Origin of the sequence: Legionella antarctica (assembly GCF_011764505.1) — a bacterium.
Taxonomy (GTDB): Bacteria; Pseudomonadota; Gammaproteobacteria; order Legionellales; family Legionellaceae; genus Legionella; species Legionella antarctica.
The window spans coordinates 2,256,765-2,314,435 of sequence record NZ_AP022839.1; the positions used below are offsets into that span (position 1 = coordinate 2,256,765).

A 57,671-nucleotide genomic window follows, 5' to 3' on the forward strand; every position below is an offset into this window, starting at 1 on the left:
GGACTTGCTATGCAATGAATAATGATACGAACGCAAAATAAACACGTCAAGGTTTGAACCAAGCGAGGAGTAAACCCTCTAACAAACAAGAGGATATACGTATAAAGAATATAAGACAAGATTAAACTACTGGAAGCTATCACGGTTATAGAGAAGTTATTGCCCAACACTCCATTTGAAAATCGCCACTGAATGATTAATATCAAAGCAAATATAATAGAACTCAACCCCAATAAAAACCGTGAATAAGGCGTATTTTCAGGGCTCTCTCTCAATAAACAAACGCGCCAATAGTAAACAATTATTTGCTTTATCATCTTAAATATTCATTTCTTGATAATTTTCTTTACTATAGTCAGTTGTTGAACAATGGGTTCTTTCCAGGGGCCAGAAATTTTATAGCTATAAGCACTGATTTTTTGCATACTCTGATTAATAATTTTATTGGCAACCCAAGCAGCGAGTCCTGCAACTGGTCCTCCAGCAATAGTAGCTACTATTGGTAGGCTAGCAGTAATATGCGGGGAAATACTTAAATTCAAATCGTACATTCTCCTGACTAAATCAAGATCTCCTTTCATGCTAGCATAAGCAACAGGGCCATCCAGATAACTATCCTGTGTACTCATGATGCCTTTCTTAATACTAAAATTCCCTTTAAAAATATCAAAGCTATATCCTTGATGAGAAAGATCACTAAAATCTAATTTTAGTCTTCTGGGTATCGTTTGCAAACTTAGAATACTCAATAATTTACCCAAACCCAGTTTTTCTTCTGTTTCAGGACTCAAATGAGTAATCCTGCCATTACGTAGCTGAAGAGACATCTCTCCAGTTAAGGTAGCAAGCGAGAAATCGTATAGTGTACCTTTCCAGCCACCACGAAACTCCAAATCGCCTTTTCCAGCATCTACTGCTGGAGTGATATGCCATCTCTCCAGGCTTTTTGCCAAATCTTTTAAGTGGAGTTTCAGTCGCATCTTTGTCTGGTTACTTTCACCCCTTTTGATCCAATCTCCCTCTATATTCAGTTGATAGACTGGTGAGTCTATCCTAAAGTAATTGATTAACCATCTCTCGGGAGTAGAGTGGCTTTTAAGGGTTACATTACCCACCTGGATCTCTCCGATAGATAAATTATCAATCCTTAAATTTAGATTGGGAATTTGTCCTGGATTGACGGGTGATGATGATTCACTCGACTCATCAGAATTGTCAATTTTATCTATATGTAGATATTTAGCAAAACCACTAAGAGTATTTGTTGGCTGGTTATAAATGAGATCCGCAGCAATCTTCTTTTGCTTAAGGTTCAAAGACCATTGTTTATTGGGAAGCAGTTTAGCTTTCATCGCAATGTTATCAAATTGTTGCTTCAAAAAAGTCAAATGACGCAGTTTTACATTTATTATTCTTAGTTTTTGGAAGAGTGAACTATTTGTTTGTTCTGTTGAGAATTGTTCATAAACCTTTTTCCATTCCTGTAAATTGAAACCGTCCAGAGATCCAACCAAAGCAAGGCCGGGCCTGTTTTGATTTAATGCCTGAGCACTACCCAACCGCAACTCCCCCGAGTGCAACTCTAAAGCTCCTGCCTTGTCTTGTAATAAAATATCGGCACTAAGACGACTGTTATAATTCGCTCTTAAACTGAGTGCCTTTGTGGCATTAAAATCTAAATTAACTTCCAATGGAACTGAATCATCACGAGTTTTTCCCAAAGGAGAAGGTAAGTTAATCGCTAATCCTTTCAAGGAGCTTTTTAGATTAATCTTATCCAAATCATCAGGATTTTCCGATATTTTTAAAACCGCATTTATAAAAAAAACTCCTTTAAACAAAGATAGGACGGGTAGATTAAACCTACTTTTTAGAGATTCAACACTGCACTCACCATCAACTGATATCAGGGTTGCAGGCTTTGGTGATATAACCGATTGTATTTTGAGATTTAATGGATAACCAAATGCTGTTGCCAGCAGAGCGCTATCAGTAACTCCATGCTCAGTAAAGGATAACTTTCCTGAGAAATCCTCAAGCGAAAGTTTGCTTAGTTGATGCTTAATCACAATAGAGTTATTTTTAAAAATCAGTTCGCCTTTAGCAAGATTGTCATCATTTTCAGGATATAAAGGAATTTCCAGGCGCAAATTTAATGAAAGCAAGCCCTTTATCGATAACATTTTTAAAGCACTTAATTTTTCACGTAAGGGAGAAGCTAAAATATAGTTCATCATTTTTTGTGCTGATCCATTTACAAGTCCATGTAGTAATAAATTTTCTTTATCCTTGCCTACATCATCAATACGCAAATTCATCTGTTTTACAAGCACGCCCTGGAAGTCAGCATTAATTATATCAATTTCAAGATTACGATTTTTAACTCTTATATATGCTTCTATGTCTTTAATTAATTGCCATTTTGAGTTAATCAAAAGAGAGCCCCCACTAGCATGACTGGTGATAGAGAACTCGCCATTTCTATTATCAAAAGGAAAATCTTTAGCGAAACCATTAATGACAACTCTACCGCTTGCTTGAGCAATACGCTTAACATCATTCTTTAACCAAAAATAGAGTTTTTCCTTAATTTGTTCTTTAGGAAGAAACTGCATCCATTGCTGTACATTTTTTGCAGAAAACTCGCTCACAAGACGAATATGGCCAAATGAATTGCGTGTCACCTGATCTACAGCACCCTGAATGCTTAAAGTTAACTCAGGCTGACTGAATACAAATCGATCAATACTAACTCGTAAGCCATCACTTAATTCTTTCCAGTCAACAGAGCCATTAAGAAGGGTCAAGTCCTGTCTGGGATATCCCTTTATCGCTATGGAAGTATTCTCAGAATCTAACTCTAAACGACCTTCCTCTGGTTGCCAATTTAAAACACCCGATAAATTATCTACATAAGGAATTTTATCTTGTGAATTCCATCCCAATTGATCAAAACGGGTTAAAATATAAATCGGTTGATTTTCTCTAATAAGCAATTGAATATCTGTCAAAGTACCATGCGCTTTTAGAGGTAATAAGTTTTGGATTACCGAAGGCCAGTTAATCGTCTGAGATAGTAAAGACTCAATGATGATGGACTTTACGAAAAGGCGGTAAGTTTGTTGTGTTTTGTCAAATTTAATTAATAATTGATTTTCAGGCCAAGTAACCCCTCCAATTCTCAACTTAATATGATCTGCATTAAACTGCCAACCTTTAACATCTGGTTTCCAGGATAAATTGGCGTAAAAATTTTGGATAATCTGATTATTCTTATTATTAAGTATATGCCATGCCAGTCGTTTAAATTTAACCTGAGCTTGAACCAACGACACAGCCCCTTTATTCAAATCCACCCATAAAGCAATATCTCCTTTTCCTCCTTCCATCCGTTCGGTTGCTTTAGGGAATACACTTTGCCACTGAGCAGGAACTATATGGTGAGCTAAGAAATATACCTGGCCTTTAGTCTTTTCCAGATGATAAGGGTCAAAACTCAAGTCACCCAATAATTTAAAAGAAGTACTATTAGTTTGTTCAAGCCTTGCATTCCCCTTTATTTTATAATTTCCACCTTTATTAATTACCGATATGTTAAGACCACTAACGGGAATTAACCCACCATCACTGAAATGAAAAAAAACAGATACATGCTTAATTATTACCCGTTCCTGTTGAGACAGCCAAAACAGGATTTTCTTACTCGTTTCGGGTGTCATCTCACTATCTTGCATAGAACTTGTCGAAATTCCATCGATATTCCAACGACCATTCTTCTCCCTTACTACTAAACGAAGATCATCGACATATAGAATTCCCGGCTGAATGTGCCAATTCCAAAGAGATTTGAATAAATTAATTCCTACTAACAATTTATCTAAATGCAGTGATTTTTTATCTCCATCACTTAGTGATACTTGCTTTAATTTCAGCACAGGATGAAACCAGTACCAACCGGTTTCCATAGTTTGAATAGTAACAGGCTGCCCCATAAGCTGAGTCAGATGAAGTTCTACCTCACCTTTATATTGCTTAGCCCAGGGTGTCAATGAGCGGAATAAGCTGGAAAAAACAGCCGCCAGAATAATCAGGATGGCTGCAGTTATCCATATTTTTTTTAATAATTTATTCACCGAAACTATTCGATTCATCATTCATGTTTTTACTATACCATTGCTTTTGCGCATACTCATCACTTTCTTTCTGATCCAAGCGCTGTAATTTGATTTGTTCTGCTTTTTTAACACGATCAATTAACTTAGTAACTCCCTCTTGAGAAGCCTTGAGCTGATTATAATTAAACTCTGCTTTGGATCTTATTTTAGCAAGCTGGGCCAAATGAGTATTCAAATCGATTAAGGCCGTGTCCATATGATTAATAAAATCGATGCGATTGCGCAAGCGCCCGACCAGACTGCCTTGATTCCCTAACACTTCCAATTGTTGCAAATAATCTTGTCGGTACGTAACTAATTGCTCGTGTCTTATTTTATTTTGGTTAAACTGTTCTTTTGCTTTCATCAAATCGATGTGAGCACGTTTTGTTTCTTCCTGTTTTATTTGGAGTAACTGAATTAAGCGTTCCAATCTTTGATTCATCCATTATTACCTAAAAAAGATGATGTTAGCTGGGACAGTAGCATGACGCTTTCCTCATGACTTACTCGCTCATTCATTCCTTGTACAAGGTAATCTCTAATTTGATCCCTGGCTATTATTGCCTTATCCAGGATGGGGTCACTTCCTTTAGCATAAGCGCCCAACAAGATTAAATCTTTATTTTTTTCATAAAGAGATAAATATTTTTTAAACAGCATCATTGCTTTCATCTGTGGCTCAGACACGATTGTTTGCATGACGCGACTGATTGAGGCCTCAATATCAATTGCTGGAAATTGCCCTTCCTCAGCAAGCGATCTGCTTAATACTATATGACCGTCTAAAATAGCGCGAGCAGCATCTGCTATAGGATCTTGCAAATCATCTCCTTCTGTCAAAACAGTATAAAAAGCAGTAATTGATCCGGTACCTGGTTTACCGTTACCGGCTCTCTCCACCAACTTCGGTAGTTTTGCAAATACGGAAGGGGGATAACCTTTGGTAGCTGGAGCTTCGCCAATAGACAATGCAATTTCTCTTTGTGCCTGAGCAAAACGAGTCAGGGAGTCCATTAACAACAGAACATGTTTCCCCTGATCTCGAAAATACTCTGCAATGCTTGTAGCTACTTTCGCCCCATGCAAACGCATTAATGGGCTTTCATCAGCGGGAGCAGCAACAATAACAGCCCGTTTCAACCCCTCTTCCCCTAAACTACATTCTATAAATTCTTTTACTTCTCGTCCTCGTTCACCAATTAAACCAACTACAACAATATCCGCTTCTGTAAAACGAGTCATCATTCCAAGCAATACAGATTTACCCACACCACTCCCAGCAAACAGGCCTATACGCTGACCGCGGCCAATAGTTAATAAACCATTTATAGCACGCACTCCCACATCCAATTGAGTATCTATCGCTGCTCTTTTTAAAGGATTAATTGTAGGAACTATGAGTGGATAAGTATCAATTAATTCAATTGAAGGCCCATCATCTATTATAGTTCCCGACCCATTTAGTACTCGACCTAATAATTGAGGACCAACGCCAATTTGAGCTACTCTCCCGGTAGGTACTACAATCATTCCAGGAGCAATACCTTGGATATTGCCTAACGACATTAAGTAAACGCTGTCATTGCTAAATCCTACTACTTCGGCTTCAATAGAATGTGATTCATTTACATTGACTAAACAACGAGCTCCCACAGGTTGATTAAAACCCTTAGCTTCAATGGTTAATCCTATAGCCCTGCTAATTTTACCGCAATGTAATAATCCATAATGCTGATGGTTACAAACCTCATTTAAAACTTTAAAGAGTTTTGATTTATAAATGCTCATCTCTTTTAATCCAGAGACTTGGGCTGAGCTAAAGGATTAATTTTAGCTATGTATTTTGCAAACAGAGTAGTGAAGCGAGTCTGTATTCGACCATCTAATTCTGTATGATCACCTTTTAAATAAAAATCTCCTCTGCTCAACGATGGATCTGCTACTAAAGACTCATGTAATCCTGGTATTTCTTTCTCATCCATTTCTGTTTTAATCCAATCCACATCCAATGGATGCATGGCTAATAATTTATTACCTCGCAATGAAGGCAGTTCTCCCTTAATTTCCTGAAACAAATCACATAATTTCTCTGGATTAACTGATAACTCAATACCGATACAGTGCTGGCTTAGCCAAATCATTGTCTGAACTACCTCTTGGATTAGTTGATCATCCATAAGTTGTATCGGTTTTTGTAACAGTTCTATCCACTTCACTAATTCAGTTTTTAATGCATCTATATCTGCTTGCGCTTGCTGGATTCCCTCTGCATACCCTTTCTCCATAGCCTCTTGTCTCAAGCGACTGCATTCATTAATGAATTCTTCCTCAGGATTAATTGTCGGCAATTCTTCTCCTTTAGCACTTCGACATTCCCAAACACTAAATTCGCTATTTTTACCGTCATTTTTATAAGGTTCAAATTCATTTGACATGTTTACTTACCCTTTATGGCTAGTCACCGTTCACAATTAATCAAGCTGTCTTGTAGACTCAATTACGAGGAAAAAGTATATTTTCCGGGAACTCTCATCTGTTCGAGAGGACATTTTCAAAACGTTAAATCATCTCATCACCACCCTTCGATCCTAAAGCTATCTTGCCATCTTCAGCGAGACTTCTTGCTATAGATAAAATATCTTTTTGCGCCCGCTCCACATCACTTACCTTAACTGGACCCTGTACCTCTATATCATCACGTAGGATATCTGCGGCTCTTTTAGACATGTTGGAAAATATTTTTTCTTTGGTCGTTTCAGTTGTACCTTTTAAAGCTATTTTTAGCTGTTCTGAGGTTACGTCACGTAGCAAAGTCTGGACACTTCTATCGTCCATATCGGTTAGATTTTCAAATACAAACATTTTGTCCCGAATTTTATCACTTAACTCTTCGTCCCAATCTTTAATTTTTTCAAGAACCTCCTCTTCCATTGCCCCATCAAGAAAGTTAATCACATCTGCAACACTCTTAATTCCTCCAACGGAGGCTGTCTTAGCTACTTTTTGACCACTTAATTGTTTTTCAATTACTTGTCCCAGCTGTGTGATAGCTTCTGGTTTTACCGTATCAATATTACACATACGTAATAATACTTCGGCACGTTTTTCCGCACTAAAGTAACTGACTACCTCGGCTGACTGCTCACTATCAAGGTGAATCAATATAGTGGCTATAATTTGGGGGTGTTCATTACGAATGACATCGGCGATTAAGCGACCATCTAGCCATTTTAGTCTGTTTAGACCACTGTCTTTATCCGAAACCAGAATTCTATCGATAAAAGGAATAGCTTTTTCTTCACCTAGCGCCTCAATCAAAATCGTACGCAAATAATCCTCAGCGTCTACTGTTAAGCTGGTCTGATCATCAATTGCACTGATAAAATCAACCAAAACATTTTGCATTTTTGCCTTACTCACCGAACTCATAGTCGACATGGCCATGCCTACTTTTTGAACTTGTCTGGGCTCCAAGTGTTTTAATACCTCTGAGGCATTTTTTTCACCCATACTTAGTAATAAAATAGCTGCCCGTTCTATTCCGTCCATCTTTATCCCCGATCAACCCACGTTTTAACTACTTGAGCTACACGCTTTGGTTCTTTATCTACTACTTGACGTAATAAAGTTAGTTGAGATTCATAATCATGAACATCTTTTAGCGATAACTTACCATCAAAACTTAACTCATTCGGCGAACGTTCAGCATCATTAGAGTCTTCCTTCTTATTGCTGGCCAGTGTTTTAAGCATCGGCCGCAACACCCCGAATATCAATGCGAGGATAAATAGAGCTCCACCGGTCTGTTTTACTATTGACCAGAAGCTGTCCTTTTGCCAAAACCGTTCTGCAGGTAATGGCTCAATAGGATCAGGCTTAATAAAACTGCTATTTATTACATTTAAACTGTCACCACGCTTGCCATCTAATCCAATAGCATCTGAAACCAGGGCTTTTAATTGATCTATTTCTTTGGAAGTTAAGGGTTTTTTCTCAAGTTTTTTGGTTTTAGGATTCATTATCGCCCGATTATCAACCAAAACAGCCACAGAAAGTCGCTTAATGGTACCTGGCTGATTTTTTGTATGACTGACAGTTTTATCCAATTCGAAATTTTTAGTACTTTGTGTGCGGACGTCCTGAGCCTCACTTTGATCTGCTGTAGTTTGTGGTGGTGTATTCTGTTCGCCTTTGGGTGCTATATTTTTCTCTCCAAGACTAGGATTGGGTTGAGGTGTATTAGTTAAAGTACCCGGAACTCCACTTGCATTATTACTTGCATTGCGCTTTTCTTCCATCATTTGCTCACTACGCAAAGAAGGCAATTCAGGATTAAACATTTCCTGAGTCTGTTCATAACTTGTAAAATCAATATCAGCCGAGACTTTTGCTCTTACTCGACCATAGCCTATCATAGGAGTTAATATATCTTGAATTTTCTGAGCATACTGATGCTCCAGAGTTTGACGATAGTCAAGAAACCGTTCGGTATCTGAAAATAAAGTTTGTCCGCCACCTTCATTCAATAATTGACCATCCTGATCTACCACAGTGACTCGGCTTGCACTTAAATTCGGGATACTGGATGCAACTAAATTGATAATAGCCGCAATGGTATGTTTTTTAAGCTCCACACCTGAGTAAACATCAATAAACACCGATGCGCTGGGTTCATGAGCATCTCTGACAAAGGCCGACTCCCTGGGAATTGCCAGATGAACTCTGGCTGATTTGATATCATTAAATTTGCTAATTGTGCGAACCAACTCGGACTCCAATGCTTGTTTGTAACGAGCATTTTCCATAAACTGGCTGGTATTAAAAGTCCCTCCTCCGCCAAAAACCTCTTCATTTCCATTCGATTCACGAGGCAAACCTGCAGCAGCTAATTTAAGCCGAGCACTTTGCAAACTATCTGCAGGAACCATTAACATGCCATTATTTTTGTCAATCCTGAAATCAATACCACTGCGCTCAAGAACAGTGACTACATCCGATGAATCACGTGCATTCATTTGACTGTATAAGGGAATATAGCTTGGATCACGAGACCATAATACCACTGCCAAACCAATGGCTATACTAGCGGCCAATCCAAATAATAAGCCAATTTGGCGAGGTATCGATAAGCTTGCAAATTTTGCTGCTGCTGTTGAAGCATTATCAGCCAATGCCATCGTAAACTCCTGTAATATTTATCCTGTGCTTAATAGAATCTATATTATAAAAATAGATTAATTCATGAAACTGAAAATTAAACTATAATGGGAGATTCATAATATCCTGATATGCTTGCACCACCTTATTCCTTACTCTTAACGTAGCTTCAAATCCCAAATTGGATTTTTGACCGGCTATCATCACCTCACCCAAGCTTATGCCAGGATCACCCATTTCAAAACGAGTTTTCAATGAATCTGAGGTTTGAGTCAGGTCATTTACCTGGTTCAATGCTTGTTGGAAAACCAGACTGAATGGTGCCTGATTTGATCCAGCTTCAACCTTGGAGCCTTCTGCCTGAGCAGCCATAGTACGCATCTGATTAATTAAATTAACCGTATTAATCTCGCCCATTTCCTTATTCCTCTCGTTTCCATATTAAATTAACTGAGCATCAATCTGGTTGCTATGAATCATTGTTCTTAAACATGAATTAAATAATTAAATCACGGAAACAACAACTAATATACTGATTCTTAATAATTTTTATTAGGACCTTCTTGTAAAATTTATCTTTGTACCATACGTACCGCAACGTGATCGCGACATCCTGAATCTCGCTCCAAACAATAAGCAGTGTTCACGGAGAAAGTAAAATACTAACAATCTTAAAAAAAGCTAAATATCTACACGAGTAATCGAGCAGATTTATCATCAAATAGAGTTCTACACAACATACCCTTCTTCACGCATTTTAGCCAGCTTATAACGTAAAGTTCGTTCACTAACACCCAATAAAGCAGCAACCTGTTGTCTATTTCCCTCATGCTCTAGCAGCGTTTTCTCTATCAATTCAAATTCATGAATTTGTAAATTTTTGCTGTTAGCCGCAGCAGTTGTTTCAGGAGTCATGGTTGAGGTTAATGACAACTGCAAATGTTCTGCCTCAATAATTCCCTGACTTTGCAAAACTAACGCCCTTTGAACCACATTATCGAGTTCACGTGCATTACCCGGCCATGGATACGCCAACATTAATTTTTGTGCAGTAGAACTAATTACTGGCACCACAGGTTGTTTATGGTGACAATGCTTACGAATCAAATAATTGGCCAAAGGGATGATGTCATTTTTTCTTTCTCGCAAAGGATGCCATTGTAAGGGGAAAATATTCAATCTATAGAACAAATCCTCTCTAAAACGACCCGCCTGAACTTCATCCTTTAGCTGCCTGTTTGTTGTCGCAAGGATACGAACATCCAAACTAATCACTTTATTAGCTCCAATACGCTCCACTTCTTTTTCCTGCAGAACTCGCAGCAACTTGGCTTGCAGACTTAAAGTCATCTCACTTACTTCATCTAAGAGTAATGTTCCACCCTGAGCTTGTTCAAACTTACCTGCTGTTGATTTATAGGCGCCCGTAAACGACCCTTTTTCATAACCAAACAAAGTAGCTTCCAGCATTTGTTCTGGAATAGCAGCACAATTAATCGCGACAAATGGTTGTTTTTTTCGTGGTGAATGATCATGAATGAAATGAGCCAACACTTCTTTACCTGTTCCACTTTCACCACTAATCATGACACCCACATCAGATTGCGCCACCTTCAGCGCCATAGTTAATAAGGCCTGACTTTTAGGATCTTGAGCGATCGGGTCTCCACTCTCATCATCTAATTCAATTTTGATGTATTGATTGACTTTTTCAGTTAAAATTTGTGCACTGAACGGTTTTTGTAAATAATCGACAGCTCCATGACGTATGGCCACAACAGCATCTTCGACTGAACCAAAGGCAGTCATTAAAATAACGGGCAAACCAGGTCGTTTTTTTTGAATTTCATTTAATAACTGGTTTCCATCTAACTGATCCATTCGAATGTCTGTTAATACTACAGCCGGATTATGTATATCCAGAAGAACCAAGGCTTCCTTACCATCTTTAGCGGTAATGTATGTATGGCCAGCAATAGTCATCGTTTCAGCCAGCGCTTCTCTCAATACTGGATCATCTTCAACAATTAAAACATGGCTCATAGAAAATCCCTTATTTTATATTATCGTTTGCGTTTATTCTCGCCAGGTAAATAAATATTTACCTGAGTCCCGACTCCCTCAGTAGATTCCATGTGTACCCTTCCTCCGTGGGCTTTGACCACAGCAAAAACTACCGCCAAACCTAAACCGGTTCCCTGAGCTTTAGTTGTATAAAATGGTGAAAATGCTTGCGCTTTTACATCCTCTGGCATACCTTTACCATTATCCTCTACTAATATTTGTATACCTGAATCATCTATAGATGCAAGTGTTAAATATATTTCTGTTGCTTCAGACTGTAATGCATTGATCACTAGATTTAAAACAGCTCCTATTAATGACTCACCGTGTATCGATGCCTCGCGGGTTTTCAGCAGATTATTCAACTTGAATAAGGCGGAATAAGATTCTGCATAGGGTTGAGCTCGTTGTATCAATTGAGAGCACCAATATTCAATATTGATAAATTTAGGTTCTATTGAAGTCCCTCTTGCAAATAATAATAGATCCTGAATTTGTTGTTCAATACTGGCATGACATTCTTGCAACCTGTGAATCCAATTCTCAATCCGAATGTCTAGGTTAGGAAGATTATTCAAATGTTCTGTATACAAAATAGCAGAAGACAGAGGTGTTCTGATTTGGTGAGCCAATTGCGCAGTCATCGTTCCAATTGAAACCAACCGTTTCTCATTTTCTTTAGCTTTCTCATAATCTCTGGTGGCGGTAATATCAGATAAAGTAATTAAAATACCAGGTAAACTATCTAAAGAGGAAATGGCTACATGTACTCGGCGTCCATCAGCTAAAGATACTTCATGCCCATCATCATCTCTGGGTACAAAAGCGCTTTGAATCACATCCAACCATAAAACATCGATCAATCCATATCCAAGCATGGCTTCAGCACTTGGATTTAACCAAACAATACGCCCTCTCGCATTTAAGATCACTAAAGCATTAGGCAAGCTGGATAAAATATCCCACTCTGATAATTCAATCTGAGGCTTCACAGCGCATGTCAGGTAGGTAGAATAATGCATTAATAGCTTTAATTTTTAATAAGGTATCTCTTGACTCTAGCAAACTTTAGGCCAAAATCAAAATGTGATTAAAATCATATGATTAATTTAAAGTTTATTTGATCTTCCCAATGCATTTTACTCTCTATTTTTCCGTTGGTTGATTTACCGTGAACCTAAGGGACACCTGCCCCGATCCAGAGTCTATATTACCGTGTTGATGCTTTTAACGTTGTCATTTGCATGGCCGCCATTTCAACATTGGCGTTTTGAACGTTTTTTGTCCGACATTGCGCGTCAATTAGCTGACAATCCTGCTGTAAAAGTGCATTGCAACACCTTATTTGACACTTTATTCGATGAAGGCGTGGGGTTGCAGGTCATGCAGATCCCAAAACGGGGTATATTGTCATCCAATATCCACGATGCTCCACATTGATGGACTATATTCTATATTGCCCATCCCTATCGGGCAAATAAGCAAGAAATCATCACACGAAACATACTCACTCATGAGAGTATGCATGCACGAGGAGAATACAATGAAGCCAAGACCGAATGCCAGGCAGTGCAGCGGAACTATCGCACAGCAAAACTACTCGGTGCTTCCGATAGCATTGCGAAAAAAAATGTCCTTGATTATTACAAAGACTACTACCTGATGCGGAATGACTCCTATTTCTCCAAAGAATGTGCTCCAGGTAAAACTATGGACGAGGATTTGAGTGATTCAACAGGGAATCAATAAAATTGGGGATACACCATTTCGGATGCGGTTTATCCCGGAATACTGAAAATTTACTGTTCCTTATCTAATGTTCTTAAAAAAGCGAGCTTTTCTGCGATTTTTTTTTCTAAGCCGCGGTTTACTGGTTGATACCAGCCAGGATCTGAAATTCCTTCGGGTAGATAAGACTCCCCGGCTGCATAGCCATGCGGTTCATCATGAGCATAACGATACTCATGACCATGTCCTAATTGTTTCATTAAACGTGTAGGTGCATTACGCAGATGAATGGGCACCTCTCTGGATTTATCTTTTTTAACAAAGTCCATCACCTGATTAAACGCCTTATAACCCGCATTACTTTTAGCAGCAATAGCAAGATAGATAACAGCCTGTGCCAATGCCAGTTCACCCTCTGGGGAACCAAGTCGCTCATAGGTTGAAGCCGCCTCATTAGCAATTTGCATTCCTCTTGGGTCAGCTAACCCGATATCCTCCCAGGACATTCTTACAATGCGTCTGGCCAAATAATGCGGGTCAACCCCGCCATCCAACATACGACATAACCAATAAAGAGCGGCATCAGGATCAGATCCGCGTACGGATTTATGTAAGGCAGAAATTTGATCATAAAAATGATCGCCTCCCTTATCAAATCGTCTGGCATTGGGGGCTAAAGCATTATTTACCAACTCTTTAGTAACACGGGGTACCTGCATTGCAGTGCATGCGGTTTTTACTTGCTCTAATAAATTGAGTAGTCTCCTGGCATCTCCATCAGAACAGGCAATGATGATTTCCAGAGCCTCTTCATCAAATTGAAGATCGGAGAGCACCTCCCTTTGTGCCCTCTGAAATAGTTGATTTAATTCCTCATCGGTCAATGACTTTAAAACATAGACTTGAGCACGAGATAATAATGCAGAGTTAACTTCAAAAGAGGGATTTTCGGTGGTAGCTCCGATAAAAGTAATCAGACCAGATTCTGTATAAGGTAATAAAGCATCTTGCTGTGCTTTATTAAAGCGATGAATTTCATCGATAAACAATATAGTTTGTTTTCCATAAGTTAAATTATTCTGAGCCATTTCCATCGCAGCACGTATCTCTTTCACTCCTGAGAAAACGGCAGATAAAGCTATCCATTCACAATCAAAAGCTTCTGCAGTTAATCGGGCTATAGTGGTTTTCCCAACTCCTGGAGGCCCCCAAAGAATCATTGAATGCAGCTTGCGCCCCACAAAACTAAGCCGTAATGGTTTACCTTCCCCCAATAAATGATTTTGACCTATCACCTCATCAATATGTTTAGGTCTTAGAAATTCAGCTAAAGGAGGAATAGGATCTTTTTTAAATAAGCTCATTGGATAGCTACTCAACAGTGTACGATATGCGAATCCGGCAAACATCAGCTCGAATATTGAGAGAAATCTCTTGACACTGGCATAGTGCCTGCATTTGGAGATCCTTCACTACGTTCAGGATGACGAATACCCAACCAAATCATTCAACAAGCACCCTCTTGAAGAATGGCCAGATTTGAGTGCAGGTTGAGCGAAAATGACTTGGGAAAAGCGCAGCATACACCAAGTATGTGAGCATTTTCCCAAGTCATTTTCGCTCAAGATGCGCCAAATATGGCCTATTCTTTCATTGTTTTACTATGTCGACCCCTTTCGGTGGCTTAAACTGAAACAATTTTTTAGCCAGTTTGGGATTTGATTTGATTTGATTTAATTTTACTGTGGTAATTTGACCCAGTTGATCATGCAACTCCAGGCCAGTTAAATTATCTGCAATAAATATAAGCTTGATGCGCTGAAAATTAGCTTTAGATGACTTTGATTTCAGATTAAAGGTAATTGTTTTTCCTTCGTCCCGTTGAGTTACATCAAAATCTCTAGCCACTGTGTCATCATAACCACTTAAAAATAAAGCAGCTGTTCCACCTAAACCTTTTTCCTGTTTTTTTACCGTAACCTGTTCTAAATCAACATCATAAACCCACATTTTTTTTCCATCAGCCACCACTAATTGTTCCATGGGCTGTTTGGTTTGCCAACGAAAACGACCTGGTATTTCTAATGCCATCGTACCTGACGAGCGCGATACTTCACGTTGTTTTGCTTTAACCACTTGTTTAAAATCAGCGGTCATGGCTCTTATTGAATTAAGTTTTGTCTGCAATAGTTCACCAGAGGTTTGACCAAATACACCACCAGAACAGGCCAATAGCAAACTCAAAAATATTTTTTTCATTATTATTCCTCAGTTACTGAAGTGACTAAAACATCTCTATAACCACCGTCTAAAGGTCCAACAATTCCTGTCCGCTCCATTTCTTCCACCATTCTTGCAGCACGATTATAACCAATTTTCAAACGTCTTTGGACGGAGGAAATACTTGCCTTGCGTGTCTGGACAACAAACTCCACTGCCTGATCATAGAGCGGATCATCATCTTCAGCCGTTGATTGCCCGTCTTCATCAAAACCACCCTCACCATCAGCTGTCAATTTTAAGATATCATCAATATAATCTGGTGCCCCCCTGGCTCGCCAATCATCAGCAATTCTATGTACTTCTTTATCATCAACGAAAGCGCCATGAACACGCAAAGGAGCACCACTACCTGGGGCCAAATACAACATATCGCCATGTCCAAGAAGCTGCTCAGCACCTTGTTGGTCAAGTATAGTTCGCGAATCGATTTTTGAGGAGACCTGAAAGGAAATACGGGTTGGAATATTCGATTTAATAAGGCCGGTCAGCACGTCCACCGAAGGTCTTTGCGTTGCTAATATCATATGAATTCCTGCTGCTCTGGCCTTTTGTGCGATACGGGCAATTAACTGCTCAACTTTCTTGCCAACCACCATCATCATATCTGCAAGCTCATCGATCACGACTACAACATAGGGTAAAGCTTGAAGTTCTGGAGCAGTTTCATCCATGGAGTCAACTGGTTTCCAAAGAGGATTAACCAAAGGTTCTCCACTGGCTATTCCTTCCGCTACTTTAGTATTATAACCGGCTAGATTCCTTACTCCCAATGAAGCCATCAATTTGTATCTTCTTTCCATCTCTTCGACACACCAACGCAGAGCACTGGCTGCTTCTTTCATATCAGTGACTACAGGAGTTAATAAATGCGGAATACCATCATAAACGGATAATTCAAGCATTTTAGGATCAACCATGATCAAACGAACCTGCTCGGGAGTAGCCTTAAACAGGATGCTTAGAATCATAGCATTGATGCCCACTGACTTGCCGGATCCAGTAGTTCCAGCTACCAGCAAATGAGGCATTTTAGCTAAATCAACAACCATTGGATGACCAGCAATATCTACGCCCAAAGCCAGGGTTAATGGGGAGTGAGCCTGTTGGTACACATCAGCAGATAAAACATCTGACAAACGTACAACTTCGCGAGACTGGTTAGGTAATTCGAGTCCAACTACTGTTTTTCCAGGAATTACTTCAACAACTCGAACAGAAATAACTGATAAAGAGCGAGCCAAATCTTTAGCCAAAGCAGTAAGTTTGCTCACTTTAACCCCCGCTGCTAACTGCAATTCAAATCGAGTAACCACAGGCCCTGGATGAACGGCCACAACATCAGCCTGGATCCCAAAATCCAATAAATGCTGCTCTACATCACGGGACACGTTTTCCAGCTCTTGATGCGTATAGCCTCCCATTGGCTTTCCTGGCTGCCCCTTATCCAACAAACTTAAGCCTGGCAAGGTCCCTGAAGTATTTAATCCAGAGCTATTTAATTTGGGAGGACGAATTTCTTTAGATTCTTTTGATGGTTTTATTGCTTCGGGTTTTGCTTCACTTTCAGCGATTAGGACAGGAGTCGTCCTTTCTTTTTCCTTTTCTTTTCTAGCTTTCAATAATCTCAGAGCAGCGTTCTCCGCGGTCTGTTCTGGAATCACTGAGGGAACTTGCGCACGAGACTTATAATACTCTATTCCTGCATTACCTGACTGAAACCCTTTTTTCAAAAGTGTATAGGCTCTGTTGAATCCCCAAAGAGTATAAAAACCGATTAATTCGATAGCCCTTACCCACGACAGGCCGGTTAACCAAGTGATACCGACTAAAAGCATCGCTAATAAAAGTAAAGTCGCACCATGTAAATTAAGCATTTGATACCATCCGTTGCTTACTGCCTGACCAATAATTCCACCAGCACTGTGAATTGAATTCAGCGCCTTAATTTGCGCTTCCAAGCTCAATAAACCGCAGCCCCCGGAAATCATCAGGATAAAACCTATTGTCCTGAGTACTAATACAGATTTATCAATCGTTTTTAACGAATGATAATCCTTCAAAATAGCCCATGCCACATAAACCACAACAACAGGCAACAAATAGGCAAAGTACCCAAAGGTAAAAAAGAGCGCATCAGCAAGATAAGCCCCCACTTGCCCACCAGAGTTAGCAATTCTAACCCCGGAACGTGAGGCATGAGACCAGCCCGGATCACTTACCTGATAGGTAAATAAAGACAACAGCACAAAAAGAGCACTTGATAAAATTAATATAAAACTGCCTTCGGTTAAGCGTCTTATAATGAAATTGGGCATGGTTTTTTGGGGAGTACCAGCCTGTTTTCCCGAATGTTGTTTTGCCATAGGTATTTTAATATGTTCGTTTTTGTCATAATATTTGCCATCTTAACACAAAACATAAGGAAGGCAGAGACGATGAGTACAAGCAATCACCACCGCTTAATCATACTTGGTTCTGGTCCAGCAGGTTACACCGCCGCAGTCTATGCCGCAAGAGCTAATCTTAATCCGGTCTTAATCACCGGTATGCAACCCGGTGGTCAATTAACAACAACCACAGAGGTAGACAACTGGCCTGGGGATATTGAAGGCCTGCAAGGCCCCGCTCTTATGGACCGGATGCAAAAGCATGCGGAACGCTTTGATACCCAAATCATTTTTGATCATATTGTCAAAGCTAACTTAGCGCAAGCACCATTCATACTGCAGGGGGATAGCGAAATCTATACTTGTGATGCTTTAATTATTGCGACTGGCGCATCAGCACGCTATTTGGGGTTAGAGTCTGAATCAGCATATCAAGGTCGGGGCGTTTCAGCCTGTGCGACTTGTGACGGCTTCTTTTATCGCAATAAAGACGTATGTGTCATTGGCGGCGGCAATACTGCAGTTGAAGAAGCGCTTTATTTGTCTAATATTGCTTCCACAGTGACTTTAGTGCATCGAAGAGACAGTTTACGAGCCGAAAAAATTCTCCAAGATAAACTTTTTGAAAAAGAAAAAAATGGCAATATCAAAATAATCTGGAATTATACACTTGATGAAGTTTTAGGAGATGGAAAAAAAGTGACTGGTGCTTCTATCCGCAATGTGAATAATGATGCTAAAGAAGAGTTAGCACTAGATGGGGTATTTATAGCCATTGGCCACACGCCTAATACTGTATTATTTAACGATCAGTTATTAATGAAGGATGGATACATTACTATTAAATCAGGACTTGAAGGCATGGCCACCAGTACCTCAATCCCTGGAGTATTTGCCTGTGGGGACGTTGCAGATCATGTATATCGTCAAGCAATAACTTCGGCAGGCTTCGGATGCATGGCGGCACTCGATGCAGAGAAATATTTGGACTCAAAAGTAGTTTAAATTATGTGCAGTTTCTTAGTGGATTTTGACTATTTTTAAAGACGAACATCTCAAAATGCTATTTTGCAAATGAGGTGAGACAATCCGCTATCGATTCTAAAGAGGTATTGATATGGATTGCATCGACTTATTATCCAGCCTGAGGGATTGATAATTTTACGGTGCAACCCTATCGATTGCCAAAATCCTTAAGTGTAGAGAGAACCCTAAGCCATAATCTGGTTGATTCAGAAAAAGCAATTAAACGAGGCAGCCTCCCTAAAGCTTTGTTATGCTCTGATTTGCCCATCCCCAAAAATAAGCCATTTATAACTGGTTAATGCTGCCAAACCCATTGGGCCGCGAGCATGTAATTTTTGAGTACTAATCCCGATTTCGGCACCCATACCAAATTGCCCACCGTCTGTAAATGCCGTTGAAGCGTTAACATAGACCGCTGCTGCATCAACATGATCTAAAAAGTAAGTAACCGCTGCAGGTTCTTCCGCAATAATCGCTTCGCTATGTCCCGAAGTATGTTCCATAATATGGTTAACTGCATCCTTAACTGAAGAAACTGTTTTGATTGCCATCTTGTAGGATAAAAATTCATGACCAAAGTCATTTGCACTTGCTTGATGAAGAAGAGGTTTAGGATAAGCCACTTCAAGTGTCTTATAGCTTAATGCATCTGCATAAATTTCAACATTTTTTGACCCAAGTAACTCGACTAAAAAATATAAATTTCCTAAACTTTTTTTGTTGATTATCAAAGTGTCTAAAGCATTACACACACTGACTCGTCTTGTTTTAGCATTGGTAATAATCAAACGGCCTTTTTTAATATCACCGCTGGAATCAAAATAAAGATGGACAATACCTGCTCCCGTTTCAATAACAGGGATTTTGGCGTGTTCACGAACAAATTGAATCAATGATTTGCTTCCTCTGGGGATACACACATCAATAAATGAGGTAGCATTCAGAAGCTTATGTGTCGCCTCTCGATCAGCGGGCAATAGATAAACTGAACTCTTACTGATATTGTGTTCTTCTAAACTTTGATGAATCAGCGATTTAAGCAAGTTATTACTATGATATGCTTCTTTCCCTCCCTTCAAAACACAAGCATTCCCTGTTATAAAACATAAACAAAAAACGTCAATAGTAACATTGGGTCTTGATTCATAAATCACTGCTACCACACCAAGAGGTACCGTAACCTTCTGAATTCTCAAACCATTGGGTCGTACTCTTTCCTCAATAACAGCTCCTAATGGATCAGGTAAAGAGGCAACCAACTCCACGTCATCTGCAATCGCATTAATTCGCTCTTCAGATAAAAGCAGCCTGTCGTATCGCGAATCATCTTGTTCCATCAAGAGAAGATCTTTCTTGTTCTCCGCAATTATTTTATCTCTCTCTTTGCGTAAATTAGCCGCAAGACTCAGCAGTACTTCTTTGCGTTTCGTCATGGTTAATAGCTTTAAACGATGGCTTGTTTCTTTAGCAGCTTTTAACCGATTAGTAATAGTATCCATCAACAAAAAACTCCTAAAAAATATGCAAATGATCGTAGTGAATAAAACCTGGTTTATCTTTTTGGCCCAAGTATTCGTTTAATTTGATTGCATCGTATTTGGCTATTCCTATACCGATCTTCTTCCCTTTTGGAGCTAGTATTTCTACTAAATCGCCTTTTTTAAATTCTCCATTGCATTGTTCTATGCCCACGGGCAAGATACTAATAGCACGCTTATTTTCTTTTAAAAGATCAAACAAACCTTGATTTATTGAAATTGAGCCATTGTGCTTACTGTCATTATATGCAATCCATTTTTTTATATTTGATTTTTTCTTGCTTGGCAAAATAACCGTACCCAACAGTTCTTGCTTCATTATGCGAGTAATAACTGAAGGGATATCAATACTGGCTATGTGAGTTGTAATGCCTAAACCTGACATTTTTCGAGCCGTTGCAATTTTACTGCTCATACCACCCCTGCCCTGGGTACTCTTAACGGTAGAAACCTCTGGCCAGCCTTGTTCAGGATCAATAACAGGAATAATCTTTGCATCATGCATCTCAGGATGCCCCGTATAAACACCTTTAACATTACTCAGAATAATTAATTTTTCGACATTCATTTGCGCAGCAATAAGACCGGCTAATTCATCGTTATCAGTAAACATCAATTCTTCAATAGCAACGCTATCATTTTCGTTAATAATGGGCACAATATTTTTTTGCTGCAAAATTTCTCGCAGTAATCTGGCAATATTTAAATAATGATTTCTCGTTCGAAAATCTTGTTTGGTGAGTAATATCTGCGATGCTAATATATGGTGTACTTTGAACATTGAGGAATATAGATGCATCAATTCATGTTGACCTAGTGATGCTAAAAGCTGCTTTTCACCCGTAGAACTACCATACTGACGTCCAAGAGTCTGGTGAGCCACTTTTCGACCGGAGCCAACTGCTCCCGAGCTGACCAATACCACATGATGACCTGCTTTTTGCAACATCACAATTTGCTCAACCAAATGCAACATGATGGGTTCAAAAGGTGTTCCATCATGTGATAAAATACTTTGAGTTCCAACTTTTACAACGATGTTCATTTATTTAATTTACCTTATGTCTATTTAAGGGCTTGTCTTTTAATCATAGCAATCTTTATATCTCATTACTGTTTGGTCAGCAATTTTTGAAGCCCTTTGTGGCAAAAATTATTTGCAACTAAGCATATTGTATTTGTATTATTAGCACTACTATTCAAGGAGAAGAAATGAAACGAATATTATTCCTGGGACTTGCTGCAACAATAATGTCTTTTGCCAGCATGTCACACGCTGATGCTATTTTTTATTCTAGTCTGGCTAATGCCTGTGAATATATCTCAGGGCATTGGGCCGGAACCGGTAAAGCATCGAATTGGGTTTTAGGCGATTGTATCTATCATGGAGCTGGAACAGTTAGCTCTTTGGACGCTACGGGACACTTTAAGATAGAAGTGGCTTCGGATAAAGACTCCGGAAGTATTCTTTGTCCTAATCATGCGACTAAACAGCTTACGGGAATTTGTCTTAATGGAGTTGTTACAATTATGACAGAATACGGCAATATGACAGGTAGTTTTTCACAAAATTCCGGTAGTGCGAAGGGAACTTTGTCTGTTGCCCCCGGAATGAATGCCGATGTGGTGATTCAATTTCAACGCGTTGAATAATTAATTTTAATTGTTAAAACTTTCAAGCGGATGGTTTTTATTTAAATCTGCCGGCCTATAATAAGGCCGGTTAAGTTTAGGATATCAACTGCCGAACATCAGGTAAGTTGATAATTAATTTTGAATAAAACTTCTCCTGTGGTCACCCGCATATCAGCTGAGGCTGGGCTAAAAACAAATGCAGTAGGAGAAAGAGCAACAACAGGCACGCTATTAAGAGGATATTGCGTTCTGCCATAATCGGTATAACGACCCTCAACACCCATACGCCAGTTTTCAGTCAGCGCATATTCAAAGCCAAGGCCATAAGTCCCACCGGTTAGCCTGTGGTTTTGAGATCCATAAACGTATGGTGTCGCAATACCACCATCGACAGCTGGAACAAAATCAGCAAGAAATTTTACATTTGTAAATCCTACACCACCTGTTGCATAAAAGAACCAATTATCAGCTGCATATCCAATCCGCCCAAGGATGGATGCCTGCAAATCGCTCTTGGTTGTGAACGTATCACCGGCTACGAACTGACTTGTTGGGGAAATCTCCGCGCCGACCAAGGTGCGAGAGGCAGTTAAATCATGACCATTTATGTTACCCTCAGCACCCACCACCCAGTGATTAAATTGCAAGTTATATCCAATTTGGCCGCCACCGGTAAATGAGCTGGGATTAACATCATAAATCTGAACAGAGGGACCTAAAACTGCTCCAGATACTGTTGCAGTTTCAATAATTACAGGAGCTGAAAAGTCACCCCATTTTCCACCAAGATTACCCCCTGCATACAAACCAGTCCACTGATGCCCTGTTTCAATCGGTCCCATTGCTCCAGCGTTAAGACCAGTAACCCAGAGAGTGCTAATTACCGTACCGAGGACTACTCCTGTTGAAAATACCTTTTTCATCAATCTACTCCATTTATTATCATTATATGAATATAAGAAATCTATACCGATGGACTTACAGGGAGAAAAACATCCTTTGGTACATGAGTTTGATCATATTGATAGTTTCTTCTTAAGTAAAGGCGAAATTATTGCAGTTCAACTCGATGGAGGAACCGATATGGTTTTCTACTAAAATAAATCACGGGACTTTTAAATTTAATATGATCTTAGAGAAGTTGATTGCAACAGAGACTAAAAAATAGCGCGATAAAGGAAATCTCTTATCGCGCCTTTGGACTTTAATTCTAAACAGGGAGTTATTATCTACGGTGCCAACCACCGCCACCCCATCCGCGACCAGACCAAGCGCCACTAATATAGGCGCGGTTTTCTGGACACAAAAAAAGGTTTTTTAAGAGCTATTCTTCTTAATACAAAGAGGAGAATAAAATGTCTAAAAAGCGAGCTTATTATACGGCGGCCAAGAAGGCAAAAATAACGCTAGCTGCGATTGAGGGGAAACTCACACAAGCGCAAATTACCAGTGAATACGGTGTTCACGCAACGCAGGTAAAAACTTGGAAGCAATCGGCCATCAAAGCCATTAACGATTTATTCTCTGGGGCTAATGAAAAAGAAGCCAAGTCCCAAGAGCAGCTTGTTGAGGCATTATATCAAGAAATTGGTCGACTTCAAGCGCAGCTATCTTGGCTAAAAAAAAAGCATGAACTTTAGTCTGGATGAAAAGCGCGTCATGATTGATCCTCTTGCCGAGCTCACCATTCGTGAACAATGCTTGCTATTAGACTTGCCTGTTTCAAGTTATTATTATAGTGCCAAGCCCATTTCTGTCGAAGATGAAGCGCTTATGGCGCTACTTGATGAGCACTATCTGCAGTATCCATGTGAAGGTAAAATTAAGCGGGCAAGATGGCTGTCAAAAGAAGTAGGCTATCCTGTTGGTAAACGTCGAGTAAAAAAGTTGATGGAAATGATGGGGTTATCGACTGTTTACCCAAAGCCAAATACAAGCGTTCCCAATAAGGAGCATGAGGTGTTCCCTTATTTATTAAAAGAGGTGGATATCACCAAACCAAATCAGGTTTGGGCCGCAGATATCACCTACATCCGCATGAAAGGAAAGCATGTGTATTTAGTAGCTATTATGGACTGGTATAGTCGTTATGTGATTGGATGGGCTATTTCACCTACTATGGAGGCTGAATTTTGTATTGAGGCGCTTAGAAACGCTTTGCTGCATTCGCGTTGTGAGATCTTTAACACGGATCAGGGTTCTCAATTTACCTCAAAAGATTGGATAAATACGCTAAAATCTCACCACATTTCTATCAGCATGGATGGGCGAGGACGTTATTTAGATAATATATTTATCGAGCGATTGTGGCGTAGTGTTAAGCAAGAAAAAATCTACCGGTATGATTTTGATACAATTGAAGAGGTTGAGCTGGCCTTAACGGAGTATTTTGAGTATTATAATAACCGAAGGCTTCACCAGTCCTTTAATTATTTAACGCCCGCAGAGGTGTATTATGGCCGGAAAAGACCATAAACCCTAAATGAGAGCGTCATGACTTACCCACAAGGCCCACAGGCCTATACGAGAAAGTGAAGCTCTCCTGACCTGTGGACTTGTGGATAAGTCATTCTGATAGAGTTGTGGTAAAATGACCTAAGACAATTCGTAGTAGCAATCACTATTCATACGGTATTGAGTAGGTTTAAATAGGTTAATTTGAGTGAATTTTTAACTATAAATGATGGATGAATAGCTCTTATTTTTCCTTAATTTTGTTCCAGACATGCGGACCCATATCACGGATAGGAGAGACGATTGGATTATAACGATAAATATATCTTTCCTCACCCCGAAACTAGTGACAAACAAGGCTTATTGGTTATTGGCGGTGATTTATCTCCTCAAAAGATACTACAAGCTTATTCTCAAGGTATTTTTCCATGGTATGAACCTGGTTGTCCTGTTCTTTGGTGGTCACCTAATCCCAGACTCATTTTAAAGCCAAACGAGTTTAAGGTATCTCGCAGTTTAAAGAGATCATTAAAAAAACCTTTTCGATTTACTGTGGATACTGCATTTTCCCAAGTAATTACTGCGTGTGCCACCTATTCTGACCGTCTGCATAAAACATGGATAACTAATGAAATGATGGAGTCATACACTACCTTACACCATCAGGGGTATGCTCACTCATTTGAAGTTTGGAGTGGATATGATCTGGTAGGTGGATTGTATGGCATCAGCTTAGGAACCGCGTTTTTTGGCGAGTCCATGTTTCACACTGAAACCGATACTTCAAAAATTGCCTTATATTTTTTGTGTGAAACTATGAAAGCCTGGAAATTTGATTTTATAGATTGCCAAATTCCGACTCCTCATTTAATGAGTTTAGGTGCTAAAATTATAAGTCGGAAAGAGTTTCTTTATCTCTTGAACGAGGCCTTAGAAAAAAGAAATAAAAAAGGACCTTGGGATATGTATCTTGATTGACTTGCAGCATTTGACTTCAATCCCACAAGGCAGCCTTTTATTGACGTAGTTACCCTATCAAAAGCCCTTCACAGCTCACTCATATAAATGAGTTATAATTATTCTTAATGGACTATTTTTTTCAGAGGCCTTGGCATGATTAGAAAATTTTTAAAAAAAATGAATCAGCTAATTGTCTCTCTTAAATCCAGTATGCTCTTTATTTTCACCTCTTTATTCATCTTCACTGGATTATTAATTCTCCTCGTTGCCACAATACGCTATACGAAAATATTGACTTATATAGCCTATGAACACATGAATCATTCCTCGGAGTTTGTATTACGCGAATTAAATGAAAGTATCGCGCCTGCTGCAGTGAGCAGCCAATTTACGGCACAGCTTATACAGCAGGGAGTTTTTAAGGATGAAGTCGCTCAGCTAGTTCCTCTAACCACCAGTCTGGTAAAAACTTTGCCATTAGTGGTTGGGTCGTATTGGGGGGATCAGCAAGGTAATTTCATCTATTCCCAAAAAGAAAAAAATGGAAGTATTACCTCTCAAATTTACAACCGTCAAACCCATCCCGCAACTCGCACTATTCTCAATCGAGATAATTCCGGCGAAATAATTAAACGATCCTCAGCTCCCGACCTGAGTTATGATCCTCGTGTACGTATCTGGTATCTCAAAGCCCAAAATGAAAAAAAAACAGCATGGACTGATATTTATTTCTTTGATCCCCCTCCTGATTTAGGCATTACAACAGTATCGCCTGTATTCAGGAATGGAAAGTTTTACGGTGCTTTTGGCATTGATATCAGTTTGATTGAGCTGACCAATTTTATTAAAAATCAAAAAATAACACCCACTGGTTATTCTTTTATAATTACCAATAAAGGCAAATTAATTGCCTATCCGGATAAAGAACCTTTTACTGAACTGAAAACCCCTCTGGGGAAATTTCATAATGTTCATAATGGTTCAATACCGTTAATCTACCAATCGCTAGGAGCTTATAAAAAAAGTGGGGAGAAAAAACTCACATTTTCTTATGAATATAATAGCGAAACCTATATGATACACTACGAACCAGTCGATGCGTTGAAGGCTTATGGATGGCTTATCGGCATTGTAGTTCCCGAAAGTGATTTTACCAGGGATTTGAGAAAAATAAATTTGATTAGCCTATATATCAGCTTTATTATCCTGACTTTGGGAATCCTGTTAGTATCCGGCTTGGTTGCTCGTATTGTAAAACCTCTTAAATCTCTTGTAGCTGAAACAGAAAACATAAAACATTTTAATCTTGCTGGTGAAATTCAGATCAAATCTAGAATAAAAGAAATCATTCAATTACGAGACGCTGTACATTCGATGAAAATTGGGCTTAAATTATTTCAGAAATACATACCCAAAGTTCTCGTGAGGCAGTTAATTGAATCAGGTGAAGATGTACGTATTGGTGGTGTTCGGAAAACGATTACTGTTTTATTTTCCGATATTGAGCATTTTACCACTCTTGCCGAGAAAACAGATCCAAATTTGTTGATGATCCAGATGGGAGAGTATTTGGAGGAGTTAACCCAAATTATTATCTCCGAAAAAGGAACCATTGATAAGTATATCGGCGATGCCATTATGGCCTTGTGGGGCGCTCCATTACCTAATGATAAACCCTGCTATCATGCAGCGCGTGCAGCCCTTCGTTGTCAGTCAAAGCTGAATTACTTGAATGCCAAATGGGAAAAAGAAGGAAAGAGCGTTTTATTTACCCGCATTGGCATCCATATGGGAGAAGCTATTGTCGGTAATTTGGGGTCATCAGAGCGCTTAAATTATACCGCGATTGGCGACACCATCAACATTGCTAACCGGCTTGAGGGTATCAATAAAAACTATAGAACTAAAATTGTTGTCAGTGATACTGTCTGTGAACAAATAAAAGACCAGTTTTTGTTGAGGATGCTTGATTGCGTCGTAGTTAAAGGACGCACGCAAAGCTGCCTAATTTACGAATTACTAGCCGATAACCATACAGCCATCGAATTTGACTTGGGAGCTTATAATCTGTGCTTCGAAAATGGATTCTCAGCATATAAAAAACAACATTGGGATGATGCGATTGTTTGCTTTAAACGATGCCTGAAAATTTATCCAGCAGATGCCATAGCACCTATTTTCATAGCACGATGCCAACAGTTGAAAACCAAACCGCCAAAACCCGGTTGGGATGGTGTTATGGAATAATCTGATTTACTATAGGTAAGCTTAAAATATTATCCTGTGATCCATTAATTTATGGAGCAATATATGAAAAACCATTCTTCATGTTTTTTAAAATTAGTAGATGAATCGAAACAACGAATTCAGGAGATTACGGCTCAAATATTGAAAAATAGACTCGATCAGCAGGCACATTTTGCTCTGATTGATGTTCGTGAAGAACATGAATGGGCTTCAGGACATATACCCAAAGCAATTCATATAAGCAAAGGAGTCATTGAACGAGATATTGAAAAAACTATTCCTGATACACAAACGCCAATTATTGTATATTGCAGTGGTGGCTTTCGCTGTGCTCTGGTTGCCGATAGTTTACAGCGTATGGGTTATTCTCAAGTCCATTCTTTAGAGAATGGTTTACAAGGTTGGCTAGATGCCGGCTTTGAAATTCAAAAATAAACCTCAATAATAATCCCGCAGCTTCATCTTGATTTCCCACGCCAGCTCGAGTGTGAGCGAGAGAACACCTCACAGAGGCATTGTCCTCTACCCAGGAGATCTCTCGCTCACGCAAGATGAAGTTGAGATGACACGGGACTTCAGTGAGACTGATCGAGATAATAATTACAAATGGATGTGATAATCTCCTTTCACGCCGACCACATCATAAATATGAATGGGGTAATCAAAACCCTTTGTTTTAACTCGCAGATGGCCATTAATCTCCAGTTCACTACTAGTTTCTAAATAAGTTGCCTCAGAAATTAATACCTGTCCCCCCAAACTAAAATCCTGAATACGTGATGATAAATTAACTGCTGTTCCGATAGCACTATATTGCATGCGTTTTTTTGAACCCACATTACCGACTACCGCCAAACCGGTATTCACTCCAACTCCCATCAGTAAGTTGGGCAATCCCTTCTTTTTATTGAGCACATTAACTTTTTTAAGTGTCAGTTGCATTTCAATAGCGCACGCTACAGCTCTTAAAGAGTCATCTTGAGTTGAATAAGGCGCACCAAAAATAACCATGATTGCATCGCCAATGAAGGAATAGATAGTCCCCTTATGTTTTTCAATAACATGAACCATTTTAGTAAAGTAGCTATTAAGAATAGTCACTAATTGCTCTGCCGGAAGAGAGTCGGCCAGCGGTGTAAAATTTCTTAAATCGCTAAAAAGAATAGTGATTTTACACTCCTTACCACCGAGCTTTTGTTTTGTGTGTGAATCAAGAATTGACGATACTACATCGTCAGACATATAAAAACTAAATACTTGACGGATAAAATCATTTCGTAATTCCAATTGTTTTTTTATTTTTCTCAATAGGACATTAGCCTGTCGAAATGACAATTGCTCTTCAACCAACTCCGCCAATTCTTGCAAAATTTTCAACTGTTCAGGCTTTAGTTTCAAGGGCGCCTTATCAGCAACACAAAATGTTCCTACATTAAATCCCTTTGAATTAGCCAAGGGAATTCCTGCATAAAATCGAATAAAAGGAGATTTTTTTACAAGAGGGCTATTAATAAAACGCTTATCCAGAAGAGTGTCCGGTATAACCAAAGGTTCATTTTGCTGAATGGTATGATTGCAAAATGAAATGTTACGTGGGGTTTGCTTTGCACGTAAACCTCGTCGGGACTTAAACCATTGTCTTTGCTCATCCAAAAAAGCGATATAACCAATAGGTACATGAAGCAAGTCTGTAGCCAACTTAACAAGCCGGTCAAAGCGTTCTTCAGGCGAAGTATCCAAAATGTGCAGTTCATACAAAGCAGCAAGTCGTCTTATTTCATTATCATCTTCCTGGTCATATTTTCGCATAATAACTGATATGGGTCCGCATGTCTGGAACAAAATTAAGGAAAAATAAGAGCTATTCATCCATCATTTATAGTTAAAAATTCACTCAAATTAACCTATTTAAACCTACTCAATACCGTATGAATAGTGATTGCTACTACGAATTGTCTTAGGTCATTTTACCACAACTCTATCAGAATGACTTATCCACAAGTCCACAGGTCAGGAGAGCTTCACTTTCTCGTATAGGCCTGTGGGCCTTGTGGGTAAGTCATGACGCTCTCATTTAGGGTTTATGGTCTTTTCCGGCCATAATACACCTCTGCGGGCGTTAAATAATTAAAGGACTGGTGAAGCCTTCGGTTATTATAATACTCAAAATACTCCGTTAAGGCCAGCTCAACCTCTTCAATTGTATCAAAATCATACCGGTAGATTTTTTCTTGCTTAACACTACGCCACAATCGCTCGATAAATATATTATCTAAATAACGTCCTCGCCCATCCATGCTGATAGAAATGTGGTGAGATTTTAGCGTATTTATCCAATCTTTTGAGGTAAATTGAGAACCCTGATCCGTGTTAAAGATCTCACAACGCGAATGCAGCAAAGCGTTTCTAAGCGCCTCAATACAAAATTCAGCCTCCATAGTAGGTGAAATAGCCCATCCAATCACATAACGACTATACCAGTCCATAATAGCTACTAAATACACATGCTTTCCTTTCATGCGGATGTAGGTGATATCTGCGGCCCAAACCTGATTTGGTTTGGTGATATCCACCTCTTTTAATAAATAAGGGAACACCTCATGCTCCTTATTGGGAACGCTTGTATTTGGCTTTGGGTAAACAGTCGATAACCCCATCATTTCCATCAACTTTTTTACTCGACGTTTACCAACAGGATAGCCTACTTCTTTTGACAGCCATCTTGCCCGCTTAATTTTACCTTCACATGGATACTGCAGATAGTGCTCATCAAGTAGCGCCATAAGCGCTTCATCTTCGACAGAAATGGGCTTGGCACTATAATAATAACTTGAAACAGGCAAGTCTAATAGCAAGCATTGTTCACGAATGGTGAGCTCGGCAAGAGGATCAATCATGACGCGCTTTTCATCCAGACTAAAGTTCATGCTTTTTTTTTAGCCAAGATAGCTGCGCTTGAAGTCGACCAATTTCTTGATATAATGCCTCAACAAGCTGCTCTTGGGACTTGGCTTCTTTTTCATTAGCCCCAGAGAATAAATCGTTAATGGCTTTGATGGCCGATTGCTTCCAAGTTTTTACCTGCGTTGCGTGAACACCGTATTCACTGGTAATTTGCGCTTGTGTGAGTTTCCCCTCAATCGCAGCTAGCGTTATTTTTGCCTTCTTGGCCGCCGTATAATAAGCTCGCTTTTTAGACATTTTATTCTCCTCTTTGTATTAAGAAGAATAGCTCTTAAAAAACCTTTTTTTGTGTCCAGAAAACCGCGCCTATATTAAACCACCTCTTAAGAAGTTACCTAAATTTGCCAGCACCATAAGGACCCTTTGTTTGTATAAACAAAATAGATTAATTATTTGTTTATTATGTTATGTGCAAAGACGGTAACTTTGGATGCTTTTAATTCAGCAATATCTCTATATATAAATTTTAGACTATTCGCTCTGGTTAGCCATATGAGTATGAACCGTGTGAATTCAATACATACTGCTACTAAAGAACATAATGACTTTAAAAACAACACCCTTCTGAACAAGATTGTTATGTGATTCAAGTGACTTTTATGACAAACTCTGGTATCAAAGCCTACTCGTTATAAAAATAATTTTTAGAGGAAATTATCCTGTGATAACCTCATCATTCATAGCGATCAGAACCTATGCTGTTCCTATTTTATTGATTTCATCCATCCTCTTTGGCGGCCTGACAGGTTATTGGCTTGGCCCAAATGCCCATTTTTTAAAACCATTGGGGGAGCTGTTTCTCAATTTGATTTTTACAGCAGTTGTCCCTCTTATTTTTTTTAGTATTTCTTCTGCTATTGCTCAGGTGGGCTCTTTGAAAAAATTGGGTAGAATCGCATTCTATATGGCAGTTGTTTTTATATTTACTGGTGTTGTGGCAGCACTTTATGCGATCGTTATTGTAACTTTCTTTCCGCCTGGACAAGGTGTTTCTTTATATCTAACAATGCCTGAAAAAGTATCTACAGCCAGTTTTTCCAGTCACATTGCAGGCATTTTTACGGTTACTGATTTTTCAAAATTATTCTCTCACGAACACATCATGGCCTTAATCGTATTTTCAATTCTGGTTGGTCTTGCAGTAACCTGTTCACAAGAAAAAGGATCACTTTTTGCTACCTTTTTGCAAGCAGGTGAAGAAGTATTCATGCGTGTTTTTTCTCTTATTATGTATTATGCTCCTATTGGTTTTTTTTCCTACTTTGCTGTTTTAGTCAGCGATCTTGGCCCTAACTTAATAGAAAATTATGTTCGAATTGCTGCCATTTATTATGCAGCTTCACTCATTTATTTTTTTGTTGCGTTTACCGGGTATGCTTATATGGCAGGACAAACTACAGGAATAAAATTGTTCTGGTCTAATGTCTTTCTGCCTATGGTCACATCTATTGCAACCTGTAGCAGTGCAGCCAGTATTCCAGCAAATTTGTTGGCAACAAAATCCATGAGGGTCTCACCGGAAATTTATGAAACAGCCATACCTCTTGGGTCTATCATTCATAAAGACGGCTCTGTGATAGGAGGGGTTTTTAAAATTGCCTTCCTATTTGGTATTTTTCATCTGAACTTTACAGGCACCCCCGTATTACTCACCGCTTTGGGTGTTTCTTTGTTAGTGGGGACAGTCATGGGTGCAATTCCCAGTGGTGGAATGCTTGGTGAATTATTGATCTTGACTGTTTACGGATTTCCAGCATCATCATTGATAGCCATTGCCGCAATTAGCATTATTATCGATCCTATTGCAACCATGCTCAATGTCACAGGAAACAGTGTAAGTAATATGCTTATTGCCCGTTTAGTAGAAGGGAAAAAATGGCTCAGGATACAAAGCAATAGCGCAAAAGGCATCCCTAATCTAAATGAATAGCACGCTGAGATTGCCATTTACCTTATTTTAGTGCACTATTTCACTTTTATGAATTTGTACACATTGAGAGACCTATGGCAAAAGAAGATCATATAGAAATGGCTGGTACCGTTATAGACACACTACCCAACACTATGTTTCGTGTTGAATTAGAAAATGGACATGTTGTTACTGCCCACATTTCTGGTCGCATGCGTAAAAATTATATTAGAATTCTAACCGGTGATAAAGTTAAAGTTGAACTAACGCCTTATGATTTATCTAAAGGCCGTATAATATTCCGTGATAAAAACTAGTTTTCCTAACTAGTTAAGTATTCGCTCTCTAACGAGCATGACCGCCTTGTTTGCTGTTAGTAGAGTATTAGCCTAAGTTGTGATCACCTATAGAAGAATAAACAATTTTCATATCCACTACGTACCGCGCTTTATGCGCGGTATCCAAAACGATATTTCTGTTTACTATGAAATCCTTGTCCAGCGATAAATATCCTCTGGATACTGCGCGTGAAGCGCAGTATGTAGGTTAGATTGTGTGAGGATCCTTTGGGGCTTGTCCTCGGGACGCAGTTTGTACTCTCTAATTATTTACCTGCCACCATCATTTTTTCTAGTAAAACAGAGCCACATCGGGTAGAAATATTTGGATTAATATCATTGCCAACAGCAAGAATCATTTTAAACATTTCTTTTAAGTTTCCAGCAATAGTGATTTCATCAACAGGATATTGAATAGCACCATCCTCTATCCAATAACCACTGGCCCCGCGTGAATAATCGCCTGTAATCCCATTAATTCCTTGCCCCATCAGTTCAGTAACTAACAAACCTTTATTCATAGTCTTTATCAATTCGGTTAAATCACCCGCAGTAGGATCTATCGTTAAATTATGGACTCCATCGCTGTTGGCTGTTGTTTCTAATCCCATCCTGCGTGCTGAGTAACTACCAAGAACATATTGCTGTAAACGTCCCTTGTCTACCAGGAGATTGGCACGAGTAGGCACGCCCTCGCTATCAAAAGGCGAGCTTCCCAAAGCTCCATTTAAGAAAGGCTGTTCGTAGATACGAATAAATTCAGGAAAAATTTGTTGCCCTATAGAATCCAATAAAAAAGAATTTTTCCTGTATAAATTACTGCCGCTTATCGCACCAATAAAACTTGAAAATAAACTACTGGAAACACGGGAAGAAAAAATAACAGGGGTTGTTTGGGTTTCAATTTGTTTTGAATGCAAACGACTAATTGCCTTTTCTACTGCATTTTGTGCTATTACCTTAATGTCCACTAAATCCAGAGCATTTCTAACGGTGGAATACTCATAATCCCGTTGCATTTCCTCCCCTTCTTTTGCTATCAACGAACAGCTGATACTGTGCCGGGTACTGTGGATAAATCCTTCTCCACCATAGGTATTAGCGTATCCGTGATGCGATTCATACGAAGACACACTAACTCCATCAGAATTAGTAATCCGTTTATCCAGAGCCAAAGCGTGAGACTCGCATTTTAATGCCATCTCTATTGCTTGTTGGGGTGTTATATTCCAAGGATGAAATAAATCAAGATCAGAATGATTTTTGGTCATCAATTCTTTATCAGCCAGGCCAAAGCACGGATCTTCTGCACTAACTCGAGCTATATCACATGCGGCTTTAACCAATGAGTCCAACGCAGCAGGTGATGTATCCGTACTACTGGCCCCCCCCTTGCGTTGGCCTATATAAACCGTTAAACCAACTCCCTTGTCTTCACTAAAGGCAACAGTTTCTACTTCGCCCATACGGACGTCAACAGAAAAGCCTCTATCGTTATTTACTGCAACAGCGGCATTAGTAGCGCCTTCTTTTTTTGCTAGTTCCAAAACATCATTCATTAATCGAGTTAATTCTGTTGTTGACTTATGTACTTCACAATTGTTATGTTGCGTTTTAATTTGCATAAGAGATTCCGTGGTGTTGAATGATGTACTTAAGGATACAATAACATGTCGTCGCAGACCAATGTTTATCATGCAAACAAAAGTTATTTATTAAATTTATTACTTTGTATTATCGGTTTGCTGCTTTGTACAAACTCTTATCCTTCCTCAGATGGGTGGCAAGAGCTAAGTTCAGGTATTGAATATCAGGATCTTGAGGGGGGATTATTAAAACCCTGGTCCCATATCCATGTTTTTCGCATTGATTTGGATAAAAATCAACTGGCCCTGGTTACAGCAAAAAATCTGGCATTAAAAAATGCCTCAGCCGATCAATTTGCCCAGCACAGTAACGCCTTGTTAAGCATCAACGGTGGCTTTTTTGATCATGAATTTCACCCTCTCGGTCTCAGAATCAATAATAAAAAATTGGAAAATCCCCTCAAACGCATTAGTTGGTGGGGTATTTTCTATATAAAAAATAATCGGCCCCATATTTCCAATGTCCGGCATTTTAATCATGACGACGAAATTGATTTTGCCGTACAAAGTGGTCCCAGACTACTGATTAAAGGGAAGATTCCATCTCTTAAGCCTGGCGTTGCGGATAGGTCAGCTCTGGGTATAACAGCAAATGGGCAAGTGATTATTTTGGTCTCTACCAACTCCGCAATGACGACCAGGGATCTTGCCAAAATGCTGAAAGGCCCTCCCCTCTATTGCACTGATGCAATTAATTTAGATGGAGGAAGCTCCAGTCAACTGTTCGCTCATATTGATTCATTCAGACTTAATGTTCATGGTTTTTCAAATGTTAGTGATGCAATTATTGTGAAAAAACATTAATTGCTTTAGCTTTCATCATCCATTGTCTCCAGTCTTATCGGTCATCTTCAGAAAACTCTTTGAAGAATAAAACATATAAATTATTAATAAATTTATATTATTGTAACAAAGGACATGAAAACAAACGTTTATTTAGTTATAAACACAACTTATTTTTTTTAACCCACAACTTATCCACAATATACCCCCAGACTTATTCTACTTATTTGAACAATTTATGGTTAAAAACACATTATCTTGTTTGATTTTAACAAAAAACATCTATATATTGTGATATTCCGTAATAACTTAATTAAAAATTAGCTATACTACAAATAAACATATTGTCTAATTTTTATTCAATATAATAATAACCTATATTCGCGGAGATAAAATGTCTGAAATTATTGAGCCGATACAAGATGTGCCGCAAACAAGTCAACTGGAATTGACTGCCAATGCACCTGGTTTGCTTAAAACGATTAAACGTAATGGGAAAGTAGTGAGTTATGATGATTCTAAAATCAAAGTCGCTATTACTAAAGCGTTTATAGCAGACGAAGGTGGCAGTGCTCCTACATCCGATCGAATTCATCAACAAATTGAAGAATTAACTCGACAAATATCGCAAGTATTTAAACGCCGCCTGCCAAGTGGTGGTGCTATTCACATTGAGGACATTCAAGATCAGGTAGAGCTGGCACTCATGCGTAGCGGTCACTATAAAGTGGCACGTGCCTATGTACTTTATAGAGAAGAACATCGCAAAGCACGGCAAAATGAATTAAAACAACAACCCGCTGATGATAAAAATCTATTGATTACCATGCCTGATGGCGAGCTGGTTCCGCTGGACATGGATAGAGTGAATACGATTGTTAATGAATCTTGCCGTGATCTGGAACACGTAACAGCTGAGCCTGTAATTAAAGACGCTTTGCGCAATCTTTATAATCAAGCGAAATTTGAAGATGTCCATAAATCCTTGATTATGTCGGCTCGTGCTTTGGTTGAGAAAGAACCCAATTATACTTTTGTTAGCGCTCGTTTATTATTAGACAGCTTGCGTATGGAAGCACTCACCAAACTAAAAATCAAATCAGATGCAACTTTTGATGAAATGAGTGTTCTCTATCCCTCCTACTTCAAGTCCTACATTGCACATGGTATCGCTCAAGGAATGCTTGATGCTAAAATGGCTGATTTTGATTTAGAAAAACTCAGTAATGCACTGCTGCCTGAGCGTGATATGCAATTCACCTACTTAAGTCTGCAAACTTTATATGATCGTTATTTTATCCATGATCGAGGTGTACGTTACGAACTTCCCCAGGCCTTTTTCATGCGTGTCGCCATGGGTCTCGCCATGCGCGAAAAAAATAAAGAAGCGAAAGCAATTGAATTCTACCTCCTGCTGTCTTCTTTTGATTATATGTCGTCTACACCCACTCTGTTCAACTCAGGTACTGTAAGACCACAATTATCAAGTTGCTATCTAACAACTGTTCCTGATCATCTGGACGGTATTTATAGTGCCATTAAAGATAATGCATTGCTTTCCAAATTTGCAGGCGGCTTAGGCAATGACTGGACACCAGTGCGTGCTATGGGCTCACACATTAAAGGCACTAATGGAAAATCCCAAGGAGTAGTACCCTTCTTAAATGTTGCTGACGCAACTGCTGTAGCAGTAAACCAGGGAGGTAAACGCAAAGGAGCAGTCTGCGCGTATCTGGAATGTTGGCACAGAGATATAGAAGAGTTCCTGGAGCTAAGAAAAAATACGGGAGATGACCGCCGTCGTACCCATGACATGAATACCGCATTATGGATACCTGATTTATTTATGATACGTGTTCGTGAAGAAGGAGACTGGACTTTATTTTCTCCAGATGAAGCACCTGAGTTACATGACCAATATGGCAAAGCCTTTGAAGAAATGTATCTTGATTGTGAAGAAAAAGGTCGTCAGGGTATCATTAAAAACGTCAGAACTGTTCCTGCGGTAAAATTATGGCGCAAAATGTTATCCATGCTTTTTGAAACTGGCCATCCCTGGATGACCTTTAAAGATCCATGCAATCTCCGCTCACCACAACAACATGCTGGAGTGATCCACAGCTCTAATTTATGCACCGAGATTACCTTAAATACTTCAGAGGAAGAAATTGCAGTATGTAATTTAGGTAGCGTCAATTTACCTGCACACATTAAAAATGGTCAATTGGATCAGGATAAATTAAAACGTACTATCACCACTGCTATTCGTATGCTGGATAACGTTATCGATATTAACTATTACTCAGTACCCCAGGCTAGGAACTCTAACTTGAAGCATAGGCCTATTGGCATGGGTTTAATGGGCTTCCAGGATGCATTGTATGAGTTAAAAATTGATTACACCTCTCAGGAAGCCATTGAGTTCGCTGACTCCTCTATGGAATTGATCAGTTATTTTGCAATCGAAGCCTCATGTGATCTGGCTAAAGAGCGTGGCAGCTACTCAAGTTATGAAGGTTCTTTATGGAGCAAAGGCATTCTGCCCATTGATTCAATCAATCTATTGCAACAAGCACGCAGTAAATATTTGGAACAGGATCGATCACAACGATTAGATTGGGAGACGTTAAGAATTAAAGTTCGTACTCAAGGAATGCGTAATTCTAATGTAATGGCTATTGCCCCCACGGCAACTATTTCCAACATCTGTGGTGTAGCGCAGTCCATTGAACCCACCTATCAAAACTTATATGTCAAATCCAATTTATCAGGAGAGTTTACTGTAGTGAATCCTTATTTGGTTGCTGATTTAAAAGCACTGAATCTCTGGGATGAGGTCATGGTGAATGATCTGAAATACTTTAATGGTAGCGTACAACCTATCAGTCGTATTCCCGATGAATTAAAAAGGCGTTATGCTACTTCTTTTGAAATTGATCCCATGTGGTTAGTTGAGGCCGCATCTCGTAGGCAAAAATGGATTGATCAGGCTCAGTCTCTTAATATTTACATGGCTCAACCATCCGGTAAGAAACTGGATAAACTCTACATGCATGCGTGGATACGCGGATTAAAAACCACTTATTACTTACGTAGTCTAGGTGCAAGTAACGCAGAAAAATCTACTGTTACTGACGGTGCGCTAAATGCAGTAAAACTAATAGATGAAGCACCCAAAGTATGCTCTATTCTCGACCCAGACTGTGAAGCGTGCCAATAATCAGGAGAAATTAATGTCATTTAATAATACACTACAAACTGATGCGCCCCTAATTCTGGGCGCAACAGGACTAGAAATACCAGAAATGGGTGCTGCACGTATTCAAGTTGATCACAAACAAATAATCAACTGCCGAGCTGACTTAAACCAACTGGTTCCATTTAAGTACCGATGGGCTTGGGATAAATATTTAACAGCCTGTGCCAATCATTGGATGCCTAATGAAATAAACATGAGCGCTGATGTAGCATTATGGAAAGATCCTAATGGTCTTACTGAAGATGAACGTTTAATTATTAAACGTAATTTGGGTTTCTTCTCTACTGCTGATTCATTGGTTGCCAACAATCTGGTTCTTGCTGTTTACAAGCACATTACCAATCCTGAATGCAGACAGTATCTATTACGCCAGGCCTTTGAAGAAGCACTTCATACCCATGCTTATCAATACATTATTGAAAGTTTAGGACTTGATGAAGCAGAAGTATTTAATATGTATCGGGAAATTCCTTCAGTTGCCACTAAAGCTGCTTGGGCATTACCCTTCACACAAAGTTTGGGTGATGAACGTTTTCATACCGGTACCCCTGAGAATGATCAACGTCTGTTACGTGATCTAATCGCATTTTACGTCATATTTGAAGGTATATTTTTCTACGTAGGCTTTACTCAGATTCTCTCCATGGGGCGTCGTAACAAAATGGTAGGGACGTCAGAGCAATTCCAGTATATTTTGCGTGATGAATCCATGCATATGAATTTTGGTATTGATGTCATCAACCAAATTAAAATCGAAAACCCCCATTTGTGGACACCTGAGTTTAAAAATGAAATTATTCAACTCGTCAAAGATGGCGTGGCAATGGAATACCAATATGCTAAAGATACTATGCCTCATGGTATTTTAGGAATGAATGCAGAAATGTTTGAAGAGTATTTGCATTTCATTGCTAATCGTCGTTTAAATCAAATTGGTTTAGCTGATCAATATCCTGGCGCTGAAAATCCCTTTCCCTGGATGAGTGAAATGATGGACTTAAAGAAGGAGAAAAACTTCTTTGAAACACGGGTTATTGAATACCAGGCAGGCGGTACTTTAAGTTGGGAAGATGAGGATTAAGGGGCGACTTGACTTTAACCAACTCTTATTAACCTGTCGGCACTCGCCGGCAGGTTTTCTGGAGAAAGTTTCAACAGTTTATGCGTGACTCCAAAGTAAAGCTGCTCATACAGCCAACACCAGGTTGAATCGCGACTCAGCCTGTTCACGCAATACTACACAGAAGCACACTGCATATGGCCTGTTTACAATCTTTTAGCGTCTCTTAAAAAGATGCCGGTCCAAGCGCCCGGCATGTACTCATGACCTGCTTACTAAAAGGAAGTGGTCATACCTTGTTGAACTGGCATGGAACCAGAGGCTTTTTGAGCGGGTGAAGTGTAAGTTTCAGATTGGCTTGATTTCTCAAAGGTGCCACCAAATATAGTGACGTTGCTGCTGCCCGGTTTGGCTGTTTGTTCCAATGCAATCAGTTTAACCAGTTGTTCATTGAGTGTTGCCTCTGAGTTTAATAACTCCTCTTCTTCCGCAGTAGGTAAAGAGGACAGAACTACTCCGCGAATCTCCGACTCGTTACGCAGTTCACCCAGGTAATCCAATCCCATTCCAACAATAAATGCATCGGGGGGCACTTCAAATCCCACATACTCAGGTCTGTAATCGTTAATTCTTTGCTGTACCTTATCGACAAGAACGACTAAAGAAACCTTTATAGCTCCAAAGCTTTCAAGCAATTGTCTGATTTTTAAGTAGGTCTTGCCTGTGTCGCATACGTCATCGATTACAAAAACTGTTCGCCCACCCAAGCGAATCTTGGGCATAGAGTTGATTTTCAACTCTCCGGAAGTCATTTTATTCTCGTAACTACTTGCTTGCATGGTGGTGTAGGAAAATTTAAAACCACGTTCGTTTAAAGCAGTATGCAAGAGGCTGGCAAAAGGCAAGGCGCCATCCATTAAACTAATTAGAACCGGATCAGTGTCAGGATATTCATTAATAAGTCGCTCAGCCAGTGACTCGGTACGTGACTTGATCACTCGCTGAGTAAGTGCTTCCCCTTTTTTATCAAACTTATCTTCATCAATCTCTCTGACAGAGTGAGCATTAGACCACACTCTTTTTGATATTTTAGATTTTAAGTCCTGAATTTTTTCTAATTGCTCAAGAATCATCTCTTTATTCACAACGCACCTCATGTGTTTTATGTTAAAAATTTACGGGGCATTGTCTTTGAGTTAGAGATAAAAAGCAATTGCCATTCTCTCGTTCTACCTTGGGGAAATTTAAAGATGCTGGTTTTCGGCTGGAAACCAAACAATAGATAATATTTTTAGCTGTCTATTTGGTTCAACTATGAACTCATATCTATAAAGGCGTGATAAGATGCATTACATTTTTAAAATTTCATGCAATGCAACAATAGCTTGCATTTATCACTATTTAATTTTTTCGTACTTCGCTAGTGACAGTAAATCAGCCGCACTAATTCCTTATTTAGCCAATATTACCTGGAGGCTTGTGATTAGCCTCCTTTTCTTCCTCGCCCTTTTCTATCTCTTCGGACTGAAAGAATGACTGACTGGATTGTACTTTGTGTTTTCTCATCTCTTTTTCCAGATTGATTTTAGTTTCAAATAACTTAAAGGTATCTTCATATCGTTTCTGATAGGCTCCCCGAAAATCCGACTTATGCTGCATTGCAAAATTAGTTAAGACCATCAATTTTGGATTGTTGTTCCAATCTAAGTTACCCAACTCATCATTTTGATTGTATTTATTGATGATTTTAATCACACAATCAGCGAGCGACCTCTGGCAGACTTTTAATATCGACTCATTTCCACTCTGGTTAAGTCCATTCAATACAGTCTTAATATCAAAAAGTATAGATGCCAGATCATGGAGGAGAAACTTATTCTGCGTCTCCCTTTCCAGAGTTTTAAATTCAGGCTTATCTAATATTCCCACAATATTTTTTTCCAACTCTCCCACGATGTGCGACAGAAACTGCTCGTGCTTTTCTCTAGCCTCGCTATCATTAGAGGTTAAAGCTTTCAGTTGCCCTACCTTTGTTTCAATCATTTCTTTCAAACCATTAAGTTGTACTATGTTTTTTTGCTTATACTCTTTAAAAGGAACGCTCATGTCAGGATAGTTAGAAAAAAATATATTTAATAATTTATCTTTTCCTGGTCCTCGTTTTTCCTGGGGTATCGCACCGATGACTTTATAGGCAAAAGCACCTTTTATACTGTTAACCAAATCGCCAGCTTTAGTTTCCCCTAATTCATTTATTCTATCTTGATAGAACTCCTGCCACTCTTTAGTTGATTCTATGAGTTTAAAAAAATCCTCGACGAAATCCTTCGTAAATACCGTGCATTTCTCATCCATAACTGGCTCAAAACCACTTAGCCGCTGCATGCTATATTCAATCAATTTTTCATTTTTAAAAAAATTTTCCATTCCTTCCTGAATTAATTGCTCTTGCGACTTTTCATTTTTTGTTTCTTCTTCTGTTGAGCTGTAAACTTTGGCCTCATAAAACAGGCGTCCGCTGCAATTATTACCATTTAAAGATCGTGCTCCTTTCAATGCTGCAGGGAAAAATTCGCCATTAATTTTTGATATCTCTTGTAAATAAGCCACTACACTCCTGGCATGTCCCTTTCTGGTATTCAATCAACAGATACTTGATGGCAATGTGTCTTTAGCTTCGTATTTCGAGACGAGTAAAACTGGAATTTAGAGTCATTAGGCTGTTAAACTAGTTACAGGATGTGACACTCATCTGATTAATGTGGATCTACAACCAGCTGGAAGTAATGATCAAACTTAGGAATTAGAATGAACAATTTTTTTCATGGCATGCTCTATATGTTGCGAGGAATACAGTGGACCCCATTGTCAAGACAGCGATCCGTTTAATTTAAGATATAACTTTAATTCTACTTTCTTTCGTTGACGAGGGTGCGTAGCACACGAGTCAACCACAATAGCAGTTAATGAAACACCTGTTATTGAGCCTGTGGGTATGTGGGCGCGAAGCCATCGAGTGTGGTCAAGCGGTGGATAACGTCTTTTTGTTATCCATGGCTTGTCCACATGTCCCGAAGGGCGATGGCTGATCCGCAGGACGCGTCCACATATCCACAGGCATTCCATTACGCTGCAGCCTCATATAGGCCAGCATAAACCTCTGACGGCGTGTATATTCCAAATGATTGATGAGGTCTTTCGTCGTTATAAAACTTGAAATACACCCTTAAACCATTTCGTAGTGCTAAAACTGTTCCGTATTCTTTTATGTAAATATCTTCATATTTGACTGAACGCCATAGCCGTTCAATGAACACATTATCCATCCATCGACCTTTCCCGTCCATGCTAATTTTGATGTCATGGTCTTTTAAAACATCGGTAAACGCCTTACTGGTAAACTGGGAGCCTTGATCCGTATTAAAAATATCAGGCCTGCCGTGGAGCCTGATGGCGCTCTCCAACGCGCTTACACAAAAGTCATCATCCATGCTGTTTGATACCTTCCAAGAGAGCACCTTGCGGCTATACCAGTCCATTATTGCCACCAAATATACAAAGCCTCCTTGCATCCTAACGTAGGTAATTGTAAATCAGCATGCAAAAATGACCCCCTTTTAGGGTAAATCAGCATCCAATTTTGACCCTCTAAAATCGAGTAAAACGTGTACTCTAGATTTTAATAATCTAGAGGGAATTAGAGGATGTTGATCATGGAAACAGAAGCAAAAATTAGGCGCATGTTTCATGTGCAAAAATTAACTATTGCGGAAATTGTTCGCACAACAGGATTATCGCGTAATACAGTTAGACGGGTAATCCGAGCAGAAAAGTCTGGGAAAAATTATCAACGCTCCATTCAACCACTACCTGCACTGAATATCTTCAAAGAGACGTTGGTATCATGGTTGAACAACGACCACAAGTTATCGAAAAAGGAACGCCGTAGTGCAATGAAGTACTACACTCAACTAAAAGAAAGTGGCTATTGCGGTTCTTATGATAGTGTCCAGCGTTTTGTTAAAGTATGGCGCTGTACGAGTCGAGAGTCATTAAAAGCCTATATTCCACAATACTATCATCCCGGAGAGGCCTATCAGTTTGATTGGAGTGAAGAAACTGTAGAGCTTGCAGGCGTTGTTCAAAAAATCAAAGTAGCTCAATTTCGTTTAAGCTACAGCCGTAAATTTTTTCTTGTAGCATATCCTCGAGAAACTCAAGAAATGTTATTTGATGCGCATAATTTAGCCTTCAAATTTTTTGGTGGCTTAACGCTAAGAGGTATTTATGACAACATGAAAACGGCGGTAGATAGTGTTTTCAAGGGTAAGGAGCGTGCTTTTAACCGGCGATTTTTGGCATTAATGGATCATTACTTAATTGAACCTACAGCCTGCAATCCCGCAGCCGGATGGGAAAAGGGGCAGATTGAAAATCAAGTTGATAATGTACGTGACTGGGTATTTAAACCACGTCTTAAATATGAAACCTTGTCGTTATTAAATGAACATCTTCAGCAGCAATGCCAATTATTGGCCGAGAAAAGGCATCACCCAGAACAACAAGAACTAACTGTTGACGCTGTATTTCAAGAAGAAAGAACTCATTTTAGAGCGTTAAATCATCCATTTGATGGGTATAAAGAAGTTTCAACTCTAGTACATTCAACCTGCTTGATTCATTGCGATAGAAATCGTTATAGCGTTGATTGTGCCTATGCCAACCAGATGGTGACGCTCAGGATATACGCATTAACTATAGAGGTATTTTCAGGTAATGAGTCCATCGGTTGCCACCAACGCACCTTTGGCCGCAATAAAACACTGTTTAATCCATGGCATTATTTACCTTTACTGGAGCGCAAGCCAGGGGCATTACGCAATGGTGCTCCATTCAAAGACTGGCAATTACCACCAGCCATTTTAAAAATCAAAAGCATTCTCATGAAGCGCCGTGGTGGTGACAGAGAATGCGTTGAGGTGCTGTTGGCAATGAGTGAGCATGGCATTGAGGCGGTGAGTGTAGCCTGTGAATTAGCGCTAACAGAGCAGGTGGTTAGCCGTGATTATATTCTTAATGCGTTGCATCGATTACGGCCTACAGCACTTCCTCAAGCAACGACAATGCCCGCTGGATTAATCTTAAAGGAAGAACCCACAAGTAATTGTCATAAATATAATTTACTCTTAACGGGAGCAAATCATGCCATTCACTAAATTATCTGAGTTGCTTAAGATATTAAAATTACAAGGCATGTTAGATAGGTTGCTAGCCTATGAAGAGTCGAAGCCTTTGGTGAAACTAACTCATTATGAGTGGTTATCTATGCTATTAGAAGCAGAACAAATAACACGCAAAACGCGTGCTATTAATTATCAACTGAGTGTCGCAAAATTCCCGGTCAATCGTAATTTAAGCCAATTTGATTTTACGCAACATCCTGTTAATGAAGAAGAAATAAGTTTATTGCACGCAGGGAGCTTTGTTGATGCTGGGCGCAATATTATTTTTGTGGGTGGCACGGGCTCTGGTAAAACGCACTTAGCTATTGCTATAGCAACTAATTTAATTAAGCAAGGAAAGCGGGCTTGTTTTTATAATGTTGTTGATCTGGTCAACAAATTAGAACAAGAAAAAAAACAAGTTAATACAGGACGGCTAGCTAATCGCCTGCAAAATTTTGATGCTATTGTCCTGGATGAGCTTGGATATTTACCATTTTCTGAAGCGGGCGGAGCTCTGTTGTTTCATTTAGTTAGCAAATTATATGAAAAAACATCATTAATCATTACAACAAACTTAAATTTTGGTGAATGGCCAAAGGTGTTTTGTGATACAAAAATGACCGCAGCCATGCTGGACAGATTGACTCATCATTGCTCTATTGTTGAGACTGGAAATGAAAGTTATCGCTTTAAAAATCGAAGCTAAAACAGTAAAGTAAATAATCAATGTGATATGTTTTTGAGGGTCAATTTTGGATGCGGTTTGAGGGTCAAAATTGGATGCTGATTGACAGTAGGTAATATCGGTGCACCAAACCTGATTGGGTCGATCAATCACTAAACCACGTAGCAAGTAGGGATAAACCTTTTGTTCCTTGTTCTTTTTACTCGTATTCGGCTTTGGTGCCACTGAAACCAGACCCATGATCCGCATCAAACGCTGCACTCTCTTACGGTTAACGTCATGGCCAAGGCGACGTAAATAAGAACGCATCTTTCTGCTTCCATAGAAAGGATGGCGCATGTATTCCTCATCAATCAAGACCATCAAAGCCAGATTCTCTGGGCTCTCGGTACATATTCCTTCGCCAGCAGTGCGATAGTAGCTAGCGCGTGACAAATTAACCAATGCACATTGGCGTACGATGCTGAGTGTAGGGTGATTGACATCAATCATGGCTCGCTTCTCCCGCACGCTCAACTTAGATGACCGGTCTTTTTTTTAAGCCAGTCTAACTCAACCGCTAGCTGGCCTATTTGCGTGTATAATCGATCTCGTTCTTGTATGATGGAGTCCATGTCTTTGTCATGCTTGCCGCTAAACAATTGCTTGCTTCCATCCAGTAATTGTTTTTTCCACAGATTGATTTGTGTTGCATGCACCTCAAATTCAGATGCCAATTCATTGGTCGTCTTGTGACTTTTTAATGCCTCAATTGCTACCTTTGCTTTGAAGTCAGATGTAAATTTTTTTTTAGCCACTTGGTACCCCGTTTAACAATGGTTTCTATTTTACACCACTGTCTCATTTTTGGGGTCCACTATAGAATTCGTCATCTTTTAACTTCTGGTTTGAAACGATTTATTATATTACCGATGATTTTTAATTTTATCTTGTTTGGTGGATTATTTTATTTTACTTATCATCATTTGTTCTCCTACTCAACTTACTATCTGGATAAGTTACCCTCCTGGCTAAGTTTTCTCAGCGGGGTATTGCTCATCATTTTTATAATCAGTTTTTTCCTGATGTTTCTATCGCTTTTTACTGTTTTTTTTAATGTAATAGCTGCCCCCTTCAATGGCTTATTAGCAGAAAAAGCGCAATTTTTACTTTATGGTATACCTACACCATCACTGTCTTTTTCTAAAATGGCGCATCGCAGTATTAAACGCCAAGGACAGTTTTTAAAATATTTTCTACCTCGTCTTTCAGGCATGTTTCTTTTATTTTTTGTGCCATTTATACACCCAATTTATCCTTTTTTATGGTTCTTTTTCACAGCATGGATGCTCAGCACTCAGTACCAAGATTTTCCCATGGATAATAATTTAATCAGTTTTAGACAAATGCGACAGAAAATAAAAAATAATAAAATGCGTTCACTAGGATTTGGCTCATTAATTAATCTATTCAGTTTTATCCCCCTCCTGAATATAGTGATCATGCCCGCAGCGGTCATTGGAAGTACTATATTTTATTGCGAAACAAATAAACCTTCAGATTAAGGCTCCATTGCTGCAGGTAATGACGAGTTTTCATGGATTTCCGCAATATAACCGCCAGGAAATTTCACCATGGATGAAATTCGTTGCTCCCCAATAAAGGGTTTAACCAGAATGCTTGCACCAGCAATTTCAGCTTGAGCAAGAGTCTCTTTAAGATTAGCAACCTCATAACCCGTTAGTTCACGCCCATAAGGCCAAGTCAAATGACCATTGGTTATAATGATCATTATTCTCCCAAAGCCGGATTCGATAAGCACACGTCGGTAGTATTTATCAGGCTGTCCTATCTCTATGCCCGGTGCATTCGCATTATCTGAAAGTACCCTGCCCTTTGAAAATTGAATAAAACTCTTAATGAAGTGGTCGGCACGATTAGGGGAAATATAGACACGATTTTCTGGGATAGTTTTCAATTGAGGATAAGCTGGTGGTATATTAAGCTGATAGAGTTTCATTTTTACACCACCAGGCCATTGAATAATGGCATTCTTTCCTAAGATGTTTGAGAAGGGAGCTACTATAATATCTGCTCCTGCAGCATGTGCAGCATCAATAGCTTTATCAAAATCCTTAACGAGATAACCCGTACGCTCAAGCCCAAAAGGATAGGGAGCAGGTGTCTTGAACCCGAATACCGAAACTGTTCCTACCGGTGTTAATCCAAGCTGCAATATAGCCTGGCTGTTCTCTGGGGTTACCTGGAAGGTATTTTGCTTTGTAGTATTCCCTCCGAAAGTCCCCATAAAGCTCGCTATGAAACGGTTAAACTGTCCAGGAGCGACATAGACATGGGTTGTATTGTATTGCGGTCCAACTGCAAAACCAGCACTTTGCGCAGCATATACGGTCATCTGAGAAAAATTGACTAATATCAAAATCCTGAAGACAACAGTTGCAATTTGATGCATTGTTTTGATATGGGTCCGCATGTCTGGAACAAAATTAAGGAAAAATAAGAGCTATTCATCCATCATTTATAGTTAAAAATTCACTCAAATTAACCTATTTAAACCTACTCAATACCGTATGAATAGTGATTGCTACTACGAATTGTCTTAGGTCATTTTACCACAACTCTATCAGAATGACTTATCCACAAGTCCACAGGTCAGGAGAGCTTCACTTTCTCGTATAGGCCTGTGGGCCTTGTGGGTAAGTCATGACGCTCTCATTTAGGGTTTATGGTCTTTTCCGGCCATAATACACCTCTGCGGGCGTTAAATAATTAAAGGACTGGTGAAGCCTTCGGTTATTATAATACTCAAAATACTCCGTTAAGGCCAGCTCAACCTCTTCAATTGTATCAAAATCATACCGGTAGATTTTTTCTTGCTTAACACTACGCCACAATCGCTCGATAAATATATTATCTAAATAACGTCCTCGCCCATCCATGCTGATAGAAATGTGGTGAGATTTTAGCGTATTTATCCAATCTTTTGAGGTAAATTGAGAACCCTGATCCGTGTTAAAGATCTCACAACGCGAATGCAGCAAAGCGTTTCTAAGCGCCTCAATACAAAATTCAGCCTCCATAGTAGGTGAAATAGCCCATCCAATCACATAACGACTATACCAGTCCATAATAGCTACTAAATACACATGCTTTCCTTTCATGCGGATGTAGGTGATATCTGCGGCCCAAACCTGATTTGGTTTGGTGATATCCACCTCTTTTAATAAATAAGGGAACACCTCATGCTCCTTATTGGGAACGCTTGTATTTGGCTTTGGGTAAACAGTCGATAACCCCATCATTTCCATCAACTTTTTTACTCGACGTTTACCAACAGGATAGCCTACTTCTTTTGACAGCCATCTTGCCCGCTTAATTTTACCTTCACATGGATACTGCAGATAGTGCTCATCAAGTAGCGCCATAAGCGCTTCATCTTCGACAGAAATGGGCTTGGTAATATAGGCGCGGTTTTCTGGACACAAAAAAAGGTTTTTTAAGAGCTATTCTTCTTAATACAAAGAGGAGAATAAAATGTCTAAAAAGCGAGCTTATTATACGGCGGCCAAGAAGGCAAAAATAACGCTAGCTGCGATTGAGGGGAAACTCACACAAGCGCAAATTACCAGTGAATACGGTGTTCACGCAACGCAGGTAAAAACTTGGAAGCAATCGGCCATCAAAGCCATTAACGATTTATTCTCTGGGGCTAATGAAAAAGAAGCCAAGTCCCAAGAGCAGCTTGTTGAGGCATTATATCAAGAAATTGGTCGACTTCAAGCGCAGCTATCTTGGCTAAAAAAAAAGCATGAACTTTAGTCTGGATGAAAAGCGCGTCATGATTGATCCTCTTGCCGAGCTCACCATTCGTGAACAATGCTTGCTATTAGACTTGCCTGTTTCAAGTTATTATTATAGTGCCAAGCCCATTTCTGTCGAAGATGAAGCGCTTATGGCGCTACTTGATGAGCACTATCTGCAGTATCCATGTGAAGGTAAAATTAAGCGGGCAAGATGGCTGTCAAAAGAAGTAGGCTATCCTGTTGGTAAACGTCGAGTAAAAAAGTTGATGGAAATGATGGGGTTATCGACTGTTTACCCAAAGCCAAATACAAGCGTTCCCAATAAGGAGCATGAGGTGTTCCCTTATTTATTAAAAGAGGTGGATATCACCAAACCAAATCAGGTTTGGGCCGCAGATATCACCTACATCCGCATGAAAGGAAAGCATGTGTATTTAGTAGCTATTATGGACTGGTATAGTCGTTATGTGATTGGATGGGCTATTTCACCTACTATGGAGGCTGAATTTTGTATTGAGGCGCTTAGAAACGCTTTGCTGCATTCGCGTTGTGAGATCTTTAACACGGATCAGGGTTCTCAATTTACCTCAAAAGATTGGATAAATACGCTAAAATCTCACCACATTTCTATCAGCATGGATGGGCGAGGACGTTATTTAGATAATATATTTATCGAGCGATTGTGGCGTAGTGTTAAGCAAGAAAAAATCTACCGGTATGATTTTGATACAATTGAAGAGGTTGAGCTGGCCTTAACGGAGTATTTTGAGTATTATAATAACCGAAGGCTTCACCAGTCCTTTAATTATTTAACGCCCGCAGAGGTGTATTATGGCCGGAAAAGACCATAAACCCTAAATGAGAGCGTCATGACTTACCCACAAGGCCCACAGGCCTATACGAGAAAGTGAAGCTCTCCTGACCTGTGGACTTGTGGATAAGTCATTCTGATAGAGTTGTGGTAAAATGACCTAAGACAATTCGTAGTAGCAATCACTATTCATACGGTATTGAGTAGGTTTAAATAGGTTAATTTGAGTGAATTTTTAACTATAAATGATGGATGAATAGCTCTTATTTTTCCTTAATTTTGTTCCAGACATGCGGACCCATATCATGGCACTATAATAATAACTTGAAACAGGCAAGTCTAATAGCAAGCATTGTTCACGAATGGTGAGCTCGGCAAGAGGATCAATCATGACGCGCTTTTCATCCAGACTAAAGTTCATGCTTTTTTTTTAGCCAAGATAGCTGCGCTTGAAGTCGACCAATTTCTTGATATAATGCCTCAACAAGCTGCTCTTGGGACTTGGCTTCTTTTTCATTAGCCCCAGAGAATAAATCGTTAATGGCTTTGATGGCCGATTGCTTCCAAGTTTTTACCTGCGTTGCGTGAACACCGTATTCACTGGTAATTTGCGCTTGTGTGAGTTTCCCCTCAATCGCAGCTAGCGTTATTTTTGCCTTCTTGGCCGCCGTATAATAAGCTCGCTTTTTAGACATTTTATTCTCCTCTTTGTATTAAGAAGAATAGCTCTTAAAAAACCTTTTTTTGTGTCCAGAAAACCGCGCCTATATTATTTTGTCCCTCTCCAAAATCACCTTGTAGCAGAAATTATTTAGAATCCTAAGATATTAATTCCCTCTCCCATGTCATTCTCATGCATCAATGATTTAAATGGATAATTATCCTAAGCTTAGTTAATTAGCAGCTATTTGTCTAAAAACCAAATCATGAACTCCAATCCTCCCCTCGCATTTCACTAATTAAAATACTGTGACATTTGCCACTGATAAGGTAAAATCCCCATCGTATAGAAAAGAACGCGTTAGTTATTTTTTTTTATGAACAAATCCAATGATAAACACTTTTTTGATGAGATAACTATCTATAAAACAACGAGTTCTCCATTCTCAGTGAGAAATTAATTTAAACTGGAATGCTTTTAACCTGGTAAAAAGATGAGGTAGCCAATGGAAACAAAATTAGAAAAATATCCACAAAGTCCTAAACAAACAACTCCACACCCACGAACTACGCAGACAGCCTCCGATAATACTGTTAATTACAGCTTTATGCTCAAGTGTTTGGGCGCATTAACCGCAGCAGCAGTAGTAACTGGAGGAATTGCTCTGGCAACGGCTAAGGTAAGCACAGCGGCTCTCATCGGTGTCTCCGCAGTAGCCGCAGCAGCTCCTCTCGCACCTATTGCTGGAGTATTAGCAGTTCTTGGTATTATTGGTGCCATTTGTTTACTTCCTTTTTTATTTTCTGGAAACAACTCCTATACTGTTAGAGCTCCTGGCTCTTTTCATACTCGTCCGACCTATTATCAGCCTACGATTTTTCCGACACCAGTTTACGGCGGTTCTCTTTTCGATGTTCGCCACCAACATCACCATGGACCAATTGATATCGGACACGGAACCGTACATCCGCATGGACATGGTTCAAATGTCCATCATCACTGACAATAACATAGTATCGGTGATTTTATAATTTAATATAAGTCGGACTGTTGATCTCAAATGATGGTCCGACCGTTTACATTGAGATCTATAGCAATGAGATAAGCGAGCCTCAACCAGGATCTGAGAGTACGCTGCCGCGTGGTCGAGGTAACTTTATTTGATTTTAGTGAAAATTACTGGACTACTGGACGTTACAAGCAACCGAAGGAGAAGTTTATTTTAAGGGAGCCTAGGCAACAAAGTTTGCTCAGACTCAACTACTAAAGTAGCATCGAGTATTTTCTGCCCCTCGCGTTTGTCAAATAAAACCTTAGCAGCATCAAACAATTGCTCCACATCCCCCTTATCTGCCCAAAAACTTTGGAATGCAAGAGGATATGCTCTTAATAACTGTTTCTTGTTCATCGGAGTATGGTAACTCAGGGATGATGATATATCGTTAAGAAAGGCTGCTTTTTGATTGTTTTTTTCATTTTCTGGAACAGATGACTCCTGTAGAACAGTAATTTTTTTGCTAATAATCTTTTGCAGGTAGGCCTCTCCTGTATTTAATTTCATAGTCTTAACTTCTGCACTGTAATCACAACGGGTAAATATCCGATGGTATTGAGCATGTTGTAAGTCAGTATTTAAACTTCTTATTAACTCTGAGGACTCCGTAGGCTCTTGTTCGGTTGCTTCCGGTTTTCCTAAACCTAACAATCCTTTAACAGACAGTTTCCAATTATGAGGAATGAATCGCCACAAAATATTTAAGACAGTACAAGCAACTGCAGTTAAAGCAAAAGCAGATCCGACAGCAGGAGCAACAGGAAAAAGCATTACGAAAGCCACAGCTCCCACAACAGCAGCTAATAAACTTAGAACCACTAAATTATTCAAAGCAGCTTGAATATAATGCATCCGCTGAGCAGAACCTTGAGGGGACTCATAAGCTCTGTATCCATTAAGCCCTAGCATGGCCAGCTGATGAAAAGCGGCCACAAGGACGCTACTGAAAAAAAACCAGGGACCTGCTAAAAAAGAAAGACCATACGCTGTTGATATAGCCGCACCATAAAGCGAAATACTGGCTAATACCGCACACACTGCTGATATAATAAAACCAAACCATTGATCCAGGTTTTTGTTTCTCGCTTTGAGAAGGTTATATCCATTAATTAAAGCCGTTACAGTCAGCAAAAGACCCATGAACGGCAACATAACATAGTATAACGGAGTTCCTGTAAAAAACATGAAAATGCGAGAATCTGCCATCAAAGCAAAGAAGCCAACATCCTGTATCTCTTTAATATACTGAACTGCTTTCTGGATCCACCGAACAGACATAAATCACCCCCCCAATTATTGGCGTAAATGCGGGAATAAAATAACATCACGAATAGACTGTGAATCAGTGAATAACATTACCAAACGGTCCACTCCTATTCCTTCTCCTGCTGTGGGGGGCATACCATATTCCAAAGCTTCAATGTAATCGCTATCAAAATGCATCGCTTCCAGATCGCCAGCATCTTTTTCTGCAACTTGTTTATGAAAACGCTCCGCCTGATCTTCAGCATCATTCAATTCAGAAAAACCATTAGCAATTTCACGGCCTGCAATAAAAAACTCAAACCTGTCTGTTACCTCAGGATCGAGATTACTTCGTCTTGCTAATGGAGATATTTCGGTTGGGTAGGCAGTAATAAATGTGGGTTGAAATAACTGATGTTCTACTGTTTCTTCAAACGCTATCATCTGTAATTTACCTAATCCATCGCTTTCTTTGTAAGATAAATTTAAATCATTAAGCAATGTTCTGCACCCGTCTATGGATTCTAACTGCTGCGCATTAATTTTAGGATGATGTTTTAATATCGCCTCCTTAACACTCATGCGTGCGAAGGGCTGGTCAAAGTCAATAGCCTGGCCCTGATATTCTACTTGCCTGTTACCTAAAACCGTATCGCATAAATACTGCAATAATTGCTCAGTTAAGGTCATTAGATCTTCATAATCAGCATAAGCCTGATAAAACTCAATCATCGTAAATTCTGGATTATGACGCGTAGAAATTCCTTCATTGCGGAAATTACGGTTAATTTCATACACTCGCTCAAAGCCACCTACAACTAGTCGCTTTAGATACAGCTCTGGGGCAATACGCAAATACATTGTCATATCCAGGGTATTATGGTGCGTCACAAAAGGACGAGCCACAGCGCCGCCAGGGATGGGGTGCATCATTGGTGTTTCAACTTCCAAATAATAATTCCTGTCCATAAATTGTCGAACTGCCTGAATAAGGCGTGAGCGGATCAAAAAGGTTTTTCGACTGTCTTCATTGGCAATCAAGTCAACATAACGTTTGCGATATTTCATCTCTTGATCAGCCAAACCGTGAAATTTATCAGGTAATGGTCTTAACGATTTGGTCAATAACTCAATTTGTTCCGCATTGATGGTGAGCTCGCCGGTGTTGGTTTTAAAGAGTTCTCCTTTAACCCCAACTATATCCCCTAAATCCCAGTGTTTGAACTGTTCGTACAATTCAGGAAGGTCATTTGCTCTGATGTAGATTTGCATCCGTCCCGATACATCTTGAATGTGAAAGAAACTGGCCTTACCCATAATGCGTCTCAAGACAATACGCCCTGCAACGGCAGCTTTAACCTGCTGTTGCGCTAACGGTTCTTTTTCAAGGTCGCTGTATTTTTTCATTAACTCGTCAGCTAAATGCTCACGGTGAAATTGATTGGGAAAATTAAAACCACCATTGCGTAAATCGGCTAATTTTTTTTTGCGAATTTGATAAACCTCGCTTTCATCTATATGTTCATCTAAATGTTCTTCAGTCATGTTGCACCCACTCCTGCCTTTAAACTGGCTTCAATAAATTGATCTAATGCACCGTCTAATACCGCTTGGGTATTGCTGGTTTCTACACCTGTGCGCAAATCTTTAACCCGTGATTGATCCAATACATAAGATCGAATTTGTGACCCCCACCCTATATCAGACTTAGTCGCTTCCAAGGCCTGCTGCTCTGCATTCTTCTTTTGCATTTCCATTTCATATAGCTTGGCACGCAACTGCTTCATGGCCTGATCTTTATTCTTATGTTGACTTCGATCATTCTGACATTGTACTACTATACCACTGGGTGCATGCGTTATCCGTACGGCTGAGTCAGTTCTATTTACGTGCTGACCACCCGCGCCAGATGCCCTGTAAGTATCTATTCGTAAATCAGCTGGATTAATTTCTATTTCAATATCATCATCTACCTCGGGAGAAACAAAAACAGCCGCAAAAGAAGTATGGCGCCTGTTGCCTGAATCAAAAGGAGATTTACGAACAAGACGGTGAACTCCTGTTTCAGTTCGCAGCCAGCCAAAGGCATATTCACCAGTAAAATGAATAGTTGCACTTTTAATCCCGGCGACTTCACCCGGGGAACATTCAATTAATTCTGTATTGAAACCATGCTGTTCGCCCCACCGCAAAAACATTCGCAATATCATTTCAGCCCAATCTTGTGCCTCGGTTCCACCAGAACCGGCTTGAATATCCAGATAGGCATTTGAGTTATCCATTTTACCAGAAAACATGCGTCTAAATTCTAAACCTGCGACCTGTACTTCTATCGATTCCAGTTCTTCCCCAATATCAGTAATTGTCTGCTCATCCTGTTCTTCTCGAGCAAGATCAAACAGCTCTGTTAAATCAACTAAGGACTGACTCAGTTTGACTAAAGAAATAACTACTGATTCTAATTGAGTTCTTTCACGACCCAATGCTTGGGCCTGTTCGGGATTATTCCATATAGTTGATGATTCTAATTCACGGATTACTTCTTCGAGTCGTTCACTTTTCGCTTCGAAGTCAAAGGTACCCCCTAAGCGACTCGATACGCTTACCCAAATCAATTAAGCTCAGGTTAATATGATTCACTTCTAACATAGGTGTCTCTTCAAAAATAAAGATAGGATTTTACAGTGAAAGTAGCTTTCTAGCTATAGTTATTGGTTTGGAATCATTAATACTTTGAGAAATTATCCAATCCCTAAGTGGCCTTTAACGCAGTTCGATAAGCATGCAAATTTATTAACAATTCTGCTTCGGCATTAGATAAGTGACAACTGGCAACGATTTCCTCCTGATCGCCTCCCATTTCCAAAATTCTTAAAGCATGTTGATAACCACCATCATTATCTCTTTTATTTTCTAAATCCTGTAATTGGTTATCCATACTGATTAATTGTTTATTTATTTCTCTTAATTGTTTGGAAAATAACAAGTCAGCATTAATTAATACAGGATGATCTTTAAGTATTTGAGTCGTTAATTGATCCAGAGAATCTAATTTTTCCTGCTGTGCAGATAGTTGTTTACGTTGGTTTAATAAGAAATTACCTAGAAACAAAAAGATAATTAAATTAAAACTCAGGATGATATTTATCATTGTTTTTCCTTTTTATCCGTACTGTGTTTTTGTGACTCTACTTTATTCGAACTCTGTTTGTTTAATTTAATCGAGGGTACTGTAGAAGGCGTTGTGTTTAAAATAATATGATGTTTCTGATTTATTTTTGGATTGATCAATCTATCTACCTTTCTATCTTTTGCAATTACAATATTTACTCTTCGATTTAACCCTCTTCCCTCTTCGGTAAGATTATCGGCAATGGGGTATTGTTCGCCATATCCGGTGACTAGAATACGATCAGTACTAATCCCATAGCTGTTTAAAACACGCGCTACTGATGCCGCTCTGTTTGCCGAAAGCTCCCAGTTAGAGGGAAATTGGGGGGTTCCTATTGGCATGTCATCAGTATATCCCTCAATTACAATGGGAAAAGGAACGTCTTTAATTTTTGCTGCTAATTGCATTAATTTTATTAAAGCCTCTGAGGTTAAATCAGCAGTTCCTGAATCAAACAGAGAAGCGGCCTTCATATCCATCTCGATCCAACCATCCTGTCGATTAATTTTAAAATTTCCATTTTGCAATCCTGATAAAGATTCATTTAATTCATCAAGACCATCTCTATAAGTCCCGCTGGTTTTTTTTACTCCCGGACCATTAACTTTATTATCAGTTGATACCATGGCTTTATTTTGATCTTTTTTATCAAAAGCCGATTTCATTCCTTCAGAAAGAGATCTGTACTTTGACACATTTACTGAAGAGATGGCATACATCACCACAAAAAAAGCAAATAACAAGGTAATGAAATCCGCATAGGAAACAACCCATCTATGATTATCTACATGCTCTTCTGATTTATTTTTTCTTTTTCTTTTTGTCATGTTTTTTATGCTGGCCAAAATTATTTAATTTCAGTTGTAACATATTAGGACTTTCACCACAGGCTATGGCAACTAATCCCTCTACAACCATTTCATCAAAATGTACTTGGCGAGAAATACAACTTTTTAATTTATTCGCTACAGGTAAAAATATAAGATTAGCCATTCCTACACCATAGATAGTAGCCACAAATGCTACTGCTATACCCAATCCCAGGCTTCCAGGATCAGCTAAATTACTCATTACCTGAATCAATCCCACAACAGCCCCCAGTATTCCTATGGTGGGACTATAGCCGCCCATACTTTCAAATACATTCGCTGCTCGTAAATCCTGCACCTCATCATGTTCTATCTGAGCTTCTAAGACATTTCTTAATGTTTCTTTATCAACACCAATAACCAGTAATTCAAGGCCCTTATTGATTAATGGGTTTTTTTCAACTTCCAGGTACTCCTCCAAAGAAAGTAGACCAAGCTGTCGTGCTTTTTTCGCCCAGTCAAGGAGTAAGTTTCTGTACTCTTCAAAACCAATATGGGGAGGTCGAAATATCCAGGGCAATATTCTAAATGCTCTCTTAAAGGTTGGCATT

52 protein-coding genes and 2 pseudogenes (2 of these 54 cut by a window edge) are annotated in these 57,671 nt (G+C 39.3%); 19 read left to right on the forward strand and 35 right to left on the reverse strand.

The genetic code is table 11. From position 1 onward, the window contains the following. From HRS36_RS10710 to HRS36_RS10755, 10 genes are all read right to left on the reverse strand, one after another. Window positions 1-317, reverse strand: partial view of a hypothetical protein gene (locus tag HRS36_RS10710; RefSeq protein ID WP_173237304.1) — the 5' portion only. It extends 226 nt beyond the left edge of the window; the window shows 317 of its 543 coding nt (coding positions 1-317); it begins with the start codon at window positions 315-317; its stop codon lies beyond the left edge, outside the window. Window positions 318-326: 9 nt separating this feature from the next. Then, entirely contained in the window at window positions 327-4,154 is a 3,828-nt protein-coding gene (locus tag HRS36_RS10715; protein WP_173237305.1) for a YhdP family protein, read from the reverse strand. Next, window positions 4,126-4,599 (reverse strand): flagellar export protein FliJ, encoded by a 474-nt coding sequence (gene fliJ, locus HRS36_RS10720; RefSeq protein WP_173237306.1) that lies wholly within the window; start codon window positions 4,597-4,599, stop codon window positions 4,126-4,128. The genes HRS36_RS10715 and fliJ overlap by 29 nt, the downstream gene beginning before the upstream one ends. Beyond that, the gene (gene fliI / locus HRS36_RS10725; protein WP_173237307.1) at window positions 4,596-5,945 is read right to left on the reverse strand and encodes a flagellar protein export ATPase FliI; all 1,350 of its coding nucleotides are present in this window, start codon (window positions 5,943-5,945) and stop codon (window positions 4,596-4,598) included. Before fliI ends, fliJ begins: the two co-directional genes overlap by 4 nt. A gap of 5 nt (window positions 5,946-5,950) precedes the next feature. Beyond that, a complete protein-coding gene (locus HRS36_RS10730; protein ID WP_173237308.1) occupies window positions 5,951-6,592 on the reverse strand; it encodes a flagellar assembly protein FliH in 642 nt (213 codons plus the stop codon). A gap of 124 nt (window positions 6,593-6,716) precedes the next feature. Beyond that, window positions 6,717-7,706 (reverse strand): flagellar motor switch protein FliG, encoded by a 990-nt coding sequence (fliG, locus tag HRS36_RS10735; protein ID WP_173237309.1) that lies wholly within the window; start codon window positions 7,704-7,706, stop codon window positions 6,717-6,719. Between the two features lie 2 nt (window positions 7,707-7,708). Next, complete coding sequence (gene fliF / locus HRS36_RS10740) at window positions 7,709-9,334, reverse strand: flagellar basal-body MS-ring/collar protein FliF (RefSeq protein WP_173237310.1); 1,626 nt, start codon at window positions 9,332-9,334, stop codon at window positions 7,709-7,711. 82 nt (window positions 9,335-9,416) lie between these two features. Continuing rightward, the gene (gene fliE / locus HRS36_RS10745) at window positions 9,417-9,731 is read right to left on the reverse strand and encodes a flagellar hook-basal body complex protein FliE (protein WP_173237311.1); all 315 of its coding nucleotides are present in this window, start codon (window positions 9,729-9,731) and stop codon (window positions 9,417-9,419) included. Between the two features lie 312 nt (window positions 9,732-10,043). Beyond that, complete coding sequence (locus HRS36_RS10750; protein WP_173237312.1) at window positions 10,044-11,357, reverse strand: sigma-54-dependent transcriptional regulator; 1,314 nt, start codon at window positions 11,355-11,357, stop codon at window positions 10,044-10,046. Between the two features lie 20 nt (window positions 11,358-11,377). Next, window positions 11,378-12,400, reverse strand: coding sequence for a sensor histidine kinase (locus tag HRS36_RS10755; protein ID WP_173237313.1), 1,023 nt, complete (start codon window positions 12,398-12,400; stop codon window positions 11,378-11,380). 499 nt (window positions 12,401-12,899) lie between these two features. Here HRS36_RS10755 and HRS36_RS18685 point away from each other — a divergent pair, with 499 nt between their 5' ends. Next, window positions 12,900-13,127: a hypothetical protein gene (locus tag HRS36_RS18685; RefSeq protein WP_226905456.1), complete on the forward strand. Its 228-nt coding sequence runs from the start codon at window positions 12,900-12,902 to the stop codon at window positions 13,125-13,127. Window positions 13,128-13,177: 50 nt separating this feature from the next. On the opposite strand, the gene HRS36_RS10765 is transcribed toward HRS36_RS18685, so the two are convergent. The 3 genes from HRS36_RS10765 to HRS36_RS10775 all read right to left on the reverse strand — a co-directional run bounded on the left by HRS36_RS10765 (window position 13,178) and on the right by HRS36_RS10775 (window position 17,752). Then, a complete protein-coding gene (locus HRS36_RS10765; RefSeq protein ID WP_173237314.1) occupies window positions 13,178-14,470 on the reverse strand; it encodes a replication-associated recombination protein A in 1,293 nt (430 codons plus the stop codon). Between the two features lie 286 nt (window positions 14,471-14,756). Further along, window positions 14,757-15,365, reverse strand: a complete 609-nt coding sequence (gene lolA / locus HRS36_RS10770) for an outer membrane lipoprotein periplasmic chaperone LolA (protein ID WP_173237315.1) — start codon at window positions 15,363-15,365, stop codon at window positions 14,757-14,759. Between the two features lie 2 nt (window positions 15,366-15,367). Continuing rightward, window positions 15,368-17,752 (reverse strand): DNA translocase FtsK, encoded by a 2,385-nt coding sequence (locus tag HRS36_RS10775; protein WP_173237316.1) that lies wholly within the window; start codon window positions 17,750-17,752, stop codon window positions 15,368-15,370. 72 nt (window positions 17,753-17,824) lie between these two features. Between HRS36_RS10775 and trxB the strand changes: the two genes are divergently transcribed. Next, entirely contained in the window at window positions 17,825-18,781 is a 957-nt protein-coding gene (gene trxB, locus HRS36_RS10780; RefSeq protein WP_173237317.1) for a thioredoxin-disulfide reductase, read from the forward strand. 269 nt (window positions 18,782-19,050) lie between these two features. Here trxB and HRS36_RS10785 read toward each other — a convergent pair whose 3' ends face one another. Beyond that, window positions 19,051-20,301, reverse strand: a complete 1,251-nt coding sequence (locus HRS36_RS10785) for a glutamate-5-semialdehyde dehydrogenase (RefSeq protein WP_173237318.1) — start codon at window positions 20,299-20,301, stop codon at window positions 19,051-19,053. A gap of 13 nt (window positions 20,302-20,314) precedes the next feature. Continuing rightward, window positions 20,315-21,385, reverse strand: coding sequence for a glutamate 5-kinase (gene proB / locus HRS36_RS10790; RefSeq protein WP_173237319.1), 1,071 nt, complete (start codon window positions 21,383-21,385; stop codon window positions 20,315-20,317). 167 nt (window positions 21,386-21,552) lie between these two features. On the opposite strand from proB, the gene HRS36_RS10795 reads away from it, so the two are divergent. After that, window positions 21,553-21,993, forward strand: a complete 441-nt coding sequence (locus HRS36_RS10795) for a hypothetical protein (protein WP_173237320.1) — start codon at window positions 21,553-21,555, stop codon at window positions 21,991-21,993. Window positions 21,994-22,091: 98 nt separating this feature from the next. Here the strand turns inward: HRS36_RS10795 and HRS36_RS10800 are convergent, their stop codons facing one another. After that, a complete protein-coding gene (locus HRS36_RS10800; RefSeq protein ID WP_173237321.1) occupies window positions 22,092-22,898 on the reverse strand; it encodes an outer membrane protein in 807 nt (268 codons plus the stop codon). A gap of 432 nt (window positions 22,899-23,330) precedes the next feature. Here HRS36_RS10800 and HRS36_RS10805 point away from each other — a divergent pair, with 432 nt between their 5' ends. The 5 genes from HRS36_RS10805 (at window position 23,331) to HRS36_RS10825 (ending at window position 28,071) form a co-directional block, all read left to right on the forward strand. Further along, a complete protein-coding gene (locus tag HRS36_RS10805; protein WP_173235475.1) occupies window positions 23,331-23,615 on the forward strand; it encodes a transposase in 285 nt (94 codons plus the stop codon). Further along, window positions 23,605-24,450 carry an IS3 family transposase gene (locus HRS36_RS10810; RefSeq protein ID WP_173235473.1) on the forward strand — a complete coding sequence of 282 codons (846 nt, stop codon included), beginning with the start codon at window positions 23,605-23,607 and terminating at the stop codon, window positions 24,448-24,450. The genes HRS36_RS10805 and HRS36_RS10810 overlap by 11 nt, the downstream gene beginning before the upstream one ends. 282 nt (window positions 24,451-24,732) lie before the next feature. Next, the gene (gene aat / locus HRS36_RS10815; protein ID WP_173237322.1) at window positions 24,733-25,407 is read left to right on the forward strand and encodes a leucyl/phenylalanyl-tRNA--protein transferase; all 675 of its coding nucleotides are present in this window, start codon (window positions 24,733-24,735) and stop codon (window positions 25,405-25,407) included. Window positions 25,408-25,542: 135 nt separating this feature from the next. Beyond that, complete coding sequence (locus tag HRS36_RS10820; RefSeq protein ID WP_173237323.1) at window positions 25,543-27,636, forward strand: adenylate/guanylate cyclase domain-containing protein; 2,094 nt, start codon at window positions 25,543-25,545, stop codon at window positions 27,634-27,636. Between the two features lie 63 nt (window positions 27,637-27,699). Next, complete coding sequence (locus tag HRS36_RS10825) at window positions 27,700-28,071, forward strand: rhodanese-like domain-containing protein (protein WP_173237324.1); 372 nt, start codon at window positions 27,700-27,702, stop codon at window positions 28,069-28,071. 165 nt (window positions 28,072-28,236) lie between these two features. Here HRS36_RS10825 and HRS36_RS10830 read toward each other — a convergent pair whose 3' ends face one another. The 3 genes from HRS36_RS10830 to HRS36_RS10840 all read right to left on the reverse strand — a co-directional run bounded on the left by HRS36_RS10830 (window position 28,237) and on the right by HRS36_RS10840 (window position 30,837). Then, window positions 28,237-29,445 (reverse strand): adenylate/guanylate cyclase domain-containing protein, encoded by a 1,209-nt coding sequence (locus tag HRS36_RS10830; protein ID WP_226905457.1) that lies wholly within the window; start codon window positions 29,443-29,445, stop codon window positions 28,237-28,239. A gap of 272 nt (window positions 29,446-29,717) precedes the next feature. Further along, on the reverse strand, window positions 29,718-30,563 hold the full coding sequence (locus tag HRS36_RS10835; RefSeq protein WP_173235473.1) for an IS3 family transposase: 846 nt from the start codon (window positions 30,561-30,563) through the stop codon (window positions 29,718-29,720). After that, complete coding sequence (locus HRS36_RS10840; protein ID WP_173235475.1) at window positions 30,553-30,837, reverse strand: transposase; 285 nt, start codon at window positions 30,835-30,837, stop codon at window positions 30,553-30,555. Before HRS36_RS10840 ends, HRS36_RS10835 begins: the two co-directional genes overlap by 11 nt. A 427-nt stretch (window positions 30,838-31,264) precedes the next feature. Here HRS36_RS10840 and HRS36_RS10845 point away from each other — a divergent pair, with 427 nt between their 5' ends. Next, on the forward strand, window positions 31,265-32,530 hold the full coding sequence (locus HRS36_RS10845) for a dicarboxylate/amino acid:cation symporter (RefSeq protein WP_197933224.1): 1,266 nt from the start codon (window positions 31,265-31,267) through the stop codon (window positions 32,528-32,530). A 74-nt stretch (window positions 32,531-32,604) separates the two neighbouring features. Further along, window positions 32,605-32,826, forward strand: coding sequence for a translation initiation factor IF-1 (infA, locus tag HRS36_RS10850; RefSeq protein ID WP_006872751.1), 222 nt, complete (start codon window positions 32,605-32,607; stop codon window positions 32,824-32,826). A gap of 287 nt (window positions 32,827-33,113) precedes the next feature. On the opposite strand, the gene pmbA is transcribed toward infA, so the two are convergent. After that, window positions 33,114-34,472, reverse strand: a complete 1,359-nt coding sequence (pmbA, locus tag HRS36_RS10855) for a metalloprotease PmbA (protein WP_173237325.1) — start codon at window positions 34,470-34,472, stop codon at window positions 33,114-33,116. A gap of 45 nt (window positions 34,473-34,517) precedes the next feature. On the opposite strand from pmbA, the gene HRS36_RS10860 reads away from it, so the two are divergent. From HRS36_RS10860 to HRS36_RS10870, 3 genes are all read left to right on the forward strand, one after another. Further along, complete coding sequence (locus HRS36_RS10860) at window positions 34,518-35,297, forward strand: phosphodiester glycosidase family protein (protein WP_173237326.1); 780 nt, start codon at window positions 34,518-34,520, stop codon at window positions 35,295-35,297. Between the two features lie 373 nt (window positions 35,298-35,670). Further along, window positions 35,671-38,496: a ribonucleoside-diphosphate reductase subunit alpha gene (locus tag HRS36_RS10865; RefSeq protein WP_173237327.1), complete on the forward strand. Its 2,826-nt coding sequence runs from the start codon at window positions 35,671-35,673 to the stop codon at window positions 38,494-38,496. Window positions 38,497-38,509: 13 nt separating this feature from the next. Next, window positions 38,510-39,616, forward strand: coding sequence for a ribonucleotide-diphosphate reductase subunit beta (locus HRS36_RS10870; protein WP_173237328.1), 1,107 nt, complete (start codon window positions 38,510-38,512; stop codon window positions 39,614-39,616). Window positions 39,617-39,870: 254 nt separating this feature from the next. On the opposite strand, the gene HRS36_RS10875 is transcribed toward HRS36_RS10870, so the two are convergent. The 3 genes and pseudogenes from HRS36_RS10875 to HRS36_RS10885 form a co-directional block, all read right to left on the reverse strand. After that, window positions 39,871-40,740 carry a phosphoribosyltransferase gene (locus HRS36_RS10875; RefSeq protein WP_173237329.1) on the reverse strand — a complete coding sequence of 290 codons (870 nt, stop codon included), beginning with the start codon at window positions 40,738-40,740 and terminating at the stop codon, window positions 39,871-39,873. A gap of 310 nt (window positions 40,741-41,050) precedes the next feature. Further along, window positions 41,051-42,205 (reverse strand): hypothetical protein, encoded by a 1,155-nt coding sequence (locus HRS36_RS10880; RefSeq protein ID WP_173237330.1) that lies wholly within the window; start codon window positions 42,203-42,205, stop codon window positions 41,051-41,053. Window positions 42,206-42,720: 515 nt separating this feature from the next. Next, window positions 42,721-43,182, reverse strand: a pseudogene (locus HRS36_RS10885) (IS3 family transposase); the annotation flags it as partial. Between the two features lie 117 nt (window positions 43,183-43,299). On the opposite strand from HRS36_RS10885, the gene istA reads away from it, so the two are divergent. Together istA and istB are read left to right on the forward strand one after the other, a co-directional pair. Next, on the forward strand, window positions 43,300-44,811 hold the full coding sequence (gene istA, locus HRS36_RS10890; RefSeq protein ID WP_197933184.1) for an IS21 family transposase: 1,512 nt from the start codon (window positions 43,300-43,302) through the stop codon (window positions 44,809-44,811). Beyond that, window positions 44,798-45,526, forward strand: coding sequence for an IS21-like element helper ATPase IstB (gene istB, locus HRS36_RS10895; protein ID WP_173235816.1), 729 nt, complete (start codon window positions 44,798-44,800; stop codon window positions 45,524-45,526). Before istA ends, istB begins: the two co-directional genes overlap by 14 nt. Before the next feature lie 252 nt (window positions 45,527-45,778). On the opposite strand, the pseudogene HRS36_RS18965 reads toward istB, so the two are convergent. Next, window positions 45,779-45,997, reverse strand: a pseudogene (locus HRS36_RS18965) (IS3 family transposase); the annotation flags it as partial. A 20-nt stretch (window positions 45,998-46,017) separates the two neighbouring features. Beyond that, window positions 46,018-46,302 (reverse strand): transposase, encoded by a 285-nt coding sequence (locus HRS36_RS10900; protein WP_173237134.1) that lies wholly within the window; start codon window positions 46,300-46,302, stop codon window positions 46,018-46,020. 90 nt (window positions 46,303-46,392) lie between these two features. Here HRS36_RS10900 and cysZ point away from each other — a divergent pair, with 90 nt between their 5' ends. Beyond that, window positions 46,393-47,049 (forward strand): sulfate transporter CysZ, encoded by a 657-nt coding sequence (gene cysZ, locus HRS36_RS10905; RefSeq protein WP_267313900.1) that lies wholly within the window; start codon window positions 46,393-46,395, stop codon window positions 47,047-47,049. Here the strand turns inward: cysZ and HRS36_RS10910 are convergent. After that, window positions 47,046-47,957, reverse strand: coding sequence for a glyoxalase (locus HRS36_RS10910; RefSeq protein ID WP_173237333.1), 912 nt, complete (start codon window positions 47,955-47,957; stop codon window positions 47,046-47,048). The genes cysZ and HRS36_RS10910 overlap by 4 nt on opposite strands. Before the next feature lie 271 nt (window positions 47,958-48,228). Next, a complete protein-coding gene (locus HRS36_RS10915) occupies window positions 48,229-48,990 on the reverse strand; it encodes an IS3 family transposase (RefSeq protein WP_173237334.1) in 762 nt (253 codons plus the stop codon). Window positions 48,991-49,039: 49 nt separating this feature from the next. Between HRS36_RS10915 and HRS36_RS10920 the strand changes: the two genes are divergently transcribed. Then, the gene (locus tag HRS36_RS10920; RefSeq protein WP_173235475.1) at window positions 49,040-49,324 is read left to right on the forward strand and encodes a transposase; all 285 of its coding nucleotides are present in this window, start codon (window positions 49,040-49,042) and stop codon (window positions 49,322-49,324) included. After that, the gene (locus HRS36_RS10925) at window positions 49,314-50,159 is read left to right on the forward strand and encodes an IS3 family transposase (protein ID WP_173235473.1); all 846 of its coding nucleotides are present in this window, start codon (window positions 49,314-49,316) and stop codon (window positions 50,157-50,159) included. The genes HRS36_RS10920 and HRS36_RS10925 overlap by 11 nt, the downstream gene beginning before the upstream one ends. A 195-nt stretch (window positions 50,160-50,354) precedes the next feature. Here the strand turns inward: HRS36_RS10925 and HRS36_RS10930 are convergent, their stop codons facing one another. Continuing rightward, complete coding sequence (locus HRS36_RS10930) at window positions 50,355-50,540, reverse strand: hypothetical protein (protein WP_173237335.1); 186 nt, start codon at window positions 50,538-50,540, stop codon at window positions 50,355-50,357. Next, window positions 50,530-50,814 carry a transposase gene (locus HRS36_RS10935; protein ID WP_173235475.1) on the reverse strand — a complete coding sequence of 95 codons (285 nt, stop codon included), beginning with the start codon at window positions 50,812-50,814 and terminating at the stop codon, window positions 50,530-50,532. The genes HRS36_RS10930 and HRS36_RS10935 overlap by 11 nt, the downstream gene beginning before the upstream one ends. A 471-nt stretch (window positions 50,815-51,285) precedes the next feature. On the opposite strand from HRS36_RS10935, the gene HRS36_RS10940 reads away from it, so the two are divergent. Beyond that, window positions 51,286-51,783: a hypothetical protein gene (locus HRS36_RS10940; RefSeq protein ID WP_173237336.1), complete on the forward strand. Its 498-nt coding sequence runs from the start codon at window positions 51,286-51,288 to the stop codon at window positions 51,781-51,783. Window positions 51,784-52,002: 219 nt separating this feature from the next. Here HRS36_RS10940 and HRS36_RS10945 read toward each other — a convergent pair whose 3' ends face one another. The 6 genes from HRS36_RS10945 to HRS36_RS10970 form a co-directional block, all read right to left on the reverse strand. After that, window positions 52,003-53,112, reverse strand: coding sequence for a hypothetical protein (locus tag HRS36_RS10945; protein ID WP_173237337.1), 1,110 nt, complete (start codon window positions 53,110-53,112; stop codon window positions 52,003-52,005). A gap of 15 nt (window positions 53,113-53,127) precedes the next feature. Continuing rightward, window positions 53,128-54,624 carry a lysine--tRNA ligase gene (lysS, locus tag HRS36_RS10950; RefSeq protein ID WP_173237338.1) on the reverse strand — a complete coding sequence of 499 codons (1,497 nt, stop codon included), beginning with the start codon at window positions 54,622-54,624 and terminating at the stop codon, window positions 53,128-53,130. Further along, window positions 54,621-55,728, reverse strand: a protein-coding gene (gene prfB / locus HRS36_RS10955) for a peptide chain release factor 2 (protein ID WP_173237339.1) whose coding sequence is annotated in 2 segments (ribosomal slippage) — window positions 54,621-55,652 and window positions 55,654-55,728 — 1,107 coding nt in all. Because the reading frame shifts where the segments join, the coding sequence is not laid out codon by codon here. The genes lysS and prfB overlap by 4 nt, the downstream gene beginning before the upstream one ends. A gap of 103 nt (window positions 55,729-55,831) precedes the next feature. Next, window positions 55,832-56,230, reverse strand: coding sequence for a DUF2802 domain-containing protein (locus HRS36_RS10960; protein ID WP_173237340.1), 399 nt, complete (start codon window positions 56,228-56,230; stop codon window positions 55,832-55,834). Beyond that, window positions 56,227-57,078 carry a flagellar motor protein MotB gene (locus HRS36_RS10965; RefSeq protein ID WP_173237341.1) on the reverse strand — a complete coding sequence of 284 codons (852 nt, stop codon included), beginning with the start codon at window positions 57,076-57,078 and terminating at the stop codon, window positions 56,227-56,229. The genes HRS36_RS10960 and HRS36_RS10965 overlap by 4 nt, the downstream gene beginning before the upstream one ends. Further along, window positions 57,053-57,671 carry the 3' portion of a flagellar motor protein gene (locus HRS36_RS10970; RefSeq protein WP_173237342.1) on the reverse strand. 155 nt of this gene lie beyond the right edge of the window, so 619 of the gene's 774 nt are visible here — the last part of the coding sequence; its start codon lies beyond the right edge, outside the window; its stop codon occupies window positions 57,053-57,055. The genes HRS36_RS10965 and HRS36_RS10970 overlap by 26 nt, the downstream gene beginning before the upstream one ends.

What these genes read in the sequence shown, in the direction of transcription:
- lysS (WP_173237338.1), bottom strand. Translation starts at nt 54,624, where the DNA reads ATGACTGAAGAACATTTAGATGAACATATAGATGAAAGCGAGGTTTAT.
- HRS36_RS10755 (WP_173237313.1), bottom strand. Translation starts at nt 12,400, where the DNA reads ATGCATTATTCTACCTACCTGACATGCGCTGTGAAGCCTCAGATTGAA.
- infA (WP_006872751.1), top strand. Translation starts at nt 32,605, where the DNA reads ATGGCAAAAGAAGATCATATAGAAATGGCTGGTACCGTTATAGACACA.
- HRS36_RS10775 (WP_173237316.1), bottom strand. Translation starts at nt 17,752, where the DNA reads ATGGCAAAACAACATTCGGGAAAACAGGCTGGTACTCCCCAAAAAACC.
- HRS36_RS10860 (WP_173237326.1), top strand. Translation starts at nt 34,518, where the DNA reads ATGTCGTCGCAGACCAATGTTTATCATGCAAACAAAAGTTATTTATTA.
- pmbA (WP_173237325.1), bottom strand. Translation starts at nt 34,472, where the DNA reads ATGCAAATTAAAACGCAACATAACAATTGTGAAGTACATAAGTCAACA.
- istA (WP_197933184.1), top strand. Translation starts at nt 43,300, where the DNA reads ATGTTGATCATGGAAACAGAAGCAAAAATTAGGCGCATGTTTCATGTG.
- HRS36_RS10930 (WP_173237335.1), bottom strand. Translation starts at nt 50,540, where the DNA reads ATGAACTTTAGTCTGGATGAAAAGCGCGTCATGATTGATCCTCTTGCC.
- HRS36_RS10820 (WP_173237323.1), top strand. Translation starts at nt 25,543, where the DNA reads ATGATTAGAAAATTTTTAAAAAAAATGAATCAGCTAATTGTCTCTCTT.
- HRS36_RS10805 (WP_173235475.1), top strand. Translation starts at nt 23,331, where the DNA reads ATGTCTAAAAAGCGAGCTTATTATACGGCGGCCAAGAAGGCAAAAATA.
- HRS36_RS10965 (WP_173237341.1), bottom strand. Translation starts at nt 57,078, where the DNA reads ATGACAAAAAGAAAAAGAAAAAATAAATCAGAAGAGCATGTAGATAAT.
- HRS36_RS10765 (WP_173237314.1), bottom strand. Translation starts at nt 14,470, where the DNA reads ATGAGCTTATTTAAAAAAGATCCTATTCCTCCTTTAGCTGAATTTCTA.
- fliI (WP_173237307.1), bottom strand. Translation starts at nt 5,945, where the DNA reads ATGAGCATTTATAAATCAAAACTCTTTAAAGTTTTAAATGAGGTTTGT.
- HRS36_RS10715 (WP_173237305.1), bottom strand. Translation starts at nt 4,154, where the DNA reads ATGATGAATCGAATAGTTTCGGTGAATAAATTATTAAAAAAAATATGG.
- HRS36_RS10910 (WP_173237333.1), bottom strand. Translation starts at nt 47,957, where the DNA reads ATGCATCAAATTGCAACTGTTGTCTTCAGGATTTTGATATTAGTCAAT.
- HRS36_RS10945 (WP_173237337.1), bottom strand. Translation starts at nt 53,112, where the DNA reads ATGTCTGTTCGGTGGATCCAGAAAGCAGTTCAGTATATTAAAGAGATA.
- HRS36_RS10870 (WP_173237328.1), top strand. Translation starts at nt 38,510, where the DNA reads ATGTCATTTAATAATACACTACAAACTGATGCGCCCCTAATTCTGGGC.
- HRS36_RS10925 (WP_173235473.1), top strand. Translation starts at nt 49,314, where the DNA reads ATGAACTTTAGTCTGGATGAAAAGCGCGTCATGATTGATCCTCTTGCC.
- HRS36_RS10785 (WP_173237318.1), bottom strand. Translation starts at nt 20,301, where the DNA reads ATGGATACTATTACTAATCGGTTAAAAGCTGCTAAAGAAACAAGCCAT.
- fliF (WP_173237310.1), bottom strand. Translation starts at nt 9,334, where the DNA reads ATGGCATTGGCTGATAATGCTTCAACAGCAGCAGCAAAATTTGCAAGC.
- lolA (WP_173237315.1), bottom strand. Translation starts at nt 15,365, where the DNA reads ATGAAAAAAATATTTTTGAGTTTGCTATTGGCCTGTTCTGGTGGTGTA.
- HRS36_RS10810 (WP_173235473.1), top strand. Translation starts at nt 23,605, where the DNA reads ATGAACTTTAGTCTGGATGAAAAGCGCGTCATGATTGATCCTCTTGCC.
- HRS36_RS10730 (WP_173237308.1), bottom strand. Translation starts at nt 6,592, where the DNA reads ATGTCAAATGAATTTGAACCTTATAAAAATGACGGTAAAAATAGCGAA.
- HRS36_RS10795 (WP_173237320.1), top strand. Translation starts at nt 21,553, where the DNA reads ATGAAACGAATATTATTCCTGGGACTTGCTGCAACAATAATGTCTTTT.
- HRS36_RS10835 (WP_173235473.1), bottom strand. Translation starts at nt 30,563, where the DNA reads ATGAACTTTAGTCTGGATGAAAAGCGCGTCATGATTGATCCTCTTGCC.
- fliJ (WP_173237306.1), bottom strand. Translation starts at nt 4,599, where the DNA reads ATGAATCAAAGATTGGAACGCTTAATTCAGTTACTCCAAATAAAACAG.
- HRS36_RS10840 (WP_173235475.1), bottom strand. Translation starts at nt 30,837, where the DNA reads ATGTCTAAAAAGCGAGCTTATTATACGGCGGCCAAGAAGGCAAAAATA.
- HRS36_RS18685 (WP_226905456.1), top strand. Translation starts at nt 12,900, where the DNA reads ATGCATGCACGAGGAGAATACAATGAAGCCAAGACCGAATGCCAGGCA.
- HRS36_RS10960 (WP_173237340.1), bottom strand. Translation starts at nt 56,230, where the DNA reads ATGATAAATATCATCCTGAGTTTTAATTTAATTATCTTTTTGTTTCTA.
- HRS36_RS10800 (WP_173237321.1), bottom strand. Translation starts at nt 22,898, where the DNA reads ATGAAAAAGGTATTTTCAACAGGAGTAGTCCTCGGTACGGTAATTAGC.
- trxB (WP_173237317.1), top strand. Translation starts at nt 17,825, where the DNA reads ATGAGTACAAGCAATCACCACCGCTTAATCATACTTGGTTCTGGTCCA.
- HRS36_RS10865 (WP_173237327.1), top strand. Translation starts at nt 35,671, where the DNA reads ATGTCTGAAATTATTGAGCCGATACAAGATGTGCCGCAAACAAGTCAA.
- HRS36_RS10935 (WP_173235475.1), bottom strand. Translation starts at nt 50,814, where the DNA reads ATGTCTAAAAAGCGAGCTTATTATACGGCGGCCAAGAAGGCAAAAATA.
- fliE (WP_173237311.1), bottom strand. Translation starts at nt 9,731, where the DNA reads ATGGGCGAGATTAATACGGTTAATTTAATTAATCAGATGCGTACTATG.
- HRS36_RS10940 (WP_173237336.1), top strand. Translation starts at nt 51,286, where the DNA reads ATGGAAACAAAATTAGAAAAATATCCACAAAGTCCTAAACAAACAACT.
- HRS36_RS10825 (WP_173237324.1), top strand. Translation starts at nt 27,700, where the DNA reads ATGAAAAACCATTCTTCATGTTTTTTAAAATTAGTAGATGAATCGAAA.
- HRS36_RS10830 (WP_226905457.1), bottom strand. Translation starts at nt 29,445, where the DNA reads ATGCGAAAATATGACCAGGAAGATGATAATGAAATAAGACGACTTGCT.
- HRS36_RS10750 (WP_173237312.1), bottom strand. Translation starts at nt 11,357, where the DNA reads ATGAGCCATGTTTTAATTGTTGAAGATGATCCAGTATTGAGAGAAGCG.
- HRS36_RS10920 (WP_173235475.1), top strand. Translation starts at nt 49,040, where the DNA reads ATGTCTAAAAAGCGAGCTTATTATACGGCGGCCAAGAAGGCAAAAATA.
- proB (WP_173237319.1), bottom strand. Translation starts at nt 21,385, where the DNA reads ATGAACATCGTTGTAAAAGTTGGAACTCAAAGTATTTTATCACATGAT.
- istB (WP_173235816.1), top strand. Translation starts at nt 44,798, where the DNA reads ATGCCATTCACTAAATTATCTGAGTTGCTTAAGATATTAAAATTACAA.
- fliG (WP_173237309.1), bottom strand. Translation starts at nt 7,706, where the DNA reads ATGGACGGAATAGAACGGGCAGCTATTTTATTACTAAGTATGGGTGAA.